Here is a 47,066-nt window from a genome sequence, read left to right as displayed (position 1 = left end):
ATCCACAGTACTGCCAACCACTTCACGACCTCAGACGGCCACATCCAAGATCGTTAACTTAGCGGCATTGGGCTGGATCCGCTGCGAAAACCCAGACGCAACCAGCTCCACACCGCCGCCTGACCCCGACCAGGGCCCCTCACCATCTCGACCGCCACGGCCGTGCAGCACCACCACGGCCGTGGCACAGTCATGCCCAAAAATCCGGTCAGGCATCGGCGACGCCTCACGCCAGCGCGATGAAAGCGACGACGCGCTGGCACCGACAGAGGCGACGGCACCGGTGAAGCGTCGGCATCGGGAGGATCGGAAAAAGCAGTGGCATCGGCAAAGCCGAAGGCAAATAGCAAGCGAAGCCGAGGCGCATCTCGAAACCGCGATGCGAAGCGAGCCGGACAGCACCTGATGCCACGCTGTTCAAGCGGTAATTCCCGGAACCCGACCGCCCAAAAGCGACCACGCACGCCAGCGATTGGGGCTTGACTTTGGGTGCGAGGTGCTACCGTGTTCGGATCGGCCGGGCTCCTTATGCCCGGCTTTTTAAGGCCGATCTGCGCCTCGCAAGGGCCCCGAAGTCAAGCCCCAATCGCAATCGTCGCGAAGCGGCGATGACGCAACCAAAGCTCGTCAACCCCGCGAACCACTCACCAACGCCTCGATCTCAGCAAGAGGCGTACGACCAAGCGCCGACCCGACCCCACAAGCCACCGCCCCCGCCTCCAACCATCCAGGAACATCCCCAGGCGCAATCCCGCCGGTAGGCACCAACGGCGCATGAGGCAGCACGGCCAACACATCCTCGACCCACCGCGTAGTAGGCGCAGGAAACACCTTCACCGCATCCGCCCCGGCCTCCATCGCCTGCACGATCTCGGTAACGGTCCCAGCACCGGGCAGCACCGCCGCCCCGTACCGATGCCCTGCCCGGATCACGGACAGCGAGAGGTTGGGCGCCACCAGGAACTGCGCGCCGGCACGCACCGCAGCCACCGCGGAAGCCTCGTCCAGCACCGAGCCCGCACCGATCACGGCCTCCGGATACGCACCCCTGAGGTGCCCGATCGCCTCCAGCGCCTGAGGGTTCGTCAGCGGGAGCTCGAGTGACGTCAGGCCGGCGTCCAGCAGCGGAACGGCGGCCGCGACGGCAGACGACGCATCTCCGGTGCGGACGATCGCGATGATGCCCTGCCGCACGACTGCCTGGGTGATCTCGTAGCGGTAGCTCACGCGCGTCAGCCTACTACACATAAATTAGGAATTATTCTTGACACTCGTGGCGGGCGAGGGGCAGGCTCACCGCATGTCCGTCCGCAGAGTCGCGTTGGCCATCGCCTTGATGTCCCTGGTGACGACACCCGCCTACGCCGGTGACGACCAGGGAGCGCCCACTTACTACGACAGTGGTGTCGCCAGGACCCCGTACATGGGGTGGAACACGTACTTCGGCCTCGGTGCGCCGAACGAGAAGGACATCCGCGGTGTCGCGGACTTCCTGGTGAGCAGCGGCCTGCGCGACGCGGGCTACACCATCGTGTGGATCGACGGCGGCTGGAACGCGCCGACTCCTCGCGACGCCAACGGGAATCTCGTCGAGGACCCCGCCAAGTTCCCCAGCGGTCTCGGCAAGCTGGTCGACGACCTGCACGCCAAGGGGCTCAAGGCCGGCATCTACACCGACGCCGGGCCGTCGGACGGCAAGAACTGTGCCGCCGGCAGCGCCGGGTACTACGAGAAGGACGCGAAGAGGTTCGCCGACTGGGAGTTCGACGCGATCAAAATCGACTTCCTGTGCGGCATCTTCGCGAACCTCAAGCCCGCGCAGGCGTTCGCGGACTTCAGCAGGGCCGTGCAGAAGGCAGGGCGGCCGATGGTCCTCAACCTGTGCAACCCGGTGACCGACGAGTGGGGCGTGCCGCACGCGCCCGACCAGGTCGCGGGGATCTCGTACACGTTCGGGCCGTTGTACGCGGACTCGTGGCGCACCAGCACGGACGTCGCGTTCGGCACGCCGTACGAGGGCATCTGGCGTGACGTGCTGCGCAACATGGATCGCAACGCCTACCACCCCGAGGCGCAGGGGCCGGGGCACTACAACGACCCCGACTACCTGATCCCGATGCGCAGGACGCAGCAGGGCGCCTACGAGCTCAACGAGGAGGAGTCCACGTCGCAGTTCGTGATGTGGGCGCAGATGTCCTCGCCGTTGATCATCGGTTCCGACCCGCGCACGCTGCCGCCGTCGATGATCAGCACGCTGAAGAACCCGGAGATCCTCGCGGTGAACCGGGACCCGCTCGCGATCCAGGGCGTGCGCGTCGCCACGACGGGCGACACCGACGTGTACAGCAAAGTCCTGTCCCGCAAGGGAGAGCGTTCGGTCGTGCTGCTGAACCGCCGCGACGTCCCCGCCGAGATGACGGTGAACTTCGCCGACGCGGGACTGAAGGGCGAGGTCAAGGTCCGCGACCTGCGGGCACGCGCCGACCGCGGCACCGCCACCGACAAGTACACCGTCACGGTTCCTCCGCACGGCACGGCGATGTTCAGGCTGCGCGGTACGGACCTCGTGCCCGGCGAGGCGGTCGGGGACAACGCCACCGCGTCACCCGCGATCGCTCGCGTCGGCGACAGCGCACTGGTGTTCGCCCGCACGATCGGTGGCGAGCTGCGGGTGCAAAGCAACGGCAGGTGGTCCGGCCTCGGCAAGGCGATCCTGGGCCAGCCCGCGGTCCGCACCGTCGGTTCCGACGTCGAGGTCACCGTGCGCGGCACCGACAACAGGGCCTGGCGGCGCACGCTCCACAACGGACGGTGGGGTACCTGGAAGTCGCTGGGTGGCAAGCTGACCGACGCGCCGAGCGTCGCGCAGGACGGCACGATCGTCGCCCGCGGCTCCGACGGCAGGGTGTGGCGGTACAACGGCAGCTGGACCTCGCTCGGCGCGCCCGGTGACGCCCCGATCTACGGCCGGCCGAGCGTGGCGGGTGGGCACGTCGCCGTCCGGACCGCCGACGACAGCGTCTGGGTGCGCCCGGTCGACGGCGGCGAGTGGACGTCACTCGGTGGCGTGATCTCCGGCAGCCCGACGATGGTCGAGTACCAGGACCGGATCTACCTGTTCGCGCGGGCCAGTGACTACACGCTCTGGCAGGTCAACCGCACGGACGGCGCGTGGGGCGGCTGGTTCAAGCGTGGTGAGTTCCCGAGCAACTCGCTCGTCGGCGCCGTCGGTGCTACTGCTGGACCGGACGGTTCCGCGTGGACAGTCGTGCGCGGGCCGGACAACAAGGTCTACCGGCAGAGGCTCTAGGAGAACGTGCGTGAAGTGCGCGGTGGTGTCGGGTGCGGCAGCGGGAATCGGTGCCGCGACGGCACAGCACCTGACCGAGAACGGGTACCGGGTGATCGGGATCGACCTGGAGGGCGACGTCGCCGTCCGTGGTGACGTCAGCGACCCGGAGATCTGGCAGAGGGCGGTCGAGCTGAGCGACGGCGGCGTGGACGCGTTGGTGAGCAACGCCTACACGGTCACCGTCACACCGCTCGACCGCACCACGCCCGCCGAGTGGGAACGCCAGCTGGCGGTCAACCTCGGCGGCGCCTTCCACGGCCTCCTGGCCTGTCTGCCGTCACTGCGGCAACGCAACGGCTCGGTCGTGTTGGTGTCGTCGGTGCACGCGCACTTCGGCATCCCCGGCCACGGCGCGTACGCGGCCTCGAAGGGCGGGCTGGTGGCTCTCACCCGCCAGCTCGCCGTCGAGTACGCCCCGCAGGTCAGGGTCAACGCGGTGCTGCCAGGTCCCGTGCTGACGGCGGCGTGGGACCGGGTGTCGCAGGAGGATCGGGAACGCAGTGCCCGAGCCACCCCCGCCGGGCGACTCGGCGACCCGGCAGAGGTGGCCTCGGTGATCGGTTTTCTGTTGTCTCCGGGGGCGTCGTTCGTGACGGGTGCGGAGATCGTGGTCGACGGCGGCTGGTCCGCGGCGAAGGACAGTTCATGAAGGTGACGGCGGTCGAGACGTTCCTGGTCGAGCCCCGCTGGTTGTTCCTGAAGGTGAACACGGACGAGGGGGTGACCGGCTGGGGTGAGCCGGTGGTCGAGGGCAGGGCCGAGACGGTCCGCGCGGCCGTCCACGAGCTCGCCGAGCTGGTGATCGGCCAGGACCCGTTGCGCGTGGAGGACCTCTGGCAGGTCCTGCGCCGCGGCGGTTTCTACCGGGGCGGCCCGGTGCTGTCGTCGGCGCTCTCCGGCTACGACCACGCGTTGTGGGACATCGCCGGCAAAGCGCGCGGCCTGCCCGTCCACGAGCTGCTCGGCGGCCCGGTCCGCGACCGCGTCCGCGCCTACTCGTGGGTGGGCGGCGACCGTCCGGACGGCATCTTCGAGGCGGTGGCACGGCAGGTTTCCGCAGGCTTCACCGCCGTGAAGATGAACGCCACGCCCGAGATGCGGCCCATCGCCTCACCCGCCGACGCCCACGCCGTGCTGGACCGCGCCCGCGAGGCCCGCGAGGCGCTGGGGCAGGACGGTGATCTCGCGATCGACTTCCACGGCCGCGTTTCCCCTGCCATGGCACGACGTCTGGTGCGCATGCTCGAGGAGGTGCAGCCGATGTTCGTGGAGGAACCGGTGCTGCCCGAGCTGCCGGCCGAGGTTCTGGCGTCGGTGGTGCAGGCGTCGACCGTGCCGATCGCGACGGGGGAGCGGCTCTACTCGCGCTGGGAGTTCAAACCCGTGCTGGAGGCGGGCGTGGCGGTCGTGCAGCCCGACCCGTCGCACGCCGGCGGCATCTCGGAGCTGCGGCGCATCGGGTCGCTGGCCGAGATCTACGGAGCCTCGATCGCGCCGCACTGTCCACTCGGGCCGATCTCGCTGGCGGCGTCGTTGCAGGTCGCCTTCACCACGCCGAACTTCCTCATCCAGGAACAGAGCGCGGGCATGCACTACCACGGCACCGACCCGGCGTACCTGGTGGACATGGCGCCGGTGCGGGTGGTGGACGGCTGGTTCGCGCGCCCGGCAGGGCCCGGCCTCGGCGTGGAGGTCGACGAGGACGCCGTGCGCAGGGCCGCCGAGATCGGGCACGCGTGGCGGTCCCCGATCTGGCGGCACGACGACGGCAGCTTCGCCGAGTGGTAGCTGACAGCGCCTGCCAGCCGCGTACCAGCGGTGTGTGCGGCTGGTGCCAGCGGAGCTCGCCAGTGTTGCCTCATGCACACTCCAGTCACGATCATCGGTGCCGGTCTCGGCGGTCTCACCCTCGCTCGCGTCCTGCACGTCCACGGCATCCCGTCCGTCGTCTACGAGGCGGAGGAGTCACCGTCGGCGCGGTCGCAGGGCGGAATGCTCGACATCCACGACTACAACGGCCAGCTCGCGATCGAGGCCGCCGGGCTGATGGACGAGTTCCGCGGCCTGGTCCTCGAAGGCCGCCAGGCGCTGCGGGTGCTGAGCCCCCGGGGCGAGGTCCTGTTCGAGAAGAACGACGACGGCACCGGCGGGCGCCCCGAGGTGCAGCGCGCCGACCTGCGGCAGATGCTGCTCGACTCACTTCCCGCGGGCACGGTCCGATGGGGCCACAAGGTGATCAGCGTCCAAGGCCGTGAGGTGACGTTCGCCAACGGCAGCACGGTGAAGGCGGAGCTGCTGGTCGGCGCGGACGGCGCGTGGTCGAAGGTCCGCGCGGTGCTGACCGGCGCCAAGCCCGAGTACGCGGGCCTGGCGTTCGTTGAGACCTACCTGTACCACGCCGACACCGCGCACCCCGCCGCCGCGAAGGCCGTCGGTGGCGGTTCGATGTTCGCTCCCGGCCAGGGCAAGGGGATCTTCGCCCACCGCGAGCGCGGCGACACCCTGCACGCCTACGTGGAGTTCACCCGGCCGCTGGAGTGGTTCGACGGCATCGACGTCACGGACCCCGCACAGGTCGTGCGGGAGTTCGAGGGCTGGGCCCCCGAGCTGACCGCGCTGATCAGCGAGTCCGACACAACTCCGGTGTTCCGGCCGCACTTCCGGCTGCCGTCCGGACTGCGCTGGGACCGGGTGCCGGGCGTGACGCTCCTCGGCGACGCCGCCCACCTGACGGTGGCGAACGGCGAAGGCGCCAACCTGGCCATGTTGGACGGCGCCGAGCTCGCCAAGGCGCTCGCCGCGCACCCCGACGACGTCGAGCGCGCGCTGACCGAGTACGAGGAGGCCATGATCGTGCGGGCGGTGCGGACCGTCGAGGACACCGACGGCATCGCCGAGAGCCTGTTCGGCGACGAGCCGCCGGAGAAGCTGGTCGACCTGCTCACGGACGCTCACTGACGCCGAACAGCACCCGGAACACCGCGCCCTCACCCGGCGCGGTGTCCACCTCCACCCGCCAGCCGTGCGCCGCCACCAGCGCCGCCACGATCGCCAGCCCCAGCCCGGCACCACCGGGTCCACGCGCCGGATCCACGCGGTAGAAGCGTTCGAACACCCGCGCGGCCTGCTCGGGCTCCATCCCCGGCCCGTGATCGGCCACCTCGATCACGTCCGGCGTGAGCCGCACCTCGATCGGCGACCCGGCCGGCGTGTGCGTCAACGCGTTGTCCAGCAGGTTCGTCAGCACCTGCCGCACCCGCGCGTCATCGCCGTCGACCAGCACCGGCACACCGGGAAGGTCCAGCGACACCGAGCGTTGCGGATCCCGCACCCGCGCCTCGTGCACCGCATCGGTCACCAGCACGACGAGGTCCACAGTGGACAGTGTCAGCGGCTGTTCCGAGTCGAGCCTGGCCAGCTGCAGCAGGTCCTCGACGAGCACGCCCATCCGCGCGGCCTGGTCCTCGATGCGCCGTAACACCTCGCCGGCGTCCGGAGCAGCACCCTGCCGGTAGAGCTCGGCATAGCCCCGAATCGACGTCAGCGGCGTGCGCAGCTCATGCGACGCATCAGCGACGAACTGGCGCATCCGGTTCTCCGAGCTCACCCGCACCGCGAACGCCTGCTCGATCTGCCCGAGCATCGTGTTCAGCGCCGACGCCAGCCGCCCGACCTCGCTGCCCGGCCGCCGCACCGGCACCCGCCGCGAGAGGTCGCCGGCCGCGATCTCGCCCGCGACCTGCTCGACCTCCTCCAACGCCCGCGTGGACGCCCGCACCAGCGCATAGCCCGCCATCCCCACCAGGATCAGCGCGCCGAGGCTGATCAGCAGGAACGCCACCCGCAGGTCGCCGACCGCCCTGTCGACCTCCGACTGGTCCGCCACCGCGACCAGCTCGACGTCGTCGAACTTCCGCATCACGACCCGGTGCGTGCCGACCGTGACGTGCTCGCCCGCCGTCAGCGTCCCGTACGCGGGCAGGCCCTCGAACGGCGTGCCCGCGACAACACCCTGCGCGTCGCGCAGCAGCATGTTGTCGCGCAGGGGGAACGTCCTCGGCGTCGACACCGCCCGGTCCAGCCGCGCGTCGAGCTGGCCCAGCAGGTAGTTCTCCATCACCTTCGAGCCGATCAGCCACGTGCCGAACAGGCCCGCGGCCACCAGGGCGACGAGCACGACCACGAGCCGCACGCGCAACGTCATGGGCGAATCATGTAGCCCAGGCCGCGCACCGTGTGGATCAGCCGCGGCTCCACGGCGTCCACCTTGCGCCGCAGGTACGAGATGTACGACTCGACCACGCCGACGTCGCCGTCGAAGTCGTGGGACCACACCTGGTCGAGGATCTGCGCCTTCGACAGCACCCGGCCGCTGTTGCGCATTAGGTAGTGCAGCAGCCGGAACTCGGTCGGCGACAGCTCCACGACCCGCGTGCCGCGCCGCACGACGTGGCTCTCCACGTCCAGCGAGAGATCGCCGCAGGTCAGCTGCTCGCTCTCGGAGCCTGGCCGGGTGCGGCGCAGCACGGCGGTGACGCGGGCGATGACCTCCTCCAGGCTGAACGGCTTGGTGATGTACCCGTCGCCGCCGATCGTCAGGCCGGTGACCCGGTCGTCCGGGCTGTCGCGCGCCGTCAGGTACAGCACCGGCACCCGCACGCCACCGCCCCGCAGCCGCCGCACCACCTCGAACCCGTCGCGGTCGGGCAGCATCACGTCGAGCAGCACCAGGTCCGGCGGGTCCGTGCGGGCAGCCTGCAGTGCCTCGCCGCCGGTCGCCGCGCTGGACACGGCGAACCCCGCGAACCGCAGGCTCGCGCACAGCAGCTCGCGGATGCTGGGTTCGTCCTCGACGACGAGCAACCGGCCACGTTCCACGCGTGAATCCTGCATCAGCCGTTGGGCGGCCGCTGGGTCAGCGTCTGCGCGGTCACCGTGCCGTCCGAGCCCTGCTGGCCCTGCACGACCACCTGCTGGCCCGCCTTCAGGTCGGTCAGCTTGCCGTCGGAGGTGATCTGCACCTTTGTGGAGTCCGAAGTGGACACGTTGACGATCTCGCCGTTCTGCGTCTTCACGTACACCGTGGTGCCGTCGACGTGGTCGATGGTGCCGATCGTGCCCCGGCCGCCGCGGTTCGTCCCGGACGGCGGGGTTCCGTTGAACTGCCGGGCGGCGGCGTTCTGGCGCGTCGGGGTCTGCGTGGAACCGAAGGACTTCTGCACGAACACCCCGCCGACGAACGCGACGATGACGAGCACCGCGACACCCAGGACGATCGTGGTCTTGCCGACGCCCGCCTTGCGCTCCTTCAGCTCGGCGGTGAGGTCGTTCTCCAGTGGGTCGGTCACTTGCCGGACTCCTATTCGTGCCTGAGGGCTTCGATGGGACGGAGCTTCGCCGCGCGCGAGGCCGGGTAGCTGCCGAAGAACAGGCCGATCAACGCCGACACCGCGAACGCGAGCAGCACCGACGACGGCACGAGCACGGGCTTGATGCCCGCGATGGTGAACTGGGTGCCGAGCATCCCCGCGGCCACGCCCAGCGCACCGCCGAACAGGCTCAGCAGCGTCGCCTCGATCAGGAACTGGCCGAGGATCGACGAACGAGGCGCGCCGACGGCCTTGCGGATGCCGATCTCGCGGATCCGCTCGGTGACGGTCACCAGCATGATGTTCGTGATGCCGATTCCGCCCACCAGCAAGGAGATCGCCGCCACCGACGCCAGCAGCACGGTGAACGTCTCCGTCGTCGCGGTCCGCGCGGTGAGCAGCTGATCCTGGCTGAGGATCCGGTAGTCCGCGGTCTGGCTGATCCGGTGCCGTCCGTTGAGGATCGTCGTCACCTGGGCCTGCGCGTTCGGCAACGCGTCGGCCGACCGCGCCTGCACGACGATCTGGGTGAGGCTGCCGTAGCCGGTCAACGCGTTCTGCGTGGTCGTCAGCGGTGCCACGGCCATGTCGTCGGCGTCCTGCAACCCGCTGGAGCCCTTCGCCGCGAGCACTCCGACGACCGTGAACGGGATGTTGTTGACCAGCATGGACTTCCCGACCGGATCGACACCGGGGAAGAGCTGCGTCGCCACGGTCGCACCGATCACCACGACCTTGCGCGCCTGCTGGACGTCGTTGTCGGAGAACAGGTTCCCCTGCGCGACACCGCTGTTCGTCGTCTCGAAGTAACGCGGATCGGTCCCGATGAACTGGCTGATCGCGTAGCTGGTGCCGCCGTAGCCCGCGGTCGCCTGCGCGGACACGACCGGCGACGCGTACTTGACGTCGGGGGAGTCGGGGCCGACCAGCGCCGCCGCGTCCGCCGTGGTCAGCGGCTTGACCGGGCTGCCCGGCTGGGCGCGCTGCGGGCTGATCGTCAGGATGTTGGTGCCGAGCCCGGCGATGCTCTGCTGCACCGCGCTCGACGCGCCGTTGCCCACCGCGATCAGCAGGATCACCGACGCGACACCGATCAGGATGCCCAGCGTGGTGAGCCCGGACCGCATCTTGTTGGCCGTCAGCCCGCGCACGGCGAACGCGGCGATGTCGAACAGTCTCACACCAGCACCCCCGCGACCCTGCCGTCGACCACGCGGACCGTGCGCATGGCGTGGGCGGCGACCTCGTCCTCGTGCGTGATCAACACGACCGTGCGCCCGCTGGCGTGCAGGCGGTCCAGGATCGCCAGCACCTCGCGGCTGGAGTCGGTGTCGAGGTTTCCGGTCGGCTCGTCGGCCAGCACGATCGCGGGCGACGTGACGAGCGCGCGGGCGATGGCGACGCGTTGTTGCTGGCCGCCGGACAGTTCGTTCGGCCGGTGGTGCGTGCGGTCTTTCAAGCCAACGAGATCGAGCGCCGCCAACGCGCGTTCACGCCGTTGGGCACGCCTCACGCCCGCGTACACCAGCGGGAGTTCCACGTTCGCGAGCGCCGTGGTTCGCGGCACCAGGTTGAACGACTGGAACACGAACCCGATCTTGCGGTTGCGCAGCAGCGACAGCTGCTCCTCGTCGAAGTCGCTCGTGTCGATGCCGTCCAGCAGGTACGTGCCCGAGGTCGGGATGTCGAGGCAGCCCAGGATGTTGAGCAACGTCGACTTGCCCGACCCGGACGCTCCCATGATCGCGATGTACTCGCCCTTCTCGACGGTGAGGTCGAGGCCTCTGAGGGCGTGCACGGCCGTGTCGCCGGCGCCGTAGGTCTTGCGGAGGTTCCTGACCTCGATGACCGGGCTCATCGGCCGAACCCGCCACCGTTGCGGTTCCCGGTGCCGGTGCCGGGGAAGTTTCCTTGCTGCGGCTGGCGGTTCGTGTTGGTCGACGTGGTCACCGGTGGCAGCACGACCTCCTCGCCCGCCGTCAGCCCAGACTTGATCTCCACGTACTGGTCGCCGCGCACCCCGACCTCGACGGTCTTGCGGGTCTCGGCGCCGTTCTCCAGCACCTGGACCGTGCTCTGGTTGTTCACCGTCTGCACGGCGGCCGCGGGCACGGCGAGCACGTTCGACGCCTGGCTGATCGTGATCTCGACGCTCGCGGACTGACCCGGCCGCAACCCGGCGGGCGGATCGGTGAGGGTGAGCGTCACGCCGTACTGGACGACGTTGTTCGACGTGGTGGGGGTGAGGTCGACCTGCGCGACCTTGGCCTGGATCGGCTGCGTGGCCATGGCGTTGACGGTGACGGTCGCGGCCTGGTCGGCCTTGAGCTTGCTGACGTCGGACTCGGAGACGTTCGCGTGCAGCACCAGGTTCTTCAGGTCGGTGACGACGACGAACCCGGACGTGGCGTTGCCGCCGACCTTCTGCCCGACCGAACCGGTGACGGAGGTGATCGTGCCGTCACCGGGCGCCGTCAGCGTGGTGGCGGCGAGCGCGTCCTGCGCCTGCTTGAGCGCGAGCTCGGCCTGCCGGTACGCCGTGGTGGCCGTGCCCTTCAGCGCCGCCGTGTCGAGGTTGCCCTGCGCGATGTCGACCTGCAGCTGCGCCTGCGTCGGATCGAGCTTGGCGAGCTGCTGACCCTTCGTGACGACGTCGCCGACCTTGACGTTGACCTCGGTGACCGTGCCGCTCGTGCCGAACGACGCCGCGGCGCTGAACGAGCTCTGCACCGTGCCCGACGCCGTGACCACCTCGCTGACGTCGCGGTTCGCGGCGGCCGCCGTGCGTGCGGCGGTGGTCTGGGCGTTGCCGGAGGAGCCGAAGAACACCAGGTAGCCGGCCACACCGGCACCGAGGAGCACCACCACCAGCAGTCCGTTGATCAACAAGGATCTGCGACGTCGAGTCATGACAGCGGATCGTTGCCGCTTCAGCTGTAGACAGGCTGCGAGTTTCCTGGCAGTTTCCTGATGATCGGGCATTCCGTTTTCACCCGAATGAGCAGGTTCGTGCTCAAAGAGCAAGCCTTAGCGTCGATGGCATGGCCACGACTACTCCATCCACCGCATACAGCCGGGACTTGGGCGATGAACTGCGCCGCTTGCGAGAGACGTGCACCGGCCTGACCGGCAACGCACTCGCCATCCGGCTGGGCTGGGACCCCAGCAAGGTCTCGACGATCGAGCACGGCAAGTACCGCGCCAGCGAGATCGACCTCGTGCAGTACCTGACGATGTGCGGCAAGGACATCGACTTCTTCGAGGACTTCAAACGCAAGTGGCGCAACGCCTTCGACGAGTACATCGTGCAGGTGTCGGACAACCTCCGCACGCTCGCCCGAGCCGAGTCCACCGCCAAGTCGATCGTCAGCTACGACCCGCAGGCCGTCCCCGGCCTCATCCAGACCCCGGAGTACGCCGACGCTCTCTACCGGATGGGCGGGTTCATCCCGGAGGAGCGCATCCCGGCCGTCGTCCAGTTCCGGATGGACCGCCAGTCGATCCTGCGCCGACACAACCGGCCGACTTGCTTGTTCTACATCCATGAGCACGCGTTGCAGACCCAGGTGGGCGACAGCCGGATCATGGAAGACCAGTACGCGCGCCTGCTGTTCAACACGCACCTGGTCAGGATCGTGCCCGCGGACGCGCCCTTGGTGGCCACCGGGTGCGTGCTGTGGGAGTACGAGAAGGAGAGGCCGATCGCCTTCACCTCCACCGACCTGGCGAAGCTGTTCGTGCAGGACCCTGGCGCCATCGCTCGGATCAGGCTGCTGTTCGACCGTTTGGGCGAGGTCGCCTTGGATGAGGAACAATCGCGGAGCAAGCTGGCGGAGTACGTCGGCCGACCGCGAGAGGAACTCAATGATCCAGGACCGCGCTTGGCGTAAGAGCAGCTACAGCGGCGCGACCGAGGACGACAACTGCGTCGAGGTGTCACTGGCCCACGACGCGCTCGTTCGCGACTCGAAGAACCCCTCCGGAGGCGTTCTGACCTTCTCTTCTGCTGCCTGGAAGAACTTCCTCGAAAATCGTTGAACCGTCACCCGTCTCGCTACGTGTTCCCGCCGTCGAACATGATCGAGGGGGACGGGTGATGGACCAGAAGACGCTGTTGCTGCCGCGCCAGGGTGGTCAGGTGCTGCGGTTGCGCCAGACCACCCCGCTGCGGGTCGACGTCGCGGGCGGTGGTCCTGTCGGTCTCGCGTTCGCGTGCACCCTGAAGTCGTTGCTGGGCGACCAGGTCGCGCTGCGCGTGTACGACCGCCGCTGGATGCGCCGCGGCAACCGAGTCGTGTGGCGCGGCGCCGCCGAGGGCAACAACCGCCGCGAGCAGGTCGTGACGCTGCAGAGCAACGTGTGGTCCGCGCTGCCTTCCGCTGTGCAGCAACGGCTTTTCGTGCCGGGCAAGTTCTCGGAGATGTGGCCGCTCGGCCCGGACTCGCCCGAGTCGAAGGGCCGCCCGCGCAACATCAAGATCCGCTGGATCGAGGACGCCCTGCTGGACCTGGCCCAGGACGTCTACGGCATCGAGGTGATCCCGGCCGCCTACACCAAGCCCGACCGCTGGGACGGCCTGCACGTGCTGGCGATCGCCGACGGCGCCCGTTCCGCCACCCGCGCCTCCCTCTCGGCCCACTTCGGCACGCCGAGCCGCGAACTGTTCTCCGTGGACGGTTCCCCGCTGGACGAGCGAGTGCTCGGCATCCGCGTCACGGCGAAGGTCCCCGACGAGCACACCGTGCCGTTGACCGTGGCCCAGAACAGGTTCCTCTTCAACTCGCTCGGCGGCGGCTTCATCAACATGCGCCTGACGGCCGAGGAAGCCTCCGAGATCGTCGCGCTGGGCGAGAACGGCCCGGTAGCGTGCATCGGCAAGTTCGGCTGCACGATGCGCCCTGCCGACGGCCGCTTCGTCTGCGACCGCCACCGCGCCGTCTTCAAGCCGTCCGTCGACAAGCTTTCCTACCTGTGGCCCCGAATTCTCGACGGCCTGCGCTTCTTCGGCGTCGGCGCGGCGGACGTCGTGGGCATCACCTCGTTCACCCTCGGCATGCAGCAGATGTCGAAGTTCACGGCCCAGCTCGGCCCGTCGACCTTCGGCTTCCTGCTGGGCGACGCCGCCAACTCGCTGCACTTCTGGCCGGGCCGAGGCCTGAACACGGGCCTGAAGAGCGCGCTCTCACTTGCCGTGAACCTGCAGAAGCGCTGGCGCGGCAAGCCTTTCCGCGCCGCCGACTTCGCCCAGCACGAGGGCATCATGCAACAGCTGCAGTACCGCGAGAAGTCCCGCGCCTGGACCACCATGCTGATGCCGGACTCCGAGGGCGTGCCGCGCGGCATCGAGGACCGCATCCGCGAGGGCCTGCAGGGCCCGTTCGACCGCGCGGCCCTCGTCCGGACGCTGTTCGAGCGGGTGCTGGAGATCAAGAAGCGGTTGGCGGGCCGGATGGGATCGCTCGCCACCGACGAGTGGTACTACGGGCGGATCAACGCCCTGGACGTGCGCACGTTGAAGGTCATGGCGGAGTCCGGGCCGTGGATCACGCGGGAGATCGGCGGCGAGGAAGTGGTGGTCCCGATGGCCCAGACCGTCACGCCGGAACCTGTTCGCCGTGGTTTGTCCCTGGTCAGCTAGCGGTCGTGGTGGACAGCGCCGTCCACCACGACGCGGCCTGCTAGCCGAAGAAGTTGCAGGCCTGGCGGATGCGGTCGTCTTCGAGAGTGAGGACACCGTACCCGGTGGCCACAGGTGCGGCCTGCTCACCGAGGTGCCACGAGTACAGGACCACGTTGTTGTGCGCGTTGATCACCTGGGTGAGGCCGAGAGCGAGATCACCCAGCTTCTCCCGCGACTGGCCGATCGCCCTGGCGACCGCGTCCCTGCCCTCCGCCGTCCAGTCTGGGTCGATCACGTCGGCGTCTTCGGTGAAGATCGCTTCGATCGTGGCTCCGCGCTGATCGCCGTCGAAGTCGTTCCACGCCTCGAAGTACTTCTGCACGAGCTGGTCGGTGTTCACTGATGGGTCTCCTTCGTCGATGTCGGGTCGGGAGTTGTCGGCTGGGGGTTTGAGCAGGAACGCGACGAGGCCGCCGGCCAGTGAGGCGATGCCGCCGGCCACGAGCGCCGCGCGAAGTCCTTCCACCACGGCGGTCGGTGCCGACGCGGCACCGGAGTGGAGATCAAGGCCTGCGTTCGCGACGGCGACGAGCACGGCGAGACCGATGGCGCCGCCGATCTGCTGGGAGGTGGTCGCGAGCGCGGATGCGACACCCTGCTCTTCCGGCGCGACCCCGGAGGCCGCGGCGACGAACATCGCCGGGAAGGTCAGGCCGCCGCCGAGCCCCCAGACGAGCAGACCGGCGAGGACCGTCCAGAACGGGGCGTCGACAGCCATGCCCGCGGCGAGCAAGACCATGCCGGCGCCGTTGACGACCATGCCGGCGAACAGGGTGGCGCGTACGCCCCACCGGCCGAGCAGGGTTCCGGTCAGCTTCAGCGACGCCGCCATCGAGACGAGGGTCAGCGGCACGAACGCCAGACCGGCCTGCAGGGCGTTGTAACCGAGCACGTCCTGCAGGTAGGTGGTGAACAGGTAGTACGCCCCGCCCAGTGCGCTCTGGAAAACGAGGATCACGCCGATCGCGATGACCAGGCTGCGGTTGCCGAACAGGCGCAGCGGGACCAGGGGATCGCCGGTGCGCCACTCCACCACCACGAACACGGCGAGCAGCAGCAGTCCGATGATCAACGCCCCGCCACCGCGCAGGGAGGCCCAGCCTGCCTCCGGCCCGCTGACCAGCCCGAGGACCAGCAGTGAGGAACCTGCCGTGGCCAGGACCGCGCCGGCGACGTCGAACCCGCCGCGCGTGGCCGTGCGAGCGGCACCGGGAGCGAGCACCGGGCGTGCCGCGGCTGCCGCGCCCAGAGCGATTGGCGCCAGCAGGAAGAACACCCACTGCCAGCCCAGGGCGTTGGTGATCACGCCACCCAGCAACGCACCAGCGGCGAGCCCGCCGCTTCCGGCAGCGCCCCACACCGACAGCGCGCGGTTGCGTTCGGCGCCTTCCGCGAAACTCGTGTTGATCAGAGTGAGCGTCGCCGGGGTGAGCAACGCGGCCCCGAAGCCCTGAACGCCGCGTGCGATCACCAGCGCTTCCGCACTGCCCGCGAAACCTCCGGCGAGGCACGCGAAACCGAAGAGGACGAGCCCGAGAACGAACGTGCGCCGCGCGCCGAACCGGTCGGCGACCCGGCCGCCGAAGAGCAGGAACCCGCCGAACCCCACGGCGTACGCGCTCACGACCCACTGCAGTGACTGCGGAGTGAATCCAAGCGCACGGCCGATGTCCGGTAAGGCGACGTAGACGACGTTGTAGTCGAGCGCGACCACGAACTGTGCGAACGCCAGCAACGCGATAGCGAGCCCACGCCGCCGAACGGCACGGGCGACTGAGGTGTTCATCGAATGGATCCTCCGAGCCGCTCTACACGGCAGAGATTTACTACACGGCGTTCAGTAACAGCACGGCGAATAGTAGCCGAGCACTGTAGAGTGTCAAGCGTGGAAGTTCGGGCGCCCAGCAGACGAGAGCGACTGCGCGCGGAAGCCAGCGCGGAGATCAAGGCGATCGCGCTGAGACTCATGACCGAAGGCGGCCCGGCCGCCATCTCCCTGCGGGCGATCGCCCGCGAGATGGGCATGACCGCCGGCGCTCTCTACGGCTACTACGCCACGCGCGACGACCTGGTCAACGCGCTGATCGCCGAGGTGTACTCCTCGCTCGCCGACGCGGAGGAGGCAGCCCGCGACGCCGTGCCGGAGGAAGACCCCGTCGGCAGGGTGCTGGCCGTCGGTGAGGCGTTCCGGGCCTGGGCGATCGGGCACCCCGAAGAGTTCCAGCTCATCTACGGCGACCCGGTTCCCGGATATCAGGCGCCGGAAGGTGGTGCCGCGGCAGACGCGGAACACCGTGCGTGCGCGGTCCTCACCGGCCTGGTCGCCGCCGCGTGGCCCCAGGCCCAGCGGCTGGTGCCGCACGCGGACTACGAGTGGTCCGACTTCGAGCCGGGCTTCGCCGCGCTGATCAGGGAATCGTTTCCCGATCTGCCGCCGGCGGCTGTCGCGCTCGCCATGCGCGTGTGGGGCCGCATGCACGGCCTCGTGGCGTTGGAGGTCTACGGCCACCTCCGGCCGCAGGTGCGAGATCCGGCGAAGCTGTACCGCGCCGAGTTGCTCGACCTGACCGTGACACTGGGACTCACGCCACCGGCGGGCCGCCCGAAGTGATCACGCCGCCGATCCGCCGCAACACCGGGTTCGCGACGTCCTCGTTGCCGAGCACGACGGTCGCGCGCGCCGCTGGATCGACCTCGTCGAGGTACCGCCTGCTGGCCGCGTGATACCGCAGGTCGAAGGCACGCCGAGCCTGCTCCAGCCCGCCGAGCAACTCCGTGTCCCTGCGCGTCCCGCGCTCCCGCGCCACCTCGAACGGAGTGTCGACGAACACCACCTCGTCCCACACCAGGTCCCGCTGCAGGAAGCTGCCGTCGACCACCAGCACCTCCGGCGCCTCGACCGGCGGCTCGTCGATCGGGGTGTCCGAGGCCAGATCGATGATCCGCTCCCGGTACTTCCCGCTGCCGCCGGGTCCGAGCGGGTCCAGCACCAGGCGCCGGAACGACGCGAAGTCGTAGGCGTCGGCGTAGTAGCCGTCCGCCGAGTCCCGGCCCTGCCGGTGCCGCACAGCACGCGGGTTGTGGAACCCGTCCATCGACAGGTGCGCTGCCACGCGGCCACGTGCGGAAACCGCCGCCGTCAGCTCACGGGCCAGTGTCGTCTTGCCCGCCGCCGTGATCCCGTCGACGGCCACCCGCAGCGTGTGGCCGGAAACCTGAGCGACGAGGTGGTCGGCGATCCTGCCCAGCACGCGGTCCCGTGGAGTGATCATGAGACCGACTCTATGTCAGTCCTCCTCGATCTCCCGCCGCGAGAGCCGCACCTCCTCGATGTCGAGCTTGCGCTGCACCGCCCGAAGCACGATGTCGTCGATGGCCTGCTCGTCGCGCAGCCGCACCACCGTCTCCCGCTTGTGCGCGATCAGCTCCAGCCGCAGCGCGTTGTACTCGACCTCGGACTGCACCACCTCCAGGTCACCGGACTCCTTGGCCCGCGTGACCTCCAGGTGATGTTCGTACTCGGCGAGCACGCGCTTGTAGACGACGTCCGACACGCCCACCTTGTCGGCGAGGCGCGGCAGGGCCTCGTAGGCCTCCTCGGACGCGGTCGTCTGGGCCAGCCGGAGTTCCTCCTCCACCGCCGTGTCCTCCGGCAGCTGGGAGAACCGCAGGATCGACGGCAGCATCAGCGACTGCACGATCAGCGTCAGCACGACCACGCCGGACGTGATGAGGATGATCTCCTCGCGGAACGGGAACGGTCCGCCGCCCACCACCGTCTCCGGCACCGCCAGCGCGGCCGCCAGCGACACCGCGCCGCGGAACCCGGCGGCGGACGACACCAGCCGTTGCCGCGCACCCATCCGCCGGAGCCGTTGCTGGGGGCGGCGGTCGATCGCGCGGATGATGTACGGAGTCGTGTAGCTCCACAGCAAACGGGTGCCCGCCACGGTCAGGGCGACGAGCCCGATCGCGCCGAAGGACTTCCAGATCTGCGAGCCGTCGAGCGAACGGACCGCGCTGTTGGCCTGGAGTCCGATCAGGACGAACAGGGCGCCGTTGAGCACGAACGTCGCAATGCCCCAGAACGCCGTGGTCACCTGGCGGGTGTCGGCGCGCACGATGCGCGGGCCGACGCGTGCCAGCGTCAGGCCGCACGTCACGACCGCGATCACGCCGGAGCCGTGCACCAGCTCGGCCAGCAGGAACGCGGTGAACGGCGTGAGGATGCTGACGGTGGTCTCGTGCACCGGGTTGTCGAGGCGCCTGCGCACCTGGACGGCGAGCCACGCGATCGCCAGGCCGGCCGCCGCGCCGCCCGCGTACGACAGCAGCAGCCGCAGGCCGACCAGACCGGTGCTGAACTGCTGCTCACCGGTCGTGATGGCCACCGCGATCGCGTAGATCACGAGCGCGGTGCCGTCGTTGATCAGCGACTCGGCGCGCAGGATCGTGGTGGTGCGGCGCGGCATGCCGCGGGCGATGGCCGAGACGGCGGTCGCGTCGGTGGGCGCGAGGGCCGCGCCGAGCACCCACGCGGGGCCCCAGTCGAGGCCGAGCGCGTGGGCGACCGCGGCGACCGCGGCGGCGGTCGCGAGCACCAGCAACGTGCTGAGCAGCACGATCGGCCGCAGGTTGCTGCGGATCTCCCGCAGTGAGGTGTTGAGGCTCTCCCAGTACAGCAGGGCCGGGAGGAAGATCAGCAGCATCGCCTCGGGCGGCAGGCTGACCGACTCCAGGGTGGGCACGAAGCCGAGCAGCGCGCCGCACACGACGAGCAGCACCGGGGCGGCGAGGCGCAACCGTCCTGACGCGACACTGCTCGCCAGGATGCACACGCCCAGCACCACTACGAGTTCGAGACCGAGCATGCGCTCAACATAGGCGGCTCAGGCGCTCAACGCGTCATCCAATTCGGCGAGCAACCGCGACTTGGGTCGCGCTCCCACGATCTGCCGGATCGGCACGCCGTCGCGGAACAGCAGCATCGTCGGCAGCGACATGACCTGGTAGTCGCGTGCGGTGGCGGTGTTCTCGTCCGCGTTGATCTTCAGAACCGTGAGGTCGTCGCGCTCGCGGTCGATCTCGTCGAGCACGGGCGAGAGCATGTGGCACGGTCCGCACCACTGCGCCCAGAACTCGACGAGCACGGTGCCGGTCCGCGTCTTCTCCGCGAACGTGGCGTCGGTCAGCTGCACAGGAACTCCTTGGGTTCGGGCACGAGGCACGGATCTTGGAAGGCGAGTCTGGCCAGCAGGAACTCCCGGACTGTCTGGAGCCGCTCCAGGCACGCGTCCACCTCGGCGAGCTTGCGCCGGTAGACCTCGCGCGAGTCAGGGCACGAGTCGCCGGACTCGTGCCCCGCGCGCAGGCACGCCACGAACGGCCTGGTGTCCTCGAGTGACAGCCCGACCGCCTGCAGCGACTGGATCTCCTGCACCAGCCGCAGGTCGTGCTCGTCGTACTCGCGGTAGCCGTTGGACGTGCGCTGCGCCTCCAGCAGTCCCTGGGACTCGTAGAAGCGCAGCGCACGCGTGGTGGTGCCGGCTCGCTTGGCCAGTTCGCCGATCCTCATGGACCGAACGCTAAACCTTGACGCTCACGTCAAGGCAACCATTTCAGTCCGCGACCAGTCCGCTCGCGGACCACTGCCGCCGGATCAGCCACCGGCCCGGTGCGATGCCGGTGCCGCCGTGCTCGGGATGCAGCAGGTAGACGGGTGCGGTGTTCTCGACGACGGTGTTGTCCCTGTGCTCCGACCACCGGCAGGTGCCCGGATCGGCGACGAGGACGTGCGGGTTGCGGCCGTTCACCCCCGCCACGAGGTGCACGCCCTCCGCAGGCACCCAGCGCCCGCCGTTCTGGTCCGGCGGCTCGGGGACCATCGAGAACGGGATGACGATCAGGTCGCCCTGGGCCTGCAGGCCGTCGACGACGGGGATGGTGGACTCGCGCTCGAGGTGGTCGAGCGCGTCGACCCTGGTGCGGTCGACGAGTTCAGCAAGATTCATGGTGTCTTTTACGTGCGTCGTTGGAGTTGGGCGTACTGGTCGGCGCGCAGCCCGTAGGTCCAGGCCGCGGCGTCGACGGGATCGCGGTACCACCGCGGGATGTTCAGTCCGTACCGGCGCCGGCTGCCGTCGCGCTCGACCGAGCCGTTCACGACCAGCAGCAGGTTGACGCGGTCCCACAGGTCGTAGAGCCGCAGGTCGAAGCCGGGATTGCCGGGATCGGGCGCGGTCGCGATCAAAGGCGGACCGACCTCGGCGACGTACCGCTCCCAGCCGAGGTGTTCGGCCGCGCAGAGGCGCACTTCCACGTCGGGCTCGGTCATGATGCGGACGACGTCGGGCTCCTCGATCACCCACCTGGGCACGGTCCGGCCGTGCCAGGCGTAGGCGTGGCTGCCGTCGGAGAACGCGAGAGCGGGGCCGTTGTCGTTGTGCAGCAACGAGTTCGCGTCGACGTGCACGGCGACCGGGCGGTCGGCCATGACGCAGACGCCCTCGCGCGGCCACCACCAGCCGGTCGACCTGGTGAGGGTCTTCCACACCTCGAGCAGTGCCAGGTCGGCGGGGCCGCAGCGCACGTCGAGCCGTGCCAGCCAGTCGGCGTCGTGCTGCCCAGCCCAGCCGAGGCCCGGCGATCGCGGCATCGTGGAGTTCACCGCCGGTACCAGGCTTTCCCGGACGCTGCGGCGCAACCTGCTCGCGGCGCCCTGCCATTCGCCGCGGTGCCGGTGCCTCAGGCCGGAGACGTGCGTCGCGATCTGCACCTCGACGGTCCGCACGTCGTCGCTGTAACGGAACATCTGGTTGTGCGGCAACACTTCCGCGGCTTCAGCCGGAGAACGCACCCAGATGAACTCCGGCGGCGGCCTGCCCGTGGTCGCGTAGAGCCGCGCCACGGCCTCTTCGGCCGCGGGACGATCAGCGGGTGCGGTGCTCAGCGCGTGGGCGAACCAGTCGTCGCGGAGCCGGGAAGAGCGGGCCTCGAGCCCGCCCGGTGCGCTCACAGCGCGAGGGCGCGCACGCCCTTTCGAGTCGACATGCGCAAGATCGTGGCACCAGAGCGGCCGGGAGCGCAAGCACGAATCCGGATCACCTCGGTGTCCGACAGTTGTTCAGCACGTGGACGACCTTGCTCGCGCGCTCGGGTCGTCCATAACGTGAACCGTGCGGTCGTGACGGTGTCCTCAAAGGACAGACCGGACGAGGAGGCGGGTTGCCATGCGGGTGAGCATCACCATCGACACCGAGGACGAGGAGACCGCGGTGCGGCTGCTCGGCGCGCTCAAGGACGTGGGCCTGGTGCACGCGGCGGAAGCGGCGGTCGACGAAGCGGACGTCCGGATCCTGCCCGACACGCGGCAGGTGCTGCTGCGGGACGAGCCCGTCGAGCTCACCAGGCTGGAGTTCGAGCTGCTGCTGCACCTCTGCGCGCATCCCGACCGGGTGCACCGCCGCCGTGAGCTGCTCGCGGCCGTGTGGGGAGTCAACGACAACTACAGCGGCGCCCGCACGGTCGACGTGCACGTGCGGCGCGTGCGGCAGAAGCTCGGCGACGCGGCCGACGTGATCCAGACCGTGCGCGGCGTCGGTTACCTGGTCGCCTCGACCGGCCGGGTGCGGGTCGACCGCTCGCCGAACGTGGTGCGGCTCGCCGACCGACGAGCCGGGTGAGCGCGCTTTAAAGCAGTTGCACCCACTTCCACGCTCGGTGTTGCATGCGACGACACCGGATCGTGGGGGAGTGGTCGATGCACGTGGGCGAGATCGCGACGGATGTGTCCCTTGTGGACGAACTGATCCGCACGCAGTTCCCGCGCTGGCACGGACTCCAGATCACGAAGGTCGCGCACGGCGGCACCGACCACGCGATCTACCGCCTCGGCGACGAGCTTGCGGTGCGGTTGCCGCGCATCGACCGGGCGAAGCACCAGGCCGGCCGCGACGCCGTGATGTTGCCGACGCTCGCCCCGCACCTCCCGGTCGCCGTCCCGGAACCGCTCGCACTGGGCGAGCCCACCGAGAACTACTCGTTTCCCTGGTCGGTCGTGCGCTGGCTGACCGGCGACACCGCGACAGTCGACGCGGTGCGAGCAGACACCCCGGTCCGCTTGGCGGAGCTGATCCACGCCCTGCAGGGCATCGAGGTGAACGGGGAGCAGCGGGCCCCGCACCGGGGGCACGCACACCAGGAGAGGGACGACGACCAGGTGCGCGAGTGCATCGCCGAGCTCGGCGGCGATCGCAGGCTCGTCGAGGTGTGGCAGGAGGCGCTCGACGCACCGCGCTGGGACGGGCCCGGCCGCTGGCTGCACGCGGACCTGCACGGGGGCAACCTGCTGTTCACCGACGGCGAGCTGACCGGGGTGGTCGACTGGGGCTGTGCCGGTGTCGGCGACCCGGCGGGCGATCTGATGCCCGCGTGGTTGTTCCTCGACGAGAAGGGCAGGCGCGCGTTCCGGCGTGAGCTGAGCTTCGACGACGCCACCTGGGCGCGGGCCCGTGGCTGGGCGCTGCACCTCGCGGTGATCGGCCTGCCGTACTACCGCGACACCAACCCGGTGTTCGCGGACATCTGCCGACACACGCTCAACCAGCTGCTGGCGGAACGGTAGGGGAGGTTTCCGTTCGATGAATTCGTGCCGCGCCTCCAGGACGCCCCGATCACCGGCGCGACGAAGGCGACGGAGGCCGGTGCCGCCATCAAACCCGTGCCGCGTATGCCATAGCACGCCGCGCCATCCGCGAACCGGCGTAATGCTCCCCGCCATTCGGGGTCATTCGTCAGGTTACGCACATGAGAAAGTTTCATCACCCCTCTCGACGGCACCCGTGGTTTGTGCGTACGGTGAGCCCACTAACGTACTGGCCAGTAGGTAGCGAACTGAATTCCTTTCTCCCCACCCCTGCACGGTGAGGAAGCGAGCGCAGTGGACATGCTGTCGGATCGAGAACGGGTGCTGTGCCTGAGTCCGTTCGGCACCCCGAACCCGGCCCTCGTGGTCGCGGCTGAACGAGCCGGTGGACTCGGCGTGCTCGATCTCGGGGCCCATGCCGCCCGTGATCTTGAGCGCGTCGTCGAGCGACACGGCGGCCCGTTCGCGGTGCGGCTGCACGGGCCGCTGAGCGTGCCTCTGCCCGATGCCGTCGACACGGTCGTGGTCGATCTCCGCCAAAATGATCTGACACGCCATGTCCCGAACCTGGCTGAGCTGGGTGAACGCCGGATCCTCGCGGTGGTCACCTCCGTCGCCGAAGCCGTCGAAGCGATCGAGTTCGGCGCCACCGGGTTGATCGCCAAGGGGGCAGAGGCGGGCGGCAGGGTGGGTGGTTCGCCCGCGTTCGTGTTGCTCCAGCAGGTGCTCGCGCTCACCGATCTGCCGGTCTGGGTGGCCGGGTCGATCGGGCCCGACACGGCCGCCGCGGCGATCGCGGGCGGGGCTCGCGGAGTGGTGCTGGAAGGCCAGCTCACACTGGTCGCGGAGGCGCGAAAACACATTTCCGGTGAAATTGTGAACGTCGTCCGCGCGATGGACGGGGCCGACACGGTCGTGAACGACGGCGTGCGTGTGCATGTTCGTCAGAACACGCTCGAAATTGGTCAGGAAGGCGCGTTCGCGGAATTCAATCGCGTCTCGTTTGGGACCGTTGGAGGTGTCGTCGGCGCGATTCGGCGGGCCATTCGAGACAATGTCGCGCTGGCGGGTGAGCACCGTTCGATCCGGGCCGGAGGGCCGTTCTGCGACCGCGTGCCGGGACTGCGCTACCCGATCGCGCAGGGGCCGATGACGCGGGTGAGCGACCAGCCCGCGTTCGCCGCGGCCGTCGCCGAGGGCGGTGCGCTGCCGTTCCTCGCGCTCGCGTTGATGGAGGGGCCCGCGGTCCGCGAGCTCCTCGAAGCCACGGCGGAGAAGCTCGGCGGGCGGCCCTGGGGTGTCGGGCTGCTCGGGTTCGCGCCGCCGGAGCTGCGGGCGCGGCAGCTGGAGGCCGTGCTGGCGGTGCGGCCGAAGTACGCGATCGTCGCCGGCGGCACGCCCGCGCAGGCGCGCGAGCTGGAGGACGCGGGCATCGAGGCGTTCCTGCACGTGCCGTCACCCGCATTGCTGCGCCGCTTCCTCGACGAGGGCGCGCGCAAGTTCGTCTTCGAGGGCTCGGAGTGTGGCGGTCACACGGGCCCTCGAACCAGCTTCACCCTGTGGCAGCAGCAGATCGACGTGCTGCGCGGCCGCGAGAAGGACGTCACGGCGCTCTTCGCGGGCGGCATCCACAACGCGCGGTCGGCGGCGATGATCTCCGCGCTGACCGCCCCGCTCGCGGCCCGTGGCGCGGCCATCGGCGTTCTCGTCGGCACGGCCTACCTGTTCACCGAGGAAGCCGTCACGCACGGCGCGATCCAGCCGGTGTTCCAGCAGGTCGCCCTGGAGTGCGAGGACACCGCCCTGCTGGAGACCTCACCGGGCCACGCGGTCCGCTGCGCGCAGACGTCCTATGTGGACACCTTCGAGCAGAAGAGGGCCGAGCTCGCCGGCCTGCCGAAGCAGGAGAGCTGGGAGCAGCTCGAACAGCTCAACCTGGGACGGCTCCGGCTCGCGAGCCGAGGTCTCGTCCGCGCAGCCGACGGCCTCAGGGAGGTCGGCGAGGAGGAGCAGCGCCGCGAAGGCATGTTCATGATCGGCCAGGTCGCGACGCTGCGGTCCGAGCGGACCACGATCGCCCGGCTGCACGAGGACATCGTCTCCGGCATGCTGCCCGAGTCCGGCGAGGACACCGTCGAGCGGGAGCCGCTGGACGTCGCCATCGTCGGCATGGCCGCGATCATGCCGGGCGCGCGGGACGTGGCCGAGTTCTGGGCGAACATCCTCAACGGCACGGACTCCGTCACCGAGATCCCGCCGGACCGCTGGTCACCGGAACGCTACGACAGCCCGTTCAAGTGGGGCGGCTTCATCCCGCGCACGGCGTTCGACCCGCTCGCGTACGGCATCCCGCCCGCATCGCTGACCTCGATCGAACCCGCGCAGCTGCTGGCGCTGGAGGTGTCGGCCCGCGCGCTGAAGGACGCCGGGTACGCCACTCGGGTGTTCGACCGCGAGCGCACGTCGGTGATCTTCGGTGCCGAGGCCGGTGCCGACCTCGCGAACGCCTACACCGTCCGCACCGCGTTGCCCGCCCTGGGAATCCGCGGTCTCGACGACCACCTGCCCGCGCTCACCGAGGACTCGTTCCCCGGCGTGCTCGGCAACGTGATCTCCGGCCGCGTGGCCAACCGGCTCGACCTCGGCGGCGCGAACTACACCGTCGACGCGGCCTGCGCGTCCAGCCTCGCCGCGCTCGACGTGGCGTGCAAGGAACTCGTCGGCGGCACCAGCGACATGGTGCTGTGCGGCGCGGTCGACCTGCACAACAGCGCGCACGACTACCAGATGTTCGCCTCGGTGAAGGCGTTGTCCGCCAAGGGACGTTGTGCCACGTTCGACTCCGCGGCGGACGGCATCGCGCTCGGCGAGGGTGTGGCGTGCCTGGTGTTGAAGCGGCTCGCCGACGCCGAACGGGACGGCGACCGGGTCTACGCGGTGATCAAGGGCATCGGCGCGTCCAGTGACGGCCGGTCGATGGGCCTCACGGCGCCGCGTCCGGAAGGCCAACAACGAGCGCTGCGCAGGGCCTACGCGTCGGCGGGACTGCCGGTCACGTCCGTCGGCCTGGTCGAGGCGCACGGCACCGGAACCGTCGTGGGCGACCGGACCGAGCTGGCGTCGCTGACCGAGATGTTCTCCGGTGTCGAACCCGGCACCTGCACGATCGGCTCGGTCAAGTCGCAGATCGGGCACACCAAGTGCGCGGCTGGCCTCGCGGGCGTGATCAAGGCGGCGCTGGCCGTGCACACCGGACTGCGGCCAGGCACGTTGCACGTCAAGCAGCCCAACGCCTTCTGGGACGCGCGGACGAGCCCGTTCGCGTTCGGCCACCGCACCTGGGCGACGCCTGCCGAGCAGCGCGTCGCGGGCGTGAGCGCGTTCGGCTTCGGCGGCACCAACTTCCACACCGTCGTCGCCGGGTACGCCGGTGCCGACGAACCGCGCCACGGCCTCACCGCGTGGCCCGCCGAGCTGTTCCTGATCCGCGGTGACGATCAGGCCGCCGCGCAACGGGAAGCGGTTCGGCTCAAGGCGCTGGTCGACGAACGCACGCCGCTGCGCGCGCTGGCCGCGGCATGTGGCGAGGGGACGATCCAGGCCGCGTTCGTCGTCAGTGATCACGAGAGCCTGCGCAAGGCGCTCGCGGACGTCGAGGCGTGGCGCGCGTCTGACGTGGTGCGGTTGCGTGACGGAGAGCGGCCGAAGATCGCGTTCCTGTACCCGGGACAGGGCAGCCAGCGTCCGGGCATGTTGCTCGACCTCGTCACGGCCTTCCCGCGGCTGCAGGAGTTCGTGGACGCCCGGTACGAGCGGGTGATGTACCCGCCGGTCGCGCTGACGGCCGAGGACGTCGCGAGGCAACGCGCGGAGATCACCGACACCCGGATGGCCCAGCCGACGCTCGGCATCGCGGGCCTGATGGTCACCGCGCTGCTGGAATCCGTTGGCGTGCGGCCGGATCTGGCCGGTGGCCACAGCTACGGCGAACTGGTCGCGCTGGCGGTCGCGGGAGTGTTCGAGCCCGCCGACCTGCTGGCGCTGAGCTCCGCCCGTGCCGAGGCGATGCTGGACGCGGCCGGCGAGGACCCCGGCACGATGGCCGCGGTGTCCGCGCCGCCGGCCGACGTCGAGGCGCTGCTGCCGCCGGATGTCGTGGTGGCCAACCACAACGCGCCCGACCAGGTCGTGATCTCCGGGCCGACCGCCGCCGTCGAGAACGCCGTCGAGGTGCTCCGCACCGCCGGTCTGAGCGTGAAGAACATCCCGGTCGCCGCCGCGTTCCACAGCCCGCTGATGGCCGGTGCGCGCGACAGGTTCGCGGCTCGGCTCGCGGCCATGTCCATCGGTGAGACGGCTTTCCCGGTCTGGTCGAACGTCACCGCAGCACCCCACACCGACGTGCGTGAAGGACTGTCCGCGCAGCTCGCGGGCCGGGTCCGGTTCGTGGACCAGATCGAGTCGATGTACGCGGCGGGCGCGCGGATCTTCGTCGAGGCCGGGCCGGGCGGTGTGCTGACGTCGTTGGTGGGCAAGACCCTCGGCGACCGGCCGCACCGGGCGTTGCGCTGCGACGACCACGTGACGTTCCTGCGCACGCTCGCGGAACTCGCGGTCGCCGGTGTCGAGGTCGACGCCGCACCGCTGTTCGAGGACAGGGCAGAGCCGGCGACGGCCGTGCCGCAACGGCCGGGCTGGTACGTGGATGGAGGTCTCGTGCGGGACGCGAACGGCGACGCACTGCCCGGCGGGCTGCGGCCCGCCACCGAGCTCCCGGCTGTCGGCATCATGTCGGGCAGGGCCGGCTCGGGGCTGGGGCGCGACGAGATCGTCGAGAAGTTCCTGGACGGCATGCGGGACGCGGTCAGCGCCCAGCGCGACGTCCTGCTGAGCTACCTCGGCACCGCCCCCGCCGCCCCGGCCCCCGCCCCTGCTGCGGCACCGCTGCCCGTGCTCCAACAGGCACCGGCACCGCAGGCCAAGCCGCAGGAGGACGTGTCGACGGTCGTGCTGCGGACGATCAGCGACCGCACCGGCTATCCGATCGAGATGCTGCAGCCGGGCCTGGACCTGGAGGCGGACCTGTCGGTCGACTCGATCAAGCGGACGGAGATCGTCGGCGAGCTGGCGTCCGTGCTGGGCGCGACAGGCCCGGTGGACGAGCTGGCGCAGCTGAAGACGATCGAGGGCATCGTCGGGTGGTTCGGTTCCGCCGCACCGGTCAGCGCTCCCGCCAAGGACGTCAAGGCGATCGTGCTGCGGACGATCAGCACCCGCACGGGCTACCCGGTCGAGATGCTGCAGCCGGGCTTGGACCTGGAGGCGGACCTGTCGATCGACTCGATCAAGCGCACGGAGATCGTCGGCGAGCTGGCCGCGGAGCTGGGAGCGTCAGGTTCGGTCGACGAACTGGCGCAGTTGAAGACGATCGAGGCGATCGTCGGCTGGTTCGGTGCCACCCCGCAGGAACCGGTCAGCGGTGGCCGGCTCGTCCGGCTCGTTCCCCAGGTCGTGCCGTGCGAGCCCGCCGAGCCCGCGGACCTCACCGGCAAGACCGTTCTGATCGTCGACGACAACGGCATCGGCCTCGAACTCGCCGACCTCCTCGAACGCCACACCGCCCGTCCGCGCATCGAGCCGGCGTTTCCGGACGACCTGACCGGCATCGACGTCGTGGTGCGGCTCGGCGGACGGCTCCCGGAGGCGTTCAGCGAGGTCAAAGCCTGCGTCACCAACGGTGTGAGTCTCCTCGTGGTCACCACGGGCGGTGGCACGTTCGGCTTCGATCACACCCCGGACGAGCTGCCCGCGGACATCGGCCTGCACGGCCTGATCCGCACGGCCGCCCTCGAGTACCCGGACCTCGTGGTGCGCGCGGTCGACGTCAACACCAAGGAAAGCCACCGCGACATCGCCACCGCGCTGCTCACCGAGATCGGCCCTGGGCCTGCCGTCGTCGGCTACCACGCGGGCAGGCGCCAGGTCATCGAGGCGGTGCCGGCCGAACTCGGCACCGCGGCCCTCGACCTGAACGCGGACAGCGTGGTGCTGCTGACCGGTGGTGCCCGCGGCATCACGGCGCTGGCCGCGACCGCGCTCGCCGACCGCACCGGCTGCCACGTCGAGCTGATCGGCCGCACCCCGATCACGCAGGAAGACCACCGGCTCACCCACGCCAGGACCGAGCCCGAGCTGGTCAAAGCGCTGTTCGAGCTGGGCGAGACCGAGGACGTCCCGGCGAAGGCGCGCAGGGTGCTCGCCGAACGCGAGGTCCGCGAGACCTTGGAACGCTTGCGCGCCAAGGCATCCAGCGTCCGGTACCACGAATGCGACGTCACCGACGCCGACGCCGTGGCGAAGGTCGTCGACGACATCAAGGCCCGGTTCGGCAGGCTCGACGGCGTCATCCACGGCGCGGGCGTGCTGGACGACAAGCTGATCGCGGACAAGACGCAGGAGTCGTTCGACCGGGTCTGGGCCACGAAGGTCAACGGAGCCAAGGCGTTCCAGGATGGGTTCCTCGTCCTGTTCGGCAGCGTCAGCGGTGTGTTCGGCAACCGCGGCCAGGCCGACTACTCGGCGGCGAACGACGCCCTCGACCGGATGGCCAGGTTCTGGGGTGCGCACCGCAAGGTCATCGCCGTCGACTGGGGTCCGTGGGCCGGTGCGGGCATGGCCGTCGGGCTCGCCGGCGAGTACGCGCGCCGCGGCATCCCGCTGATCGAGCCCGAGCAGGGCGTGACCGCGTTGCTCAACGAGATCGCCAACGGCACGGACGTCCAGGTGGTCTACCGATGGGAGGCATAGCGATCGTCGGCATCGGCGCCGTCTTCCCCGGTGCCCCCGATGCCACGACGTTCTGGCGCAACATCGTCACCGGCGTCGACGCCATCGGGCAGATCCCGGCCGGACGCTGGGACCCGGCCACCTACTACGACCAGGACAGCACGACCGACGACAGGTTCTACTGCCGCAGGGGCGGGTTCGTCGACGACCTCGCCGAGTTCGACCCGACCAGGTTCGGCATCATGCCGTCCACAGTGGACGGCGCGGAGCCCGACCAGCTGCTCGCCCTCGCCACGGCCGCAGAGGCCATCGCGGACGCCGGCGGCGAATCAGCGCTGCCGGACAGAGATCGCGTTGGCGTTGTGGTCGGGCGCGGCGGTTACCTCACGCCCGGCTGCGCCCGCCTCGACCAGCGGGTCCGGCTCGCCGACGAGGTCGTGTCGGTGGTTCGCGACCTGTTCCCGAACCTCGCCGGATCGGACCTGAACACGGTCCGCCGGGCGATCAGGGAGAAGCTCGGGCCGGAGCAGCCGGAGTCGTCGATCGGGCTCGTGCCGAACCTCGCGGCGTCGCGGATCGCCAACCGGTTCGACCTCAAGGGCACCGCCTACACCGTCGACGCGGCCTGCGCGTCCGGGCTGGTCGCCGTCGAGCACGCCGTCCGCGAGCTCCAGGAGGGCCGCGCGGACGCCATGCTCGCCGGCGCCGTCCACGTCTGCCACCACCCGACGTTGTGGAGCGTGTTCACCCAGCTCAGGGCGTTGAGCCCGAGCGAGCGCATCCGGCCGTTCGACGCGAGTGCGGACGGAACCCTGCTGTCCGAGGGCGTCGGCATGGTCGTGCTGAAACGGCTGGAGGACGTCGGCGACGAGCGTGTGTACGCGGTGATCCGCGGCATCGGCACCGCGAGCGACGGCCGTGCGACCAGCATGATGACGCCCAACCCGGAGGGCCAGCTCCTTGCCGTGCAACGGGCTTGGGCCAACGCCGGGCTCGATCCCCACGAGGACGGGCCCGGGCTGATCGAGGCGCACGGCACCGCCACACCCGCCGGTGACGCCGCCGAGCTGCAGACGATGATCAACGCGTTCGGTGCCCAGGGCGACGAGATCGGCATCGGCACGGTCAAGTCGATGATCGGCCACGCGATGCCGGCCGCGGGCATGGCCGGCCTGATCAAGGCCGCGCTGGCGTTGCACCACAACACGCTCCCGCCGACGCTGCACGTCGAGAAGCCGCACAGCGCGTTGCAGGGCACCAGGTTCACGCCGGTCCGGGAAGCCCGCGAGTGGAGCGGCCCGCACCGCGCCGTCGTGAACGCGTTCGGGTTCGGCGGGATCAACGCGCACGCCGTGCTCGACGGCCACACCGTCGTGAAGCCGCGCAAGCCGGTCATGACGTTCGCCGCGGACACCGCGGAAGAGCTGGCCAGGGCGCTGCGGGAACGCCGCACGTCGAACGCCGACCGCGCGTTCCGGCTCGCCATCGGCAACCCCGACGAGCGCAAGCTCAAGCTGGCTGAGCGCGTGGTCGCCCAGGGCAAGGCGTGGCCAGGCAGACACGACATCTGGTTCGCCCACGAACCGCTGCTGACCAGCACAGATCAGGTCGCGTTCCTGTTTCCCGGCTTCGAGCGCGAGTTCAGCGGCGAGGTAGTCGAGCACGCCGTGGGGCTGCTGCGGGACGGCCGGCGCGAGGCCCGCGAACTGATGGCGCTCGGCATCACGCCCGGCGCGCTCGCCGGGCACAGCATGGGCGAGTGGACGGCGATGGTCGTCGGCGGGATCTACCCGACGATCGACGAGTTCGTGGACGCGCTCGGGCCCGGCGCGGTCGCTGTCGTCGACATCGCCTACGCCGCACTCGGCTGCTCCGCCGACGTCGCCGCACAGCACCTGATCGACGGTGTCACGATCAGCCACGACAACTGCCCGCACCAGTCGGTGATCTGCGGGCCGATCGACCGGCTCGAAGTCGTGCTGGAACGGCTCAGGGCCAACGGCGTCATGGCTCAGCTCATGCCGTTCCGCACCGGCTTCCACACCCCGGCGCTCGCCCCGCATCTCGGCCGGGGCGCGGAGATGCTCGACCAGCTGCCGGTCCGCGCGTCGGACATCCCGGTGTGGTCGGCGAACTCGCTCGAACCGATGGCCGTCGAGGAGGTCCGCGACCTGGTGCTGCGGCACCTCGTCGAGCCCGTGCGGTTCCGGCCGCTGCTGGAGCGCCTGCACGCAGCGGGCTTCCGCGCGTTCGTCCAAATCGGACAGGGCAGCGTCACCGGGTTCGTCACCGACACGCTGTCCGACCGGCCGCACCTCGCCGTGAACGCCGACATCGCACCGGAAGCGCTGTGGGCGTTCGGGCTCAAGCGCGGCACCGCGCACAAGGTCAAGCTGCGGCTCGGAACCCCGAAGATCAAGGTCGACCCGCTCGGCGCCGAACCAGTGGTGGTGGCAGAGGACAGCCCGATGTCCGCGGCCGTCAACGCGTTGCTCGCCCACACCAACGCCGTGGCGCGCGAGGTCGTCAGCGCCCTGAGACCGAACGAGGCCGGGTTCACGCGCGAGTTCTCGTTGCGCACCATGCCCGAGCTCGTGGACCACTCGGTGTTCCCGCAGGCACCCGGCTGGCCCGATCTCGCCGACGGCTTCCCGATCGTGCCCGCGACCGGCCTGCTGGAGGTCTTCGCGGACGCCGCCCGTAGGCTCACCGGCGGCACCGTCCACGGGTTCACGCAGGTCAGGGCCAAGCGGTGGCTGACAGCGCTCCCGTCGACGACCGTGAAGATCTCCGCCCGCGCGGACGGCCCGAACCGCGTCGTCGTGAAGGTCGGCGACTACGCGGAGGGTGTCGTGCTGATGGCACCGGTGGCCGCGCAGCCGGTCGGCGAGGACCTGCGGGGCGTCCGCGAAGCGCCGGTCACCGCGGCGGAGCTGTACCGGGACAACTGGATGTTCCACGGACCGGCGTTCGCGGGCGTCACGAAGATCGACTGCCTGGCGGACAACGGCATCGCCGGTGTGCTCACACCGCTGCCCGCGCACGGTGCGTTGCTGGACAGCGCGGGGCAGCTGATCGGGCACTGGATGCAGGTCACCCACACCGTCGACCAGACGGTGCTGCCCACCGGCATCGACCAGGTGTCGTTCCACGGACCAACGCCTGTTGATGATGTCCAATGCACGGCCTGGATCCGCTCGGTGACCGCCCAGGAGATGGTCGCCGACGCCGAGCTGACCGTGCACGGTGAGCTGTGGTGCCGGATCACCGGCTGGACCACCCGCCGCTTCACCACGGACGACCGGATCTGGCAGGTGAAACTGCGTCCCGGCACCGAGATGCTGTCCACACGGGACGGTGAGTGGCTCACCGTGCGGGAGAACTGGTCCGACAGCGCGACCCGCGACCTGATCATGCGGCGCTACCTGAACTCCGCCGAGAGACAGCACTACGGCGGCCTGGACGTGCCCGCCCAGCGGGACTGGCTGCTGCGCGTGATCGCGGTGAAGGACGCCGTCCGCGCGTTGCTGTGGGATCGCGGCGCCGGGCCGATCTATCCGGCGGAACTGACGGTGACCGCGGAGCTGGAAGTGCGCGGCGCGTTTTCGGTGCCGCAGGTCGAAGTTGTCGCGGAACGAGGAAAAGCCGCCGCGCGCGTGCGAACGGAGAAGTGATGGACGAGGTGCTGCAGCAGGTCGCCAAGATGATCACCGAGGTGGTCGGGCCTGACTTCCTGCTGGGCGTGGAGATCACCAGGGACACCACGTTCAGCGACGACCTCGGCCTGGAGTCGATCGAGTTCGTCGCGCTGGCGGACAAGCTCAACGCCCACTACGGCGTCGACCTCGTGGCGTTCCTGGCGGACATGGACATCGACGAGATCATGGCGATGTCCGTGGGCCGTCTGGTCGACCACATCACGGCTCGTGTCTGACGTTCACGCCCGAGGGCTGCGCTTCCACGTGCAGCGGCTCGGGCCGCCAGAAGACAGGCAGGACGCGCCGACCGTGGTGTTCGTGCACGGCCTGGTGATGGACAACCTGTCCAGCTTCTACTACACGCTCGCCGCGCCGCTCGCGTCCCGCGGCTTCGGCACCGTGCTGTTCGACCTGCGCGGACACGGCCTGTCCGAACGTCCACCCTCCGGGTACACGCCGGAGGAGAGCGCGCTCGACCTCGTCGCCGTGCTCGACGAGATCGGCGTGACCGAACCGGTTTACCTGGTGGGCAACAGCTACGGCGGGGTGGTCGCGATGCACGCGGCCGTCCAGTCTCCCGAGCGGGTCGGCGGCGTCGCGCTCGTCGAGTCGGCGTGCGGGGGAGTGGTCGGCGACGCGTGGTTCGAGGACATCACCAACACGCTGACGGTCGCCGCTCTGGGCCTGGAGTTCGACCGGACGCAGGACCAGCTGATGGCGCTCGGCCAGCGCAAGATCGCGCGTCTCGCCGTGAACGCCAACGCGTTGCTCAACGGCACCACGTTGATCGACGACCTGGGCTCCGGCGCGAAGCTCGACCTGACGCAGGTGCGATGCCCGGTGCTGGGCGTGTTCGGTGCCGAGTCCGAACTGGTCGGCGCGGCGGCGGAACTGCGGGAGCGGATCCCGTCGTGCCGGCTGCACCTCGTGTCCGGGCTGGGGCACACGGTGTTGCGCGAAGCCACCGCCGAGCTGCTCGACGTGCTGCTGGACTGGTTGCCGTCATGAGCAGGTTCCTGTTCGTGGTGCCGCCGCTGACCGGCCACGTCAACCCGACCGCCTCCGTGGGCGGCGAGCTGCTGGCGCGCGGGCACGACGTGGCGTGGGTCGGGCATCCGGGCACGCTCCGGCCGTTGCTGCCGGACAACGCGGTCGTGTTTCCCGCGATCGACGACGTGCTGGAAGCGGACATCCGGGCCAAGCGGGAGCGGTGGCTCGCGTTGCGCGGGATGGCCGTGCTCAAGTTCTTCTGGGAGGAGTTCCTCATCCCGCTCGGGCACGCGATGGTCCCGGGAGTCGCGGACGCGGTCCGGCTGTTCGCACCGGACGTGATCATCGCTGATCAGCAGGCGCTGGCAGGGCCGGTGGTGGCGGGGCACGCGGGTCTGCCGTGGGTGACGTCGGCCAGCACGTCGGCCGAGCTGGTCAATCCACTGAGGACGATGCCCAAGGTCGATGCCTGGGTGCGGGACCTGCTGCACGACTTCGCGGGTGGGGACATCAGGTTCTCGGACCTGCTGGTGCTGGTCTACAGCTCTGCCGCGCTGGTGGGGCAGGAGTTCGGCGAGGAAGTGGCCTTCGTCGGGCCCGCGCTCACGCACCGGGTGGAACGAACTGACTTCCCGTGGCGGCGACTCACCGGACAACGTCGGGTTCTGGTGTCGCTGGGGACGTTGAACGGCCCTGCGGGCGAGCGCTTCCTCGGCCAGACCCTGGAGGCGGTGGCGGACCTGGACGTCCAGGTGATCATGGTCGCCGAGCCGCGCCCGGCACCCCCGAACGTCCTCGTGCTCCCGTCCGTGCCCCAACTCGCGTTGATGCCGCACCTCGACGCGGTCGTCACCCACGGCGGCCACAACACGGTGTGCGAGGCACTGGCCCACGGATTACCGCTGGTCGTGGCACCGATCCGGGACGATCAGCCGACCGTCGCCGCCCAGGTCGTCGCGGCCGGCGCGGGCGTGCGGCTCACCTACTCGCGGGCGCGGGCCGCGGAAATTCGCAGTGCACTGGAATCCGTGCTGGACGAGCCGGAGTACGCGGCCGCCGCGGAGCTGGTGCGCGAGTCGTTCTTGGCGGCAGGCGGCGCAGCGGCCGCGGCCGACCGACTGGAGAAGGTGGTGGCCGGGTGATCTTCAGCGTGTTGGTGGTGCTGGTCGTCCTGCTGGACGTGCTGCGCCTGCGGTCCCGCGCGTCCAAGCTGCGAGTGCTCGCCAAGGGTGCGGGTGAGCACTCGCTCCTCACCGCCACCGGCGTCCATCCCGAGGGCTCGTGGGAAACCGACGCGGACCTGGTGGACCTCGTGCCGCCCGACCTGCCGACGGTGGCCGCGCTGGACCTGCTCGGGTCGGTCGACCCGGCGAAGTACCGCGATGACCAGTGGGCGCGGGGGATCAGCGCCGCGCAGGCCGTGCTGGTGCGCGAGCCGTACGTCGAGAAGATCAACCCGGACGATCCGACCGAGTTCGTCGCCTACGTGCGCAGGGTCAAGGACCACGTGCGGGCGCGGGTCGACATCGCGGTGGCGCCGGGGCTGAAGGCAGGGCCGTACGACCTCGGCTACCGCGCGGCGACGCTCAGGCAGCTCGGGAAGCGGCCGTCGCTGTGGATCGCGGGCTCGGTCATCGGCTACGCGGCGGTCGTCGGGGCAGTGGTCACGGCCTGGCCGTGGGGGCTCGTCGCGCTGGCCGCGTACTGGGCGCACCCGATCCTGGTGTTCGCCGGAACGCCCTTGAAGCCACGTGATCTGTGGGTGCCGCGCATCCTGCGCACCCCGTACCTGTGGGTGAAGACGGCCGGTGGCAAGAAGTCCACCGCCGAGAAGCGTCAGGCCGAGCACCTCAGGCAGGCCACGCCCTGGTACAAGCAGAACCGCGACAAGAACTTCCACGAGGCCCGGCGCGACAACTGCCCGTCGTGCGGCAGCACCGATCTGCGTCGGTGGGTCACGGCCACGGACCTGGTGCAGCGCAAGCCCGGCAAGTTCACGATGGACCGGTGTGTCCGATGTGGACACGTGTGGCAGAACCCGCGGCTGACCGAGGAAGGCCTGGGCTTCTACTACCGCGACTTCTACGACGGCCTCGGCGAGACGTCGGCGGAAGCGGTGTTCTCCGGCAAGACCGATCCGTACTACGGCCGGGCGCGCATGGTCGAGCCGTTCACGAAGCCGCAGCGGTGGCTCGACGTCGGGTCCGGGCACGCGCACTTCTGCCTGGGAGCCAAGGAAGTGCTGCCGGCGACCGTGTTCGACGGGCTGGACCAGGGCGCTGCCATCGAGGACGCGGCGCGACTCGGCCGGATCGAGCAGGCCTACCGGGGCAGCTTCAAGGAGTTCGCCGGCGAGCTCAAGGGCCGCTACGACGTGATCAGCATGCACCACTACCTGGAGCACGTGCGCGACCCGTGGGAGGAGCTCGACATCGCCGCGGACGTGCTGCCCGAGGGCGGCTACCTGCTGATCGAGCTGCCGGACCCGGAGTGGCGGCTCGGACGGTTGTTCGGGCAGTACTGGATGCCGTGGTTCCAGCCGCAGCACCAGCACATGATGCCGATCGACAACCTGGAACACGCGCTCGCCGACCGCGGACTGACCACAGTGGCCAAGGAACGCTCGAAAGCCCACCTGTGCAACGACTTCACGCTGGCGTTGCTGCTGTTCCTCGGCAACATCGCACCCCGCACGCCCGCTCCGTGGCGTCCGGAGCGGGTGCGGTTGCGCCGGACTCGCAGCTTCCTGGTGTGGTCGCTGGGGATTCCGGCGTTCTTCGTCGCGATGGCGTTGGACCAGACGGTGAACCGGTTCCTCGCTCACCGCAGCGATCGCGGCAACGCCTACCGCCTGCTGGCCCAGAAATCGGTGCAGAAGTCATGATCGACATCGCGGACCGGCCGGAGATCGCGCCGGAGCTCAGGCTGGTGCCGCACGCGTTCCGGCGCACGTTCGGCCGTCCTGCGGAAGGTGTCTGGTACGCGCCGGGCGTGCTGAACCTGCTCGGTGGCGCGGTGAAGGTGCACGCCAAATGGGGTGCGATCGTGGCGGGAGACCGCCGCGACGACGGCAAACTCGAACTGGTGTCGGTGAACCGCCCGACCGAACGCGCCCTGCTGCCCTCCACCGACGTCCCGGCCTGGGCAGCCCCGCTGGCCGCCTTCCCCGGTGGTGCCACCCTGATGTGCAGCGTCGACCTGCCGCAGGGCAGCGGCCTGTCCGCAGGAGAGGCGTTGCGAACGGCGGTCGGGCTGGCGTTGCGTGATCTGGCGGGAAACGCTCACGAGGAGCCGGAAGCAGCCCAGCTGGATCTGCCGGGGCAGCGATTGCTGGTCGTCGACACGCGGGTGCGGAGGGAGAAACCGCAGGAGGAACGGTCGTTCACCCCGCGCACCGGAGACCTCGGCGCGGCGTTGACGGCGTACCACCACGCCCAGGATCCGGATCCGGTGCAGGACGCGGTGGTGAAAGCCGCGCTGGCCGCCGGTGCGCGGGGTGCGAGCATGCTGGTCGACCCGCCGGGCAGGCCCGCTGTCGCGCTGGTCGACGCGGACCTGGTCCCCGCGGTGAAGAAGGCGATCACGAAGGCGGCGGAGATTCCTCCCCGCTACCTCACGATCACCCCTGCTCGCTTCAGAACTGAGGCTTTACGGTGAACTCGGCCCGGCGGAGGTCCTTCGAGTTCGGGCCCACCAGCAGGACGAACTCGCCGGGCTCGACCACGCGGCAGCCGTGCTGGTCGACGATCGTGCAGGCCGCCACCGGCAGCTCCAACGAGACCTTCGCGGACTCGCCGGGCTCCAGGTCGACTTGCCTGAACGTCTTGAGCTCCTTGTCCGCCCAGCTGACCGACGTGACGGCGTCGCTCACGTAGACCTGCACGGTCTCGCGCGCGGGCCGGGTGCCGGTGTTGGTCAGGGTGATCGAGGCCCGCACGGTCTCGTCCGGCCGCAGCACCGCCGTCTCCACGTGCAGGTCGCCGTACTCGACGGTCGTGTACGACAGGCCCTCGCCGAACGCGAACGCCGGCTCCTGCGTGAGGTCGGCGTAGCGGGAGCCGTGCTGGCCGCGGATCTGGTTGTAGTAGGTCGGCTGCTGCCCCGCGTGCCTCGCGAACGAGATCGGCAGGCGGCCGCTGGGCTCGATCAGGCCGTGCAGCAGCTCGGCGATCGCGCGACCGCCCTGCATGCCGGGGTTCGCGACCCACAGCAGCGCGGCGGCGTTGCGGGCCGACTCCGGCAGCACCAGCGGCTTGGACGCGAGCAGCACGACGATCATCGGCTTGCCGGTCCCGGCGAGCGCGTCGAGCAGCGCGATCTGGCCGCCGATCAGGTCGAGCGTGGCGGTGGACCGGCCCTCGCCGACGAGTTCGACGCGGTCACCGACGACGGCCACCACGTAGTCGGCGGCCTGAGCTGCGGCGACGGCCTCCGCGATCAGCGCGGCGTCCGGCGGGCAGGGCTGGACGATGCGCGGACGCGGCTGGCCGTCCGGGAACGTCTCGCCCTCGGGGTCCGGTTCGAGCGTCAGGATGTCGGCACCGCGTGCGTACGTGACCTCCTGCGAGGAGAGCTCGCGCAGGCCGTCCAGGACCGTGGTGATCATGTGGCGCGGCTGGCCGTCGGGCAGCCAGTCGGCCTGGCCGGACGAGCCCGCCCAGTCGCCGAGCTGGGTCTGCGCGTCGTCGGCGAGAGGACCGACGACGGCGATCCTGCCCTGGCGGAGCGGCAGCACGCCGTCGTTGCGCAGCAGCACCAGTGACCGGCGCGCGACCTGGAGGTTCAACGCCGCGTGGTCCTCGTGGTTGATCACGATCCGCTGGCGCTCGGGGTCGGGCCTGCGCGGGTTCTCGAACAGGCCCAGGTCGAACTTGAGGGTCAGGATCCGGCTGACCGCCTGGTCGAGGTCCTTCTCGTCGAGCAGGCCCTCCTCGACGGCCTGCAGCGCGCCCTCGAAGAACTGCGGCGTCGTCATGATCATGTCGTTGCCCGCCTTCACCGCCGCCGCGGCGGCGTGCGCGTAGTCGGGCTGCAGCTTCTGCTCCCAGACCATGCGGCCGACGTTGTCCCAGTCGGTGATCAACGTGCCCTGATAGCCCCACTCGCCGCGCAGCACCTCGTCCAGCAGCCACGAGTTCACCGTGATCGGCACGCCGTCGGTGGTCTGGTAGCCGAGCATGAACGTCGCGCAGCCCTCCTTCGCGACCCGTTCGAACGGCGGCAGGAACCACGACCGCAGCTTGCGCCGCGACAGGTCGGCCTCGCTCGCGTCCCGGCCGCCCTGTGTCTCCGAGTAGCCGGCGAAGTGCTTGGCGGTCGCGAGGATCGCGGTCTCGTCGGTGAGGCCGTCGCCCTGGTAGCCCCTGACCATGGCCGCGGCGAGCTCACCGATCAGCACCGGATCCTCGCCGAACGTCTCGTCGACGCGGCCCCAGCGCAGATCCCGTGCGATGCACAGCACGGGCGAGAACGTCCAGTGCACGCCCGTCGCCGCCGCCTCGATCGCGGTCACCCGCGCGACCTGCTCGACGAGCTGGGGGTCCCACGTGGCGGCCATGCCGAGCTGGGTGGGGAAGATCGTGGCGCCTTCGTGGAACGAGTGACCGTGGATGCAGTCCTCGGCGATGAGCAGCGGCACCCGCAGCCGCGTCCGCGCGGTGAGGTCGTGCGCGCGCAGCACCCGCTCCGGCGAGGTGTGCAGGATCGAGCCGACGTGCTTGCGCAGCACGTGGTCGTCCAGGTCCTCCCTCGAGTCCAGCTGCATCATCTGCCCGACCTTCTCCGGCAGGGTCATGCGGCCGAGGAGGTCGGCGACCCGCGTCGCGGTGGGCAGCGTGGCGTCGAGGTAGGGCACGTCGTCGCGATCCATGTGGTCTCCGGGAGGGCTCGTGCGGCGGCAGCGTCTGTGGGAGCGCTCTCACAATGTCTAGCCGAAACCGGTTCCGCGCGAAACCGGTTTCCCGGATTCCGGTACGAACGAATCGGTTGAGTCGCGCCGAACACGACAAACCGGCTGCCCTTCCGGGCAGCCGGCGAAATTCCGTCAGACGTGGACCCGTTGTCGTGCGGTGATCGCCAGTGCCGCGAACCCGGCGGCGTTCAGGCCCCACGCCGCGAAGTCGAGCTCGTGACTGGTGATGACGACGGCCGCGATGAAGTGCAACGGCTGGGAGACCGCCGTGGCCATCGCGGCCCAGCGGGGGAGGCCCGCCTGCCACATCGCGGCGCCCAGCAGCACCGTGCCGATCACGTGACCTGCCACGAAGACCGCGGTGGCGGAGGTGAGGGCGGGGTGCGCGATCGTGTCACCGCCCAGTGCGGCGGCGTCCTCGGCCACGAGCAGGCCGATCGACAGGTAGGCGGGGACCAGCAGGACGACGGCCGCCGTCGTGAGTTTCGGTGCCTGCTCACGGGTGACGTTCGCGATCCAGATCACCGCGGGGGCCAGGGTCAGCATCGCGACGAAACCCAGCCAGACCACCCAGTTCTGCGTGTCCGGCGCGGCGGCGACCTTCTGCAGGATCGTGGCCGGGTCGTCGGTCGTGTCGTAGGGGAGGATCAGCCGGAGGACCGCGATCGCCGCGGGTCCGACCGGGAGCAGCCACTTCACCGGGCCACCGCCGTGCGGCCCTTGAGCACGAGAATCGCGCCCACGGCGGTCAGCAGCACGACGGCGGCGGCTGCGGCGATCGCCGGTGCGGGGACGTCGGGCTCGAAGAACGCGGGCAGGGCGCCGACCGCCGAGAGGGCGCGGAGGACGATCAGCGGGAGGACCGCCTTGCGCGCGCCTCGCCAGGCGGAGACCACGAGGATCAGGCTCGCGAGGCCGAGTGCGGCGGCGACGAGGGCGACCGCCATCGGCGGGGTTTCGCCGTCGGTGAGCAGCGGGAGCAGCAGGTCTGCGACGGAGAGCAGACCGAGGACGATCAGGCCGGCGCGGTACATGGGCACCTCCAGGTTCGGTTGGAGGCAACTGTGGTTCTACGGGTGTTCCTCGGTCAGGGGTGCGTGATCCGGCTGGGGCAGGAGGTTTCCCGGACGTGCCGGGAACGCCTTCCCGGGACAGCAGGCGCCCCGCGCCCCACACTTACCGGCATGACTCTCGGCCGCGTGCTCGCGTCCGGTCTCGGTGCCCTCGTGGTGGCCGGGACCGGTGCCGCTGTCGTGATCGTGTGGTGGCAGGGCTGGACGTGGCAGCAGGCGCTGGACGCGTTCGTCGTCACCAACTCCGCGATGGCGCTGACGTTCGCGGTCTGCGGGGCGATCCTCGCCTGGCACCGGCCGCGCAACCCGATCGGCTGGCTGTTCCTCGCCGACGGGCTCGGGCACGGCACCACCGCGCTGGGTGCGCCGTTCATGGCCGACCGGCTGATCGCCACCATCGCGGCGTACGCGTGGCCGTGGTCGATCGGGCTGTTCCTGCCGATGGCGCTCCTGCTCTTCCCGGACGGGCGGCTGCCGTCGCGGCGCTGGCGGCCGGTGGCGGTCGCGATCGTGGTGACGGCGCCGTTGTTCGTGGTCGAGGTGGCGGCGGATCCGGCCGGTCCCGGTTACCTGACGCTGCCGGGGTTCGCCGCGCTCGGTCCACTGTGGATCGTGTCGGAGCTGCGGACGCTGGCGGCGCTGCTGGCCGGGATCGTCGCGCTCGCGGTGCGGTACCGGCGGGGCGAGGACTCGGTGCTGTGGTTGCTGCTGGCGGCTTCGGTGGCGGCGGTGTTCGTCGTGCCGTGGTCGTTCGTCGCGGGCACGCCGGTGTTCGTGCTGCTCGCCATTCCGCTGATCCCGATCGCGGTGACCATTGCGATCGTGCGGCACCAGCTGCTGGACATCAGGCTCGTGGTCTCGCGGGTGCTGGCGTGGCTGCTCTTGTCGGCGGTGGTGCTGGTCGTCTACGGCGTGCTGGTCGCGCTGCTGGACCGGTTCGTGTCCGCGCAGCTCGGCCGCTCGGTCGTCGCGACGGTCGTGGTCGCGTTGCTGGTGGCGCCGGTGTTGCCGCGCTTGCAACGGCTCGTCGACCGCGCGCTTTACGGCGATCGCGGCGATCCGGCCCGCGTGGTCTCGCGCGTGGGCGAACATCTGGCAGGGGCCGGGCTGGACGGTGTCGTGTCCGCCGTGCGGGTTGCGTTGCGTGTGCCGCATGTTGCGCTGATGGCCGGCGGTGTCTCGTTGGCCAGTGACGGCACACGGCCCGAGAACGTGGTCGTGGTGCCGTTGGAGTACGACGGCGCCGTGGTCGGCGAACTGCACGTGGGAGTGCGGACCGGCGAGAGTTCGCTCGGTGCGGCCGATCGCAACGTCTTGAGCCTCGTGGCGGCTCCTCTGGCCGTGGCCGTGCACGCGACGTTGTTGTCGTCGCAGCTGCAGGCGTCACGAGAACGCCTCGTCACCGCCCGCGAAGAGGAACGCCGCCGCCTTCGCCGCGACCTGCACGACGGCCTCGGCCCGACGCTGACCGGCGTGGCGCTCAGCGCGGACGCCGCCAAGAACCTGCTCGCCACCGACCCCGAGCGCGCCCGCACGCTGATCACGGGAGTCAGCGCGGACGTGCGCACCGCGATCGCCGACGTGCGCAGGATCGTGGAGGACCTGCGGCCGCCCGCGCTGGACGAGCTCGGCCTGCTCGGCGCCCTCCGCCAGCGCGCCGAACACCTGGTGCGTTCGCCGCTGCAGCTGCGGCTGGACGTCCCCGAGACAGTTCCGTCGCTGTCCGCCGCGGTCGAGGTCGCCGCCTACCGCATCGCGACCGAGGCGCTGACCAACGTGGTCCGGCACTCTCGCGCGTCTTCGGTGGTGGTGCGGCTGCGGTGTGCTGAAGAGCTGGAAGTGGAGGTCACCGACGACGGACCGCCCAACGGCCCGTGGAGTCCGGGCGTCGGGATACTGGCCATGCGCGAGAGGGCCGCCGAACTGGGCGGTGGGTTCGAGGCCGGACCGACGGCCGAAGGAGGACGTGTGCGGGTGCGCCTGCCGGTGGAGGTGCCGTGACCGACATCCGCGTCGTGATCGCCGACGACCACCCCATCGTCCGCGAGGGCATGAGCGCGTTGCTCACCTCGCTGGACGGCTTCGTCGTGGCGGGGGTGGCCGCGACGGGACGTGAGGCGGTCCGCGAGGTTGTCACCACCCGCCCCGACGTGGCGGTGCTCGACCTGCAGATGCCCGACCTCGACGGCATCGCCGCGACCAAGGAGATCGCCCGTGCCGCACCGGGCGTCGCGGTCCTGGTGCTCACGATGTTCTCCGACGACGACTCGGTCTTCGCGGCCATGCGCGCGGGCGCCCGCGGCTACCTGGTGAAGGGCGCCGAGCAGGACGAGATCGCCAGGGCCATCCGCGCGGTCGCGGCCGGCGAGGCGATCTTCGGACCGGCCGTGGCGCAGCGCGTGCTCGGCTTCCTGACCGGATCGTCCACACCGGACGTTCCGTTCCCCGAGCTCACCGCGCGCGAACGGCAGATCCTCGACCTGCTCGCCGCGGGCCTGTCCAACGGCGCCATCGCGGCGAAGCTGGGCGTGGCGGCGAAGACCGTGGCCAACAACGTCTCCGCGATCTTCGCCAAGCTCCAGGTGGCCGACCGCGCGGCCGCGATCATCCGCGCCCGCGACGCCGGGCTGGGCCGCTAACGGGTCGCCTTGGCCCCGTTCGGCGCGATGGCGAACCGGCCGTCGACCCCGTGCCCCGCCGTGTCGCCCGCCTGCTCGTCGTCGACGTAGCGGTAGACGGGGTGACCGCCGATGGTGACCTGCTCGAGCCCGTCGGGACGCTTGAACGTGCCGATCAGCGCGGGGTCGAGCTCGGGTGCCTCGACCTTGCCGCCCGCGGCCAGCAACGGCACCCACACCAGCGTGCACTCGGCGTCGAGGCACGTCGACGACGGCGGATTCGTGCCGTCCTTCTCGTGGAAGTAGAGCGTGTAGTGGTCCCGGTCGGCGACGACGGGGCCGGCCGCGGCCGACTGCTCGACCCGCAGCTTCGCGATGTCTCCCGGCAGCACCGGGGTGGGCCCGGCCACGGGACCGGAGGCGGCCTCCAGCTCCTCCAGCGTGGCGGTCTCCTCCGGCTCCGCCTCCGCGGAGCAGGCACCGAGCAGCAGAACCAGTGCGAAAACGGCGAAACGGATCACATCAGGGGACTACGGCCACGGGCCCCGCCCCGGTTCACCACAGGAAGATCAGCCTGAGCACCCCGGCGACCAGGAACAGCGCGGGCACCAGCAGCAGGACCTTGCCGTAGGTGACGAGCATCCTGCTGTTGATCCGGTAGCCCATCGCCCGCCTGCGCGACCCGATCTCCCGCAACGCCTTCTGCATTGCCCTGGCCACGTAGAAGGCCGGAGCGCCGTACCTGTTCCGCTCGCCGGGAAACGGCCCGACCGGCTGCACCCGCGGCGTCCAGTCCCGGTCGAAGACGATCACGGCGGTCGTCCACCTGTCGTCGGTCACCGCCACTTTCGCCGGTGTCGGCAGGTGCTCGTCGAGGCGCTCGGCGAGATCAGGCCTGCCGCCGGGCATGAGCAGCACGAGCTTGCCAGGCGGCTGGGTCGCCCGTGCCTGATCGACCTCCCACCACAACCCGTCGCCCTCGCCGAGCCGCAACACGATCAGCTGCGACAGCTCCATCAGCTTCAGCACACCCGGCTGCCAGTCGTCGCCCGGCAGGTAGAACCGCGCCGCGCCGAGGTGGGGGAGCTGTTCGCCCGGCCTGCCCACGGCGATGACCGGACCGAACGCCCCGAGCGCGCCGATGAGCTGCTCCTCGCGCGTGTGGACGCTGAGCAGTCCCGCCGACAACGCGCCCGGCAGCTCGTCCACCACGGCGGAGTCCGGGTCGTCGCCGAAACCGCGCAGGTAGAGCACGGGTTTGCGGGAGTCGTCCCTGAGCGTTTCCGCCGCGCCCTTCGCCGAGCGTGGTCGTGAGTAGCGCAGGACGTAGTAGGCGATGGGCAGCGCGATGACGCCGATGATGAGGATGACACCCCGTGCAGCCCACGGGAGTTCGTTGGCGCGGGTGGCCGCGACGACCGCGAGAAAACCGACCACCAGCAGCGTGTAGCCGATGCCGGTGACCACCATGAACACCGGGCGCCGCCACGCGGGACGTGGCGGCACGTAATGGCTGACCAGCGCGACGACCTCGGCGTTGGCCCGACGTTGTCGCCGGCGCAGGACAACTGCGATGGCGGCCAGGATCGCGCCGACGACCAGCCACGGCACGGCGCGCCCCCACGATGCTGCTGCTTCGGCGTGGAGGACGCTGCGGTCTTCCTCGATGTTCGCTTCCACGTCGCCGACGAACCGTGTGGCGAGGTCGAACTCGCCGTCGTGGGCGGCACCGGTCGCGAGGGAGATCGAGGCGCGGGAGCTGCTGCGCGAAGGGGCGCGGTCGGCGAACCACAGGTACTCCTCGGAGACCTGGCTGTCGTCGGCGCGGTCGAGGGCCTGGCGGAAGGCGGCGAGGTGAGCGGGAGCGTCGTCGAACTCGACGGCCTCGCGGAGGTCGATACCCGCGAAGATCGTCAGAAGGGCCGCCACGTAGCCGACCACGACCGCAGCCGCTGTGACGAGCCTGGTCACCGTGCGCACGCCCACCTCGTGCTCGCCGAAACTGTCGGTGCTGTCTGGGAGAATGAAAGCAGGGGACCCCCTCGGAGGGGACCCCTGCGCGAGCCTGTGCCGCGCCTGCCTGTGCCGTGCCTGCCTGTGCCGTGCCTGCCTGCGTCGCGCCTGCCTGCGTCGCGCCTGCCTGCGTCGCGCCTGCCTGCGTCGCGCCTGCCTGCGCCGCACCTGCCTGCGCCGCACCTGCCTGCGCCGCACCTGCCTGCGTCGCGCCTGCCTGTGCCGCGCCTGCTTGTGTCGCGCCTGCCTGTGCCGCACCTGCTTGCGTCACACCTGCTTGCGTCACACCAGCCGAGGCTTCACCCGACCCCTCACACTGCTCGGCACCCACCCCTGACCAGCACCAATCCGACTTTGCCGAACCCCCTGTGAGGGGCCCTGCGCGAGCCTACGGCCGAGTGATCGCCGCCAGCATGAGTTCGCGAATCTCCGCGGCGATCTCGTCCACCGCGAGCGGCGGCTCGTGCGCCTGCCACTCCCGCAGCAACCCGGTGATCGCCCCCACCAGCGCGATCGCCGTGAGCCGGTACGACCGCTGTGGCGCCACCCCGGCCGCCGCCGCGCGGAGTGCCTCCGACTCGATGAACTCCGCCCACGTGTTCACCCACCGCACGTGCTGCTGCTCGATCTCCGCGTTCACCCCGACGGCCTCCACGTAGTTGAGGCGCGGCGCACGGGGATCGGCGGTCACGGCGCGCACGAACACGTCCAGCAGCGTCGTGATCCTGGTCCGCACGTCGGCCGTCTCCAGCGACGTGAGCGCGGTGCGGACCTCGGTGAACGCGGTGGCGTTGATCAGGTCGTGCAGCTCGCGCAGCAGGTCCTCCTTGGAGCCGAACTCCTCGTAGAAGTTGCGGGTGGAGACGCCTGCCTCTGTGCACAGCTCGGAGATCTTGGTGGCCGCGAAGCCCGTGGTGGTGAAGAGGGCGAGG

40 protein-coding genes (1 of these 40 only partly in view) are annotated in these 47,066 nt (G+C 70.3%); 20 read left to right on the top strand and 20 right to left on the bottom strand.

Features of this window, described 5'->3' with window-relative positions; translation table 11 throughout:
• Nucleotides 1-627: 627 nt before the first annotated feature.
• Nucleotides 628-1,227 carry a bifunctional 4-hydroxy-2-oxoglutarate aldolase/2-dehydro-3-deoxy-phosphogluconate aldolase gene (locus tag IEZ09_RS28805; protein WP_189256921.1) on the bottom strand — a complete coding sequence of 200 codons (600 nt, stop codon included), beginning with the start codon at nt 1,225-1,227 and terminating at the stop codon, nt 628-630.
• Nucleotides 1,228-1,300: 73 nt separating this feature from the next.
• Between IEZ09_RS28805 and IEZ09_RS28800 the strand changes: the two genes are divergently transcribed.
• The 4 genes from IEZ09_RS28800 to IEZ09_RS28785 all read left to right on the top strand — a co-directional run bounded on the left by IEZ09_RS28800 (nt 1,301) and on the right by IEZ09_RS28785 (nt 6,310).
• The gene (locus IEZ09_RS28800) at nt 1,301-3,310 is read left to right on the top strand and encodes a DUF8189 domain-containing protein (RefSeq protein ID WP_189256920.1); all 2,010 of its coding nucleotides are present in this window, start codon (nt 1,301-1,303) and stop codon (nt 3,308-3,310) included.
• Between the two features lie 10 nt (nt 3,311-3,320).
• Nucleotides 3,321-4,001 (top strand): SDR family NAD(P)-dependent oxidoreductase, encoded by a 681-nt coding sequence (locus tag IEZ09_RS28795; RefSeq protein WP_189256919.1) that lies wholly within the window; start codon nt 3,321-3,323, stop codon nt 3,999-4,001.
• The gene (gene dgoD, locus IEZ09_RS28790) at nt 3,998-5,140 is read left to right on the top strand and encodes a galactonate dehydratase (protein ID WP_189256918.1); all 1,143 of its coding nucleotides are present in this window, start codon (nt 3,998-4,000) and stop codon (nt 5,138-5,140) included. The genes IEZ09_RS28795 and dgoD overlap by 4 nt, the downstream gene beginning before the upstream one ends.
• Nucleotides 5,141-5,212: 72 nt before the next feature.
• Entirely contained in the window at nt 5,213-6,310 is a 1,098-nt protein-coding gene (locus IEZ09_RS28785) for an FAD-dependent oxidoreductase (protein WP_189256917.1), read from the top strand.
• Here the strand turns inward: IEZ09_RS28785 and IEZ09_RS28780 are convergent.
• From IEZ09_RS28780 to IEZ09_RS28755, 6 genes are read right to left on the bottom strand one after another with little or no spacing between them, the layout of a single operon-like run.
• The gene (locus IEZ09_RS28780; RefSeq protein ID WP_189256916.1) at nt 6,294-7,556 is read right to left on the bottom strand and encodes a sensor histidine kinase; all 1,263 of its coding nucleotides are present in this window, start codon (nt 7,554-7,556) and stop codon (nt 6,294-6,296) included. The genes IEZ09_RS28785 and IEZ09_RS28780 overlap by 17 nt on opposite strands.
• On the bottom strand, nt 7,553-8,245 hold the full coding sequence (locus IEZ09_RS28775) for a response regulator transcription factor (protein WP_189256915.1): 693 nt from the start codon (nt 8,243-8,245) through the stop codon (nt 7,553-7,555). Before IEZ09_RS28775 ends, IEZ09_RS28780 begins: the two co-directional genes overlap by 4 nt.
• A complete protein-coding gene (locus IEZ09_RS28770; protein WP_189256914.1) occupies nt 8,245-8,700 on the bottom strand; it encodes a hypothetical protein in 456 nt (151 codons plus the stop codon). Before IEZ09_RS28770 ends, IEZ09_RS28775 begins: the two co-directional genes overlap by 1 nt.
• 11 nt (nt 8,701-8,711) lie before the next feature.
• Nucleotides 8,712-9,902: an ABC transporter permease gene (locus IEZ09_RS28765; protein WP_189256913.1), complete on the bottom strand. Its 1,191-nt coding sequence runs from the start codon at nt 9,900-9,902 to the stop codon at nt 8,712-8,714.
• Nucleotides 9,899-10,579 (bottom strand): ABC transporter ATP-binding protein, encoded by a 681-nt coding sequence (locus tag IEZ09_RS28760; RefSeq protein WP_189256912.1) that lies wholly within the window; start codon nt 10,577-10,579, stop codon nt 9,899-9,901. Before IEZ09_RS28760 ends, IEZ09_RS28765 begins: the two co-directional genes overlap by 4 nt.
• Nucleotides 10,576-11,631 (bottom strand): efflux RND transporter periplasmic adaptor subunit, encoded by a 1,056-nt coding sequence (locus tag IEZ09_RS28755; RefSeq protein ID WP_189256911.1) that lies wholly within the window; start codon nt 11,629-11,631, stop codon nt 10,576-10,578. Before IEZ09_RS28755 ends, IEZ09_RS28760 begins: the two co-directional genes overlap by 4 nt.
• A gap of 131 nt (nt 11,632-11,762) precedes the next feature.
• Between IEZ09_RS28755 and IEZ09_RS28750 the strand changes: the two genes are divergently transcribed.
• From IEZ09_RS28750 to IEZ09_RS28740, 3 genes are read left to right on the top strand one after another with little or no spacing between them, the layout of a single operon-like run.
• On the top strand, nt 11,763-12,611 hold the full coding sequence (locus IEZ09_RS28750; protein WP_268247653.1) for a helix-turn-helix domain-containing protein: 849 nt from the start codon (nt 11,763-11,765) through the stop codon (nt 12,609-12,611).
• The gene (locus tag IEZ09_RS28745) at nt 12,586-12,759 is read left to right on the top strand and encodes a DUF397 domain-containing protein (protein ID WP_189256909.1); all 174 of its coding nucleotides are present in this window, start codon (nt 12,586-12,588) and stop codon (nt 12,757-12,759) included. Before IEZ09_RS28750 ends, IEZ09_RS28745 begins: the two co-directional genes overlap by 26 nt.
• Nucleotides 12,760-12,817: 58 nt before the next feature.
• Nucleotides 12,818-14,359 carry an FHA domain-containing protein gene (locus IEZ09_RS28740; protein WP_189256908.1) on the top strand — a complete coding sequence of 514 codons (1,542 nt, stop codon included), beginning with the start codon at nt 12,818-12,820 and terminating at the stop codon, nt 14,357-14,359.
• A gap of 40 nt (nt 14,360-14,399) precedes the next feature.
• Here the strand turns inward: IEZ09_RS28740 and IEZ09_RS28735 are convergent, their stop codons facing one another.
• Nucleotides 14,400-16,187 carry an MFS transporter gene (locus IEZ09_RS28735; RefSeq protein WP_189256907.1) on the bottom strand — a complete coding sequence of 596 codons (1,788 nt, stop codon included), beginning with the start codon at nt 16,185-16,187 and terminating at the stop codon, nt 14,400-14,402.
• A gap of 99 nt (nt 16,188-16,286) precedes the next feature.
• Between IEZ09_RS28735 and IEZ09_RS28730 the strand changes: the two genes are divergently transcribed.
• Nucleotides 16,287-17,012: a TetR/AcrR family transcriptional regulator gene (locus IEZ09_RS28730; RefSeq protein ID WP_229813039.1), complete on the top strand. Its 726-nt coding sequence runs from the start codon at nt 16,287-16,289 to the stop codon at nt 17,010-17,012.
• Here the strand turns inward: IEZ09_RS28730 and IEZ09_RS28725 are convergent.
• From IEZ09_RS28725 to IEZ09_RS28700, 6 genes are read right to left on the bottom strand one after another with little or no spacing between them, the layout of a single operon-like run.
• Nucleotides 16,984-17,673, bottom strand: coding sequence for a nucleoside/nucleotide kinase family protein (locus tag IEZ09_RS28725; protein WP_189256905.1), 690 nt, complete (start codon nt 17,671-17,673; stop codon nt 16,984-16,986). The genes IEZ09_RS28730 and IEZ09_RS28725 overlap by 29 nt on opposite strands.
• Nucleotides 17,674-17,688: 15 nt before the next feature.
• Entirely contained in the window at nt 17,689-19,272 is a 1,584-nt protein-coding gene (locus IEZ09_RS28720; RefSeq protein ID WP_189256904.1) for a Na+/H+ antiporter, read from the bottom strand.
• A gap of 18 nt (nt 19,273-19,290) precedes the next feature.
• Entirely contained in the window at nt 19,291-19,599 is a 309-nt protein-coding gene (gene trxA / locus IEZ09_RS28715) for a thioredoxin (RefSeq protein ID WP_189256903.1), read from the bottom strand.
• Nucleotides 19,590-19,976, bottom strand: coding sequence for a MerR family transcriptional regulator (locus IEZ09_RS28710; protein ID WP_189256902.1), 387 nt, complete (start codon nt 19,974-19,976; stop codon nt 19,590-19,592). The genes trxA and IEZ09_RS28710 overlap by 10 nt, the downstream gene beginning before the upstream one ends.
• A gap of 43 nt (nt 19,977-20,019) precedes the next feature.
• On the bottom strand, nt 20,020-20,412 hold the full coding sequence (locus tag IEZ09_RS28705) for a DUF8820 family protein (protein WP_189256901.1): 393 nt from the start codon (nt 20,410-20,412) through the stop codon (nt 20,020-20,022).
• A gap of 8 nt (nt 20,413-20,420) precedes the next feature.
• Entirely contained in the window at nt 20,421-21,416 is a 996-nt protein-coding gene (locus tag IEZ09_RS28700; RefSeq protein ID WP_189256900.1) for a DUF6745 domain-containing protein, read from the bottom strand.
• A 214-nt stretch (nt 21,417-21,630) separates the two neighbouring features.
• On the opposite strand from IEZ09_RS28700, the gene IEZ09_RS28695 reads away from it, so the two are divergent.
• The 9 genes from IEZ09_RS28695 (at nt 21,631) to IEZ09_RS28655 (ending at nt 38,176) form a co-directional block, all read left to right on the top strand.
• Nucleotides 21,631-22,083 carry a winged helix-turn-helix domain-containing protein gene (locus IEZ09_RS28695; protein ID WP_189256899.1) on the top strand — a complete coding sequence of 151 codons (453 nt, stop codon included), beginning with the start codon at nt 21,631-21,633 and terminating at the stop codon, nt 22,081-22,083.
• 44 nt (nt 22,084-22,127) lie between these two features.
• Nucleotides 22,128-23,024, top strand: a complete 897-nt coding sequence (locus IEZ09_RS28690) for an aminoglycoside phosphotransferase family protein (protein ID WP_229813038.1) — start codon at nt 22,128-22,130, stop codon at nt 23,022-23,024.
• Between the two features lie 321 nt (nt 23,025-23,345).
• Entirely contained in the window at nt 23,346-29,852 is a 6,507-nt protein-coding gene (locus IEZ09_RS28685; protein ID WP_189256898.1) for a type I polyketide synthase, read from the top strand.
• Nucleotides 29,840-33,505, top strand: coding sequence for a beta-ketoacyl synthase N-terminal-like domain-containing protein (locus tag IEZ09_RS28680; RefSeq protein WP_189256897.1), 3,666 nt, complete (start codon nt 29,840-29,842; stop codon nt 33,503-33,505). Before IEZ09_RS28685 ends, IEZ09_RS28680 begins: the two co-directional genes overlap by 13 nt.
• Nucleotides 33,505-33,765 carry an acyl carrier protein gene (locus IEZ09_RS28675; protein ID WP_189256896.1) on the top strand — a complete coding sequence of 87 codons (261 nt, stop codon included), beginning with the start codon at nt 33,505-33,507 and terminating at the stop codon, nt 33,763-33,765. Before IEZ09_RS28680 ends, IEZ09_RS28675 begins: the two co-directional genes overlap by 1 nt.
• The gene (locus IEZ09_RS28670; protein ID WP_189256895.1) at nt 33,758-34,537 is read left to right on the top strand and encodes an alpha/beta fold hydrolase; all 780 of its coding nucleotides are present in this window, start codon (nt 33,758-33,760) and stop codon (nt 34,535-34,537) included. The genes IEZ09_RS28675 and IEZ09_RS28670 overlap by 8 nt, the downstream gene beginning before the upstream one ends.
• Nucleotides 34,534-35,661, top strand: coding sequence for a glycosyltransferase (locus IEZ09_RS28665; RefSeq protein WP_189256894.1), 1,128 nt, complete (start codon nt 34,534-34,536; stop codon nt 35,659-35,661). The genes IEZ09_RS28670 and IEZ09_RS28665 overlap by 4 nt, the downstream gene beginning before the upstream one ends.
• Complete coding sequence (locus IEZ09_RS28660; protein WP_189256893.1) at nt 35,658-37,403, top strand: methyltransferase domain-containing protein; 1,746 nt, start codon at nt 35,658-35,660, stop codon at nt 37,401-37,403. The genes IEZ09_RS28665 and IEZ09_RS28660 overlap by 4 nt, the downstream gene beginning before the upstream one ends.
• Nucleotides 37,400-38,176 (top strand): hypothetical protein, encoded by a 777-nt coding sequence (locus IEZ09_RS28655; protein ID WP_189256892.1) that lies wholly within the window; start codon nt 37,400-37,402, stop codon nt 38,174-38,176. The genes IEZ09_RS28660 and IEZ09_RS28655 overlap by 4 nt, the downstream gene beginning before the upstream one ends.
• Here the strand turns inward: IEZ09_RS28655 and IEZ09_RS28650 are convergent.
• From IEZ09_RS28650 to IEZ09_RS28640, 3 genes are all read right to left on the bottom strand, one after another.
• Nucleotides 38,154-40,388, bottom strand: a complete 2,235-nt coding sequence (locus tag IEZ09_RS28650; RefSeq protein WP_189256891.1) for an exo-beta-d-1,3/1,6-glucosidase — start codon at nt 40,386-40,388, stop codon at nt 38,154-38,156. The two genes, IEZ09_RS28655 and IEZ09_RS28650, sit on opposite strands and share 23 nt — an antisense overlap.
• A gap of 174 nt (nt 40,389-40,562) precedes the next feature.
• The gene (locus IEZ09_RS28645) at nt 40,563-41,129 is read right to left on the bottom strand and encodes a hypothetical protein (protein WP_189256890.1); all 567 of its coding nucleotides are present in this window, start codon (nt 41,127-41,129) and stop codon (nt 40,563-40,565) included.
• Nucleotides 41,126-41,464, bottom strand: coding sequence for a hypothetical protein (locus tag IEZ09_RS28640; protein ID WP_189256889.1), 339 nt, complete (start codon nt 41,462-41,464; stop codon nt 41,126-41,128). The genes IEZ09_RS28645 and IEZ09_RS28640 overlap by 4 nt, the downstream gene beginning before the upstream one ends.
• A gap of 150 nt (nt 41,465-41,614) precedes the next feature.
• Between IEZ09_RS28640 and IEZ09_RS28635 the strand changes: the two genes are divergently transcribed.
• Nucleotides 41,615-43,504, top strand: coding sequence for a sensor histidine kinase (locus IEZ09_RS28635; RefSeq protein WP_189256888.1), 1,890 nt, complete (start codon nt 41,615-41,617; stop codon nt 43,502-43,504).
• A complete protein-coding gene (locus IEZ09_RS28630; RefSeq protein WP_189256887.1) occupies nt 43,501-44,142 on the top strand; it encodes a response regulator transcription factor in 642 nt (213 codons plus the stop codon). The genes IEZ09_RS28635 and IEZ09_RS28630 overlap by 4 nt, the downstream gene beginning before the upstream one ends.
• On the opposite strand, the gene IEZ09_RS28625 is transcribed toward IEZ09_RS28630, so the two are convergent.
• Together IEZ09_RS28625 and IEZ09_RS28620 are read right to left on the bottom strand one after the other, a co-directional pair.
• Entirely contained in the window at nt 44,139-44,642 is a 504-nt protein-coding gene (locus IEZ09_RS28625; RefSeq protein WP_189256886.1) for a COG4315 family predicted lipoprotein, read from the bottom strand. The genes IEZ09_RS28630 and IEZ09_RS28625 overlap by 4 nt on opposite strands.
• Before the next feature lie 34 nt (nt 44,643-44,676).
• Entirely contained in the window at nt 44,677-46,092 is a 1,416-nt protein-coding gene (locus IEZ09_RS28620) for a vWA domain-containing protein (RefSeq protein WP_189256885.1), read from the bottom strand.
• A gap of 52 nt (nt 46,093-46,144) precedes the next feature.
• On the opposite strand from IEZ09_RS28620, the gene IEZ09_RS48305 reads away from it, so the two are divergent.
• Nucleotides 46,145-46,471 carry a pentapeptide repeat-containing protein gene (locus IEZ09_RS48305; RefSeq protein WP_368856197.1) on the top strand — a complete coding sequence of 109 codons (327 nt, stop codon included), beginning with the start codon at nt 46,145-46,147 and terminating at the stop codon, nt 46,469-46,471.
• Nucleotides 46,472-46,522: 51 nt separating this feature from the next.
• Here the strand turns inward: IEZ09_RS48305 and IEZ09_RS28610 are convergent, their stop codons facing one another.
• Nucleotides 46,523-47,066 carry the 3' portion of a TetR/AcrR family transcriptional regulator gene (locus IEZ09_RS28610; RefSeq protein ID WP_189256883.1) on the bottom strand. The gene runs 74 nt beyond the window's last position, so 544 of the gene's 618 nt are visible here — the last part of the coding sequence; the start codon falls outside the window, past its right edge; the stop codon is at nt 46,523-46,525.

The organism is Lentzea flava, assembly GCF_014648475.1.
Classification (GTDB): domain Bacteria; phylum Actinomycetota; class Actinomycetes; order Mycobacteriales; family Pseudonocardiaceae; genus Lentzea; species Lentzea flava.
Note: the sequence above shows the minus strand (reverse complement) of the source record. Positions and strands in the feature narration are given on the sequence as shown.

Bases quoted from the DNA above. Each gene is read 5' to 3' on its own strand.
- IEZ09_RS28800 (WP_189256920.1), top strand. From the start codon at position 1,301: ATGTCCGTCCGCAGAGTCGCGTTGGCCATCGCCTTGATGTCCCTGGTG.
- IEZ09_RS28705 (WP_189256901.1), bottom strand. From the start codon at position 20,412: ATGAATCTTGCTGAACTCGTCGACCGCACCAGGGTCGACGCGCTCGAC.
- IEZ09_RS28690 (WP_229813038.1), top strand. From the start codon at position 22,128: ATGCGACGACACCGGATCGTGGGGGAGTGGTCGATGCACGTGGGCGAG.
- IEZ09_RS28780 (WP_189256916.1), bottom strand. From the start codon at position 7,556: ATGACGTTGCGCGTGCGGCTCGTGGTCGTGCTCGTCGCCCTGGTGGCC.
- IEZ09_RS48305 (WP_368856197.1), top strand. From the start codon at position 46,145: ATGAAAGCAGGGGACCCCCTCGGAGGGGACCCCTGCGCGAGCCTGTGC.
- IEZ09_RS28720 (WP_189256904.1), bottom strand. From the start codon at position 19,272: ATGCTCGGTCTCGAACTCGTAGTGGTGCTGGGCGTGTGCATCCTGGCG.
- IEZ09_RS28760 (WP_189256912.1), bottom strand. From the start codon at position 10,579: ATGAGCCCGGTCATCGAGGTCAGGAACCTCCGCAAGACCTACGGCGCC.
- IEZ09_RS28685 (WP_189256898.1), top strand. From the start codon at position 23,346: ATGCTGTCGGATCGAGAACGGGTGCTGTGCCTGAGTCCGTTCGGCACC.
- IEZ09_RS28665 (WP_189256894.1), top strand. From the start codon at position 34,534: ATGAGCAGGTTCCTGTTCGTGGTGCCGCCGCTGACCGGCCACGTCAAC.
- IEZ09_RS28655 (WP_189256892.1), top strand. From the start codon at position 37,400: ATGATCGACATCGCGGACCGGCCGGAGATCGCGCCGGAGCTCAGGCTG.
- IEZ09_RS28785 (WP_189256917.1), top strand. From the start codon at position 5,213: ATGCACACTCCAGTCACGATCATCGGTGCCGGTCTCGGCGGTCTCACC.
- IEZ09_RS28755 (WP_189256911.1), bottom strand. From the start codon at position 11,631: ATGACTCGACGTCGCAGATCCTTGTTGATCAACGGACTGCTGGTGGTG.
- IEZ09_RS28650 (WP_189256891.1), bottom strand. From the start codon at position 40,388: ATGGATCGCGACGACGTGCCCTACCTCGACGCCACGCTGCCCACCGCG.
- IEZ09_RS28640 (WP_189256889.1), bottom strand. From the start codon at position 41,464: ATGTACCGCGCCGGCCTGATCGTCCTCGGTCTGCTCTCCGTCGCAGAC.
- IEZ09_RS28750 (WP_268247653.1), top strand. From the start codon at position 11,763: ATGGCCACGACTACTCCATCCACCGCATACAGCCGGGACTTGGGCGAT.
- IEZ09_RS28775 (WP_189256915.1), bottom strand. From the start codon at position 8,245: ATGCAGGATTCACGCGTGGAACGTGGCCGGTTGCTCGTCGTCGAGGAC.
- IEZ09_RS28735 (WP_189256907.1), bottom strand. From the start codon at position 16,187: ATGAACACCTCAGTCGCCCGTGCCGTTCGGCGGCGTGGGCTCGCTATC.
- IEZ09_RS28680 (WP_189256897.1), top strand. From the start codon at position 29,840: ATGGGAGGCATAGCGATCGTCGGCATCGGCGCCGTCTTCCCCGGTGCC.
- IEZ09_RS28740 (WP_189256908.1), top strand. From the start codon at position 12,818: ATGGACCAGAAGACGCTGTTGCTGCCGCGCCAGGGTGGTCAGGTGCTG.
- IEZ09_RS28675 (WP_189256896.1), top strand. From the start codon at position 33,505: ATGGACGAGGTGCTGCAGCAGGTCGCCAAGATGATCACCGAGGTGGTC.
- IEZ09_RS28635 (WP_189256888.1), top strand. From the start codon at position 41,615: ATGACTCTCGGCCGCGTGCTCGCGTCCGGTCTCGGTGCCCTCGTGGTG.
- dgoD (WP_189256918.1), top strand. From the start codon at position 3,998: ATGAAGGTGACGGCGGTCGAGACGTTCCTGGTCGAGCCCCGCTGGTTG.
- IEZ09_RS28725 (WP_189256905.1), bottom strand. From the start codon at position 17,673: ATGATCACTCCACGGGACCGCGTGCTGGGCAGGATCGCCGACCACCTC.
- IEZ09_RS28710 (WP_189256902.1), bottom strand. From the start codon at position 19,976: ATGAGGATCGGCGAACTGGCCAAGCGAGCCGGCACCACCACGCGTGCG.
- IEZ09_RS28745 (WP_189256909.1), top strand. From the start codon at position 12,586: ATGATCCAGGACCGCGCTTGGCGTAAGAGCAGCTACAGCGGCGCGACC.
- IEZ09_RS28695 (WP_189256899.1), top strand. From the start codon at position 21,631: ATGCGGGTGAGCATCACCATCGACACCGAGGACGAGGAGACCGCGGTG.